The sequence below is a fragment of the Kocuria salsicia genome (genome assembly GCF_007681555.1).
Taxonomy (GTDB): domain Bacteria; phylum Actinomycetota; class Actinomycetes; order Actinomycetales; family Micrococcaceae; genus Kocuria; species Kocuria salsicia.
Genome location: NZ_VELE01000008.1, coordinates 57,672 through 113,777 on the forward strand (window position 1 = coordinate 57,672; position 56,106 = coordinate 113,777).

The following is a 56,106-nucleotide window of genomic DNA, read 5'->3' on the forward strand; positions in this document are numbered from 1 at the left end:
TCCGTGTGGGCGTCCAGCCGGTCACTCACGTGCGCGCCGTCCAGCAGCACCCGCCCGTTCGTCGAGCGGGCGTCCACCGTGGCGGCCTCCAGATCGTTGGCCTCCACCGAACCGGTGTCGGTCTTCGCGAGGACGTCCTTGAACGTGCCCTCCACGAACAGAGCATTCGTGGTGCCCTGCAGGTCCAGGGAGACCGGTGCGGAGTCCTCGGGAACGGTGACGGAGACGCTGCGGTTCGAGGACCCTCCCAGGTCCCAGCCGGTGGCGGTGGCGCCGAGGTCCAGGGACAGGGCGCCGTCGTGCAGGGCGGGGGAAGGGGCACGGTCCGGGATGTTGATTCCGGCCTCGGACCACAGCACCTGCACGCGGTCCGCGGTGGAGCTGGTGTGGACGTAGACAGCGGCGTCGGCCGCGTCCACGTGGATGGTCTTGACGGTGGCGGGCGCGGTCCAGGACCCGTTGTGCTCCTGCGTCAGCGCGAGCGCCCCGGTGACGCCCGCGCCGCCGACCAGCAGGCCGATCGCGACCACCCCGCCCACCACGGCGGTGGCGGTGTTCCACGCCCGGCACTCGCCGCGGGGGAGGGGCCGGTTCTGACGGGGTTCCTGTGCGGGATGGGAACCGGGGTCCGGCGTGGCCGGGGAGGGAGTGTGAGTGCTCATGTCGTGTCCTAGCGGGAGTGGTCCGAGTAGCCGAGGTACTTGAGAACGGCCAGAACCCTGCGGTTGCCGGTCTCCGAGGTGACGCCGAGCTTGGCGAAGATCGCGCCGATGTGCTTTTCCACGGCCGACTCTGTGAGGTACAGGTTCGCGGCGATGGACGCGTTGGACAGCCCCTGCGCCATGAGCCCCAGCACCTCGCGCTCACGCGGGGTCAGCAGCTCCAGGTCCTCACGACGCCGCGAGCGCACCAGGATCTGCGTGAGCACCTCCGGGTCCAGCACGGTGCCGCCGGAGCCCACGGTCTGCACGGACTCGAGGAACTGCTCCACGTCCGCCACGCGGTCCTTGAGCAGGTAGCCCAGGCCCTCGCGGCGCGAGGCGATCAGCTCGGACGCGTAGCGCTCCTCCACGTACTGCGAGAGCACGAGTACGGCCACGTCCGGGTGGGCGGAGCGGATCAGCACGGCGGCGCGGATCCCCTCGTCGCTGAAGGAGGGCGGCAACCGCACGTCCACCAGGGCGAAGTCCGGTCGGTGCTCCTCCACGGCCTTCACGAGCCCTTCGGCGGTGTCAGTCTCCGCGACGACGTCGTGCCCCGCGTCCGTGAGCAGGCGCACCAGTCCGGCGCGCAGCAGGACGGCGTCCTCGGCGATCACGATGCGCATCTCAGTTTCCCTCTCCGGTGCTGGTCCGCGACGATGACGACGACGCCGCGCCGCCCGTTCCCGGATCCCCTTCGGGGGCCTGACACTGGGGCTCGCGCGGAGTCCCGTGCTGGGTCTCCCCGTGGTGGCCGGGTGCCGCGGCCGGGGTGTCCTGGCGGGTGCTGCCGAGCGGCAGCTCCACGACCACCTCGGTGGGCCCGCCCGCGGGAGAGTTCAGGAAGAACCGTCCCCCGGCCGAGCGGATCCGGTCCCGGATGCCGGAGAGGCCACCACCGGGAACCACCTGGGCGCCGCCGCGGCCGGAGTCGCGGACCCCCGCCACCACCACGCTCGTCCCGGGGGCGGGGCCGTCCTGCACGGACACGGCCACGTCCGCGGAGCGGGCGCCGGAGTGCTTGACCGCGTTGGTGAGGCTCTCCGAGACTGCGAAGTAGACGGCGGCCTCCGTGCGCGGCTCCAGGCGCGGCACGTTCACGGCAACGTCCACGGGGAACGGGACCTGCGCAGCGATGGCAGACAGGGCTGCGTCGAGCCCCCGGTCCTCCAGCACCGCGGGGTGGAAGCCGCGGGCGAGCCTGCGCAGCTCGGTGATCGCGGCCTTGGTGGTGCCGTGGGCCTCCGCGACGAGCTCCTTCGCGGCCGCGGGGTCCGTGTCGATCCTGGACTTCGCCATCGAGAGGTTCATGGCCACCGAGACCAGCTGGGGCTGCACGCCGTCGTGCAGGTCCCGTTCGATGCGGGAGCGCTCGGTCTCCGCGCCGCGGACCGCGGACTCCTTCGCCGCGGACTCGTACTCCGCGCGGCGCTCGGACTCCATGGCCTCGCGGCGCAGCCGGGCGGCCTCGCTCTGGCGCAGCAACCCCGCGGAGAGCCCGCGGTGGGCCAGCGTCAGCAGCACGCCCAGCAGGATCCCGAGCACCACCCCGAGCACCGAGCCCGCGATCAGGGCCCACTCCGGCACGTCCCCGACGGAGCGCAGCCCGGTGCGCACCACGGAGTCGGCGGGCATGTACAGCGGCGTGGTGGCCGCTGCGATCCCGGCTCCGGCCACCACGAACGGCACCAGCATGAGCCAGCCGAGCAGACACGTGATCGCCAGGTGCAGCATCCCCAGCCACAGGGAGCCGTCGCTGGTGTCCAGCCAGATCTGGTGGGGGATCCGCACCCAGTCCGTGCGTGGTGTGCGGCGCCGCTGGGGGTCGCGGATGTCCAGACCGAACGACGACGCCGAGCGCCGCCGCTCCAACCACACCGCCGCCATCATCACGTAGACCGTGGCGGCCAGCACCAGCGCTCCCAGCCCGAGCGCGGGGATGGCGGCCACACCGGTCACGAGCAGTGCACCGATCAGGCACAGCAGCGCCGTGTTGAGCGCCGCGTCCACCACCAGGTCCAGGCTGCCGAAGAACAGGGTCCTGGGGGAGAGCATGCGCCACTCGCGGATCGCGGGCACCGACGGGCCGGGCGGCACGTGGCCTCCGGGCGGCGCCTGACCGGGACCGCCGTCGACGTCGTCGTCCCCGGCCAGGGGGCGGTTCGCTTGGTTGGCGGAGCGGGCGCCGTACCGGTCTTCCAGACCTTCCGGGCGGCCCACGGGAGGCAGCGCGCGGTGCGCTGCGGCGTCCTCGCGGGGCAGCACGCGGGTGGCGCCCACCGGCGGCAGCGGCCGGGTGCGGCCCGAGGCCGGGGGAAGAGGTTCGGTGGCGTCCCACGGCGGCGTGGGTCGCGAGGCTGGTGTGCTCATGGCCTCCACGCTACGGACACCCCGCCGGCTCTCGCGCCAGAGCCAGCCACCGGGTTGCAGTGGGGTTTTCCCCACCCCTGCCCATCCCCGCTCCAGAGCCGCGCGTGCCGCCCTGGCGCCAGCGCGCTCCCGCCCTAGAGTGAGCCTCATGCAGCACGATCTCACCGCTGCCGGGACGCCCCGGCCGCCGGGAGCGCCCGCCGTCGAGCGCGACCCCGCCGTGGACGCCGCCCGCGTGGGCTGCGTGATCGCCGTGGTGTGCATCCACATCCTCATGGTCACCCTCACCGCAGACCCCGCCACCGGGGAGATCCGCTCCGTGCTCGTGCCCACCCAGCAGCCCTGGTACTGGTGGGCCACCTGGATCTTCCAGATCATGCCCCTGTTCTTCGTTGTGGGCGGAACGGCAGCGGCCGGGGCGTGGCGGCGTCGTCGGGCGCAGGGCATGGACCCCGCGGAGTACGTGCGCGAGCGTGCCCTGCGGCTCGTGCAGCCGGCCGCCGTGCTGTGGTGCGCGCTGGCCCTGGTGGCCGGGGCCGCGCTCGCGGCGGGAGCGCCGTACGAACTGGTGACCTTCGCGCTGTCCGGGGTGGGCATGGCGCTGTGGTTCCTCGCCGCGTACCTGATCTGCCAGGCGCTCACTCCCACGTTCCTGGCATTGCACGAGCGTATGGGGTGGGTGTGGTGCTGGTTCCTGCTGTGCTGTGCCGTGATCGTGGACCTGCTCAGCGCGGCCAGCGGGGAGCGGTGGTGGGGGCTGCTGAACATGGTGTTCGTGTGGCCGCTCGTGCAGCAGTTCGGCTTCTTCCGCGCGGACGGCTGGTTCGCGGCACGCTCTCGGGGGCTTCTCGTGGCGCTCGCTGCGGCGTCGTTCGCGCTGCTCGGGGTGTGCGTGGCGGCGGGCCCCTACGCGCCGGACATGCTCACCGATCTCAACCCGCCCACGGTCTGCATGGTGGTCCTGGGCTTCGCTCAGGCGTGCCTGCTGGAGGTGTTCTCCCCGGCGCTGCGGCGGCTGATGACCCGGCGTCCGGCCCGGGTGGTCGCGCACCTGATCGGCACCCGCGTCATGACCGTCTACCTGTGGCACCTGCCCGTGGTCGTGGCGGTCATGGCCGTGTGGTTCTTCGCTGGCGGCTGGGACCCCGCACCCGGTTCCGCTGGGTGGTGGCTGCTGCGGATCCCGCTGGCGGTGGTGTGCTGGGTGGCCGTGATGCTCGTCGCGGCGGTGCTACGGCGCGCGGAGACGGCTTCGGTGGAGCCGTGGGGCGGGCGGGAGCGCAGCCTGCCGAGCGCACTGGTGCTGGTCGCGCTGGTCTGCGCGGCGGCCCCACCGTTGATCCAGATCGTCACGCTGCTCACTGTCCCGCTCGTGGTGGTGGGCGCGGCAGGCTCGGTGCTCGCCGTCGTCGTCCTGCGCAGCGGGCGGGTGCGGCAGGGACCGGGCCCCGCGGACGGGGCCGTGGGCGGTCAGCGGGTTACCGGGGGCCGCGGGGTCCCGGCGTAGGCTCGGTGGCGTCCTCGTCACGCAGTGCCCCGCGACCCATTCGCGTACGCACCCGGCGTGACGCCGTTGCCGGGGCACCGCCCCCGCGACCGAGAGGTGATCGCATGGCTTCCAAGAAACCGGTGCGCGACAGCGCCGAGCACAACGCCTACTTCCCGTCCGAGTACTCGCTGGGTCAGTACGTGGCACCCACCACGAACTTCGACGGCGCCGCAGGTGTTCCCGCCGCCCCGTCCGGTCCGCACAAGGTCCTGACCGTCCTCACGGACGAGCGCTACCTGCCGCTGCAGGACGACATCTACTTCTCCACGGGCAACCACCCGGTGGAGACCCTGCTGCCGCTCATGCACCTGCGCGCCGCCGGGTACGACGTGGACGTGGCCACCCTTTCCGGGAACCTTGCCAAGTTCGAGCTGTGGGCCATGCCCGAGAAGGACGACGCCGTGCAGCAGGCGTGGGAGGAGCTGCGGCCGCAGTTCGAGCGTCCCCGGGCCCTGCCGGAGATCGCCGACGGGCTGGACGGGGACAGCGACTACGCCGCCGTGTTCATCCCCGGCGGCCACGGTGCCACGATCAACCTCGCGGACAGCCCCGAGGTGGGCCGTGTGCTCGCCTGGGCACTGGAGAACGACCGCCCCGTGATCACCCTGTGTCACGGACCCGCCGCGCTGCTCTCGGCCGTGGGCGAGGACGGCAGGAATCTCTTCGACGGCTACGCCGTGACCGTGTTCCCCGATGCCCTGGACTCCGGGCCCAACATCGAGATCGGCTACCTCCCGGGCCGCATGAAGTGGCTCGTCGCCGAGGAGCTCACCCGCGCCGGGCTCACCGTGGTCAACGACGACATGACAGGGCAGGTCCACCGCGACCGCGGCCTGCTCACCGGCGACAGCCCGCTCGCCTCCAACGCGCTGGGTCGCCTGGCCGTGGAGACGCTCACGGGCCAGGAGTACGCCGCGGACTGAGGTCCGGTGCTCTCCAGAACGACGACGCCGCCCGCCCCCCCCCGCTCACGGGTGCCGGGCGGCCTCGTCGCCCAGCGGCCGGGCCCGCAGGCCGGCGTCCACGTCCGCCCGGGCGCCTGCCTCGGATGCGGAGACGACACACGCCGAGCCGATCACCTGGCAGCGCCGCGCGGACCGCGTGAACTGCCGCACGGAGTGGAAGTCGACGGAGCCCAGCACGCCGAGGGTCGCGAGCCAGTGGGGCCGGGGGGCTGTCGGAGAGGCCGTGGGGCAGGGAGAGGCCTGTGACGCTGCGGAACGAGAACCAGAGGTGCTCCACGCCGTGGAGGTGGCTCGGCATGAGCCAGGAGAGCCCGACGACGAATACGAAGACCACCAGCAGACCGGCCAGGAGCGTGAAAAGGGTCCTGCGCAGGGCCCCGTGGCGCGTGCGGGCAGGGATGTTCAGCCCAGGTGGTCCAGGACCAGGGGGAGCAGCCGTGGTACGGCCAGGGGGTGCACCTGGTGGCCCATGCCGGGGACCGTCACGAACCGGGCTCCCGGGATGGCCCGGGCCGTTGCGGGGCCGCCGTCCGGGCGCACAATCCTGTCTCTGTCCCCGTGGAGCACGAGCGTGGGCGCGGTGATCTCGCCCAGCGCCTCGGTCCGGTCCCCGGAGGCGCGGATCGCACCGATCTGGCGGCGCATCCCGGCGGCCCCGTGGCGAGGGTCCAGGTTGCGGTCCCAGTGGATCTCGGCGAGCCGACGTTCGTGGGCAGGGTCCACGGGGAAGCCCGGGCCTGCGAGGTGGCGGGACATGACCATGCGCGCACGCACGTACGTTCGGCGGGTCCTCGCTCCCGGCAGGGCGAGCATCGCGGCGGTGGAGGTGGCCACCGTGCCCACGGACGGGTCCCCCGTGGTGGAGCACAGCGAGACCAGCCGCCGCACCCGCCCCGGGTGGTGGGCGGCCAGGGACTGCGCGACCATCCCGCCCAGCGAGAAGCCCAGCACGTCCGCGCGGTCGATGCCCAGTGTGTGGAGAGCGTCCGCCACGTCCTGGGCCATGTCCTCCACCGTGTACTGCCCGGCGGGCAGGGCCCCCGTCAGCAGCTGCCGGGCGGTGGGAGGGGGAGCGCTCGCGCGGAAGGACCGGCCCTCGTCCCGGTTGTCGAGGCGGATCACCCGGTGGCCCCGCTCCATCAGGCCCTGCACGAGGGATTCGGGCCAGGTGGTGAGGTCGAAGCCCAGGCCGGTGATGAGGACCAGGGGTGAGCCCTGTGCCGGGCCGTCCTCCCGGATGCAGATGAAGCGGTCGGCTGACAGGGGCACTACGTGCTCCTCGCCGGCGAGGTTTCCCGGGGCGTCGCAGTGACCCGGGGCGGGGAGACCGGGGCGCGACGTCATGCCCCGATTCTACGGAGCCGCACGCCCGTCACCACAGGACGGGCCCGCTCAGAGCACCTGGCGGATGTGCTCCTCGAAGTCCCGCACGTGGTGCAGCATGACCGCCTGCGCGGTGTCCGGGTCCCCGTCCAGGACCGCGCGCAGCAGGGTGGCGTGCTCCTCCACGTGGCCCTGCAGCTGCGGCATCCGGTCCGCAGCCACGCACCAGATGCGGGTGGCCAGGTTGCTGTAGCGCTCGAGGGTGTCCTGCAGGTGGGCGTTGCCGGCCGCGGTGTACACCGCCCGGTGGACGCGGTTGTCCCAGCGCAGGGCGCCGTCCCGCTCCAGCTCGTCCGCACCCAGCGCGTCCAGTTCCCGCGCGAGGGTCTCAAGCTCGTCACGCTCCCGGCCGCCCCGGCGCTGCGCGGCGAGCTTCGCAGCGAGTGGCTCCAGCACCTCGCGCACCTGCGAGATCTCCGAGAGCGCGGTGATGTCCACGGTGGTGGCGAACGTCCCCCGGCGGGGATAGGTGACCACCAGGTGCTCGGAGTCCAGCCGCTTGATGGCCTCTCGCAGCGGGGTGCGCCCCACACCCAGCTCCACCGAGAGCCGCGCCTCGTTCAGCGGCATCCCCGGCACGATGTCCAGGAAGATCAACCGGTCCCGCAGTCGAAGGAAAGCACGGTCGGCCAGGGAGAGCTGGTTGTCGTCCGCGGCGGGGGAGGCGGAGGGGGTCGCGGTCATGCGGGAATCACCGTGCTTTCGGGTCGAACGGGCGGGGCCGAAAGGCGCCGGTCCGCGAGACACTCTACTGAACGGCGTCGCACGGGCCTGCGGAGTGTGGGGGGCAGCGCCCGCGCTGGGATGGTCTCGAGGGACGCGGCACTCGCCGCCGGCGCGCGGGGCAGGCGCGGGGGCGACGTCGTCGGCCCGGGGGCCCGCGCCCAACGCGCCGGGCCCCACGACCCCGCGCCCCACCGCGTGCGGGCCGACGCCGCGGCGGCGCCTCAGCGCAGCACCACTGTCTTGGCACCGTGCAGGATCACACGCCCCTCGCAGTGCCAGCGGACGGCGTCCGAGAGGGCCTTGCACTCGGTGTCACGTCCGGCAGCCACCAGGTCCTCGGGCCCGTAGGCGTGGTTCACCTCCACCACCTGCTGGGTGATGATCGGGCCCTCGTCCAGCTCCGCGTTCACGTAGTGGGCGGTGGCACCCACGGTCTTCACACCACGCTCGTACGCCTGGTGGTACGGCTTGGCGCCCTTGAAGGACGGCAGGAACGAGTGGTGGATGTTGATGACCCGGCCCTCCATGCGGGTGGCCAGGGAGTCGCTGAGCACCTGCATGTACCGGGCCAGCACCACCAGGTCCACCTCGAAACGGTCCACGAGGTCCAGCAGCCGGGTCTCGGCTTCCGGTTTGGTGTCCTTGGTGACGGGCACGTGGAAGAACGGGATGCCGTGCCACTCCACGAGCCGTTGGTGGTCGAGGTGGTTGGAGACCACCGCCACGATCTCCACCGGCAGCTCTCCAGTGCGCGCCCGGAACAGCAGATCGTTGAGGCAGTGGCCGAACCTGGAGACCATCACGAGCACCCGCCGCGTCTCCTTGTGGCGGTGCAGCTCCCAGCGCATGTCGAAGCGTTCGGCCACCGGTGCCAGATCCGTGCGCAGGGCGGTCTCGTCCAGGGGCCGGTCCGCGCCTGGCGCCACGTGGACGCGCATGAAGAAGCGGCCCACGCGTCGGTCGTCGAACTGGGCGAGCTCCACGATGTTGGCGCCGTGCTCCAGCAGCACACCGCTGACCGCGTGCACGATCCCCAGCTGCTCGGGGCAGTTGAGGGTCAGCACGAGTTCCAGGCCGTTCGCGGCGGGCTCGGTGCTGCCCGGTGCTGGTGCGGGTCCGGGCGTGGAGGACGTGGGCTGGGCAACCATGGTGGGTCTCCTCGGGGTGGCGCGGGGGTGGCGCGGTGTCCTGGCCCGACGGCGTCCGTGCCGTCGGTCGGTTCCGGCACCCGACGGGGTGGCCGGGTGCCGGGGCGGTGGTGGTCTGTCCTGCAGGGAAGCGGCGCGGGTTCTGGCGGGCGGAGTCCCTGTGCGTGGGGTCCGCAACGCCGACCCGGGCGCGCCCCTCCGGGCGGCCCCCGGGCTGGCAAGTCCGCTCAGGCGACCTCGGGTGAGGCGAACTCGGTCATGGCGTCCAGCAGCCACTGGGCGGTGAACTGCGCGAACGAAGCGCGCGGCATGATCCGCCACGTCTGCTCCCCGGTGCGCCACAGCAGCACCTGGACCAGGGCGAGGGTTGTGGACACCGCCGAACCCACGGGGAAGGCCCGCGGGTGAAGGTCCACCGGGCAGCCCTTCTCGAGCACGGCCCGCGCGGAGGGCCCGCTCAGCTCGAGAGTGGTGCGGTTGGCCGAGAGGTCCACCACCTGTCCGGGCCCGCCCGACGCCACGAGGGCGTCCGCAAGGCGCTGGGCCAGCGGGCTCGTGGACAGCGTGGGAAGAGCCGAGCGGTCCGGTTCCGGTGCGTCGGCGGTCGGGGACGGCGACGTCGTCGTGGTATCTGCGGTGAGGGCGGGCGGGACCACGGTCTCGTCCGACCCCACCGCCAGGAACTCGTCCGGTCCCTGCCACAGCACCGCGATGTCCGCGGGGTCCCCGCTCACAGCCCCCGCGCGCGAGGGTAGGGGGCGTCCCACGACGTCGCACAGCGCCTCGGCGTCGGCGCCGCCGGGTGCTGCCCGGAGCCCGACCATGGTCAGGAACGGGATCTCGCGCAGGGACACGCCCCTGGGCCCGGCTACGGAGCCCTCGCGCATCGCGCCGGCCCACTGCTCCAGAGAGCTGTGCCGCAGGGCAGTGATGCCCGGGGTACGGGTGCTGGTCGTCTCGGTCTCAGCCATCTCGGCGGTTCCCTTCGGGGTCGTAGAGGACGGGGTCGGCGAGCACAACGTCCACGAGCCGCCCGTCCAGCGGTGCCTGGAGTGTCTCCCCGATGCGCTGCCGGCCGTTCCTGACCAGTGCGAGGCCGAACGTGCGCTCGAGTGCGGCGCTGCGGTAGCTGGAGGTCACGTGGCCCTCCATGGGCACGGGGCCCTGCTCGGGGGTCACGGGCGTGCCCGCAGTAATCAGTTGGGCACCCTCCGGCAACCGGAACGAGGGATCCACGGGCAGCACCCCCACGAGCTGCTTGCGGTCCTCGCGGCTGGTGTCGGCGCGGGCGTAGGAGCGCTTGCCGATGAAGTCCTTGGTCTTGGACACCACCCACTCCATGCCGAGGTCCTGCGGGGTCACGGTGCCGTCCGTGTCCTGGCCGACGATGGGGAACGCTTTCTCCGCGCGCAGCACGTGCATGGTCTCCGTGCCGTACGGGGTGACCCCGAACTCCTGGCCGGCCTCGAAGACCTGCTCCCACACGCAGAGCCCGTACCACCCGGCCACGTTGACCTCGAAGGCCAGTTCCCCGGAGAACGAGATCCGGCAGATTCGTGCGGGGATCCCGGAGGCGAGCACCGTCTCGCGGAACGCCATGAACGGGAACGCGTCCTGGGAGACGTCCAGATCCGGGGCCAGTTTTGCGATGACATCCCGGGACTTCGGGCCGGCCACGGCCACCGTGGTCCACTGTTCGGTCACGGAGGTGAAGAGCACGTCCAGCTCGGGCCACTCGGTCTGCGACCACTCCTCGAGCCACTCCAGGACCTTTGCGGCCCCGCCCGTGGTGGTGGTCATCAGGTAGCGCTCCTCGTCCAGGCGCAGGGTCACACCGTCGTCGAAAACCATCCCGTCCGGGGTGCACATCACGCCGTAGCGGCCCATGCCGGGCTTCAGCTTCTTGAACGCGTTGGTGTACACGCGGTTGAGGAACTCACCGGCGTCCCTGCCCCGGATCTCGATCTTGCCGAGCGTGGTGGCGTCCATGAACCCCACCCCGGTGCGCACGGCGGCGCACTCGCGCAGCACGGCGGTGTCCATGTCCTCCCCGGGCTGCGGGTAGTACCACGGGCGCTTCCACTGGCCCACGTCCTCGAACAGTGCGCCGTGGGCCACGTGCCACGGGTGGATCGAGGTCAGCCGGGCGGGATCGAACAGCTCGCCCTGGCGGCGCCCGGCCAGCGCGGCGAACGCCACGGGCGTGTACGGGGCGCGGTAGGTGGTGGTTCCGATCCCTGCCACGTCACCCGTCCTCAGCGCCTGGGCGATCACACCGATGGCGTTGACCGCGGACGTCTTGCCCTGGTCGTTGGCGGTGGAGATGGAGGTGTAGCGCTTGATGTGCTCCACCGAGCGCATGCCCGCGCCCACCGAGCGCAGCACGTCCGCGACGGTCTGGTCCCGTTGCAGGTCCACGAAGTGGCGGTCCCAATCCTGCTCCGCGTCCGCGGTGCGCGGCACGAGCCACAGGGGGCGGGCCGGGGCGATCCGCTCGGGCGTGGCCGCGGGCACGTGCACCGCGGCGTCGAAGCCGGCGCTCTGCGCGGCCTGCGCACCGGCGGTCGCACCCTCGGTCAGGCAGCCAAGCAGGTCCAGGGTCCCCGCCAGGGCACCGGCGCACTGCTGGTTCCGGACACTGGGCACTGGCACGAAACCGGCGATCTCCTCGCTCCACTCCAGCCTGCCCTGGCGCTGGCTGTGCAGGTGCACCACGGGGCTCCACCCGCCGGCCACGGCGAGCAGGTCCGCGTCCAGGGTCTCGTAGGGGCCGGTGGGCCGGGCGTCCTCGTCGATCGGGCTGACGACGACGCCGCTCACCCGCCCGTCCTCGCCCTCACCGAGGGTGTCCACGACGGTGCTGCCCGCCAGCACCCGCACGCCCGTGGCCTGCGCGGTGCGCGCGGCGGCGTCGCCCGGTTCGGGACGGCTGTCCGCCACGGCGGCGACATCGATCCCCGCCGCGTGCAGGTCCTCCACGAGCGCATAGGCGGAGTCGTTCGTGGTGGCCACGACCACACCTCGGCCGGCCGCCACGGCGAAGCGGTTGAGGTAGGTGCGCACCGCGCCGGCGAGCATGATCCCGGGGCGGTCGTTGTTCGCGAAGACCACCGGGCGCTCGTGGGCGCCGGTGGCCAGGACCACCTGGCGGGCACGGACGTGCCAGATCCGCTCCCGGGAGACGCCCGAGCCGGCGGGTTCGGCGAGGTGGTCCGTGCGGCGCTGGACGGCCACCACGTAGTTGCTGTCGTAGTTGCCGAACGCGGTGGTGCGCCGCAGCACCGTGACCTCGGGGTTCTCCAGCAGCTCCGCCTCGACCCGGGCGGCCCACTGCCACCCCGGCACCCCGTCCACGGTCTCCTCACGACCGGAGAGCAGCGCGCCGCCGGGCAGCGTCTGCTCGTCCATGAGCACCACCCGGGCCCCGGACTCCGCGGCCTGGCGCGCCGCGGCCAGCCCCGCAGGCCCGGCACCAACCACGAGCACGTCCGTGTGTACGTACTTCGCGTCGTAGCAGGCCTCGTCCCTGGCCGGGTCCAGCTGGCCGAGTCCGCGCAGGTACTCGGCGCGCAGCCCGTCCGTGAGCTCCACCGTGGTGGCCGGGAGCATGGACTCGGCAACGTCGGCTGCGGTGCGCGGGGCCACCTTCACCAGGGCGTTGGGCTCCTCTACCCCCGCCGTGAGGACCCCACGCGGGCGACCCAGGTACATCGAGTCCCCGCAGCGGATCCGGCCCTGGGCGAGCAGCGCGGAGGCCACCGTGTCACCGGGGTGCGCCGGGACCTCCCGGTCGTCCAGGCGGACGGTGAGAGCGGCGTCGCGGTTCACACCCGTGGCGGTCCATCGGTCGGTGGGAAGGCGGAAGGGGGCGTTCATCGGGAACCTCCGGGAGCGGTCTCGCCCATGCGGTAGACGGCGGTGATCTCGTACGTTGCGGTGTCACGCACCGCGTTGAACCAGCGGCGGCAGCCCACCGTGTGGACCCACCGCTCCTTGAGCAGACCCTTGGGGTTGCTGCGGTAGAAGAGGTACTCCGCCCACTGGCGGTCCGTCAGTTCGAACGGATCCTCGGGGTACGGCACGTGGGCCTCCCCGCCGTAGTGGTACTCGGTCTCGTCGCGTGGGCCGCAGTAGGGGCATTCGATCAGCAGCATCGTGGGTCGTCTCCTCCGGGTGACAGCGGCGTGTGCACGGTCAGTGGGCCACGGCGGCGGCGCCGTGCTCGTCGATCAGGACACCCGTCTCGAAGCGTTCCAGGCAGAACGGCTCGTTGAGAGGGTGGGGCTCGTCGGTGGCGATCGTGTGCGCGAAGGCGAAGCCTGCCCCCGGGGTGCCCTTGAAGCCGCCCGTGCCCCAGCCGCAGTTCACGTACATCTGGTCCACCGGTGTCTTGGACACGATCGGGGAGGCGTCCAAGGTGACGTCCACGATCCCGCCCCACGTGCGCAGCACGTGCGCCCGGGCGAAGATCGGGAACAGCTCCACGGCCGCTGCCATCTGCTCCTCCACCACGTGGAACGCCCCGCGCTGGCCGTAGCCGTTGTAGGCGTCCACGCCCGCACCCATCACCAGCTCGCCCTTGTGCGCCTGGGAGACGTACACGTGCACGTGGTTGGACATCACCACCGTGGGGTGGACAGGCTCGTGGAGCTCCGAGACGAGCGCCTGCAGCGGGTGGGACTGGATCGGCAGGCGGAAGCCCGCGAGCTCCGCGAGCACCGAGGAGTGCCCCGCCCCGCACAGCCCCACCTTGCCGGCGTTGATCCGACCGCGGGAGGTCTCCACCGCCACCACGCGCTCGCCGTCCTTGACGAAGCCGGTGACCTCGCAGTTCTGGATGATGTCCACACCCATCTGGTCGCACTTTCGCGCGAACGCCCACGCCACGTGGTCGTGCTTGGCGATCCCCGCGCGCGGCTGGTACGTGGCGCCCATGACCGGATAGCGCAGCTCGTCCGACGTGTTGATGATCGGGCAGAGCTCCTTGACCTGTTCCGGTGTGATCCACTCGGCGTCGATCCCGTTGAGCTTGTTCGCGTTGACCCGGCGCACCGACTCGCGGACGTCCTGCAGGGTGTGAGCCAGGTTCATGACGCCGCGCTGGGAGAACAGGAAGTCGTACTCCAGCTCTTCCGGCAGCCCCTCCCACAGCTTCAGAGAGTGCTCGTACATGGCCGCGGACTCGTCCCACAGGTAGTTCGAGCGGATGATCGTGGTGTTGCGCGCCATGTTCCCGCCCGCGAGCCACCCCCGCTCGAGCACCGCGATGTTGGTCATGCCGTGGTTCTTCGCCAGGTAGTACGCGGTGGCCAGCCCGTGCCCGCCGCCACCCACGATGACAGCGTCGTAGGACGGCTTCGGGTCCGGGTTGTGCCAGAGGAAGTCCGGGTGCTCCGGGAGCAGATCGGCCATGTGGTGCTCCGTTTCGGTGTTGAGGGTCGGGTGCGGTTCCCCGGGATGGGGGTGGACGACGTCGTGGACGTCCTGCGGTTGGGTCAGGCGCGGCGGGTGCGCGCGGTGCGGGTCAGGGACTTCACGAGCATCAGGGTCAGCAGCAGGATGCCCACGTAGCCGTTGACCACGTAGACGATGTTGACCATCAGCGAGAACGGCAGCACGAGACCCACCAGGGTGCCGATCGCTGCGAGTGCGAGGGTGAGGTACTTGAAGGGCAGGGACTTCTCTGGGAAGAACCGGGAGGAGACGGTCCACAGCAACGGCACCGCCGTGGTGTAGATGCCTGCGAGGATGATGAGTGAGAAGCACGAGGCGACCACCGGACCGAGATCCGAGGCGAGCACGAGCATGGGAATCTCCGTGCCGTTGACCGCCTCGATGTTCGCCAGCAGGCCCAGGCCCACGACCATGCAGGCCACGGAGAAGGAGACCCCGCCGAGCACCGCACCGGAGTGGGCCTCGCCGCGGCTGTGTGCGGTCCTGCCCAGTGCGGTGAGGAACGCGGCGAGCCACAGCATGCAGAAGCCCACATAGGACAGCCCCGCCAGCACCCAGTTGCTCGACGCGCGGGTGAGGTCCAGTTCCGGCAGCAACGCGTTGCCGTCGGCGATCCCGCCCGGGTTGCGAATGATGCCCAGGATCCCCAGGACGATCGCTATCACGACGATCAGCGGGCCGATCTTGCCGATCACGTCCACCAGCCGGTCCAGGCCGAACCACACGGTCAGTCCCACCACGGCGGCAAGCCCGATCCCGCCCACGTACTTGGACAGTCCGTAGTGCTCCTGGAACACAGCGCCCGCCCCGGCCACCATGACAGTGAAGCTCAGGAATACGAACAGAACGGAGAAGTAGTCGAAGAACACTCCCAGGTGGCGGCCGCAGTAGTAGCGGAAGATCAGCGACGGCCGGTCGAACTTCTCGCGGTGGCCTGTGGTCAGGAACTCCACGGCCACGTAGGTGATCAGCACCAGGACTACCAGGCCCGTGCCGAAGACGCCCCAGTAGCCGTAGGAGGTGAAGTACTGCAGGATCTCCTGGCCGGTTGCGAAGCCGGACCCGATCAGGAACGCGACGATCGCTCCGGCGTACGTGAGGATGCGCAACGAGCTCCTGGTCTCGACGGTGTCCAGCTGCGTGGAGGGTGACGCGGTCTGTGCCATGGTGACGTTCTTTCCCGAAGGGGGGTGCTGGCCGGACGGTTCCGGTGGTGGCGAAGGGTTTTGTCGATCACTGATATATCTGTGTTCTGAGTACGGTATGTGATGCGGCCCACCCCGTCAATGCCCCGAGGTCAGGAGCAGGCGCCCCGCACGGGTGCGCAGAACATCTGAGGCACAACTTGCCCAGGGAACGCGCCGCGGGGCGGGCATGTCCTGCCCCAGATGTTCAACGGCGGGGGGTCCTGCGGGCGTCGTTGGCCTGGGGACATGAACAGCCGCTCGTTCTCATGCCTGCCCGTGCGGCCGGATCGAGGAGCACGGCCTGAACTCGCTGCCGCGCGCAGAGTGGCCGGCCACTGTTCCCGCGGTGCGGCAGGTGCTGGACGAGGGCCTCAACCTCGGGCCGCTGACCGTCCGGGTGGGTGAGAACGGGGCGGGGACGCCCACCCTGGTGGAGGCCGTGGCGGCAGTTCGGTCTCAGCGTGGACGGCGGCGCGCGGGACCAGGTGCTGCACCGGACCCGGGTGACCGAGTCTGGACCCGGCGACCGTCCGCAGCTCGTGCGCGGGGTGGTTCTCTGCACGCACTCGCCGGTCCTCGCCGCCCTGCCTGAGGCACGCAACTACGAGCTCGGCGAGTGGGTTCTGCGCCCCAGCGAGTACGACGAGCTGGAGATCACCTGGCACCTCTTCCTGGACGCACCCCAGCGATCCCCTCGGCGGGTCGGCCTGCGTGGTCGATCCGCTGAGCCCCGTGGGCTGCGCAGTATGTTCGCAACGGCATAGGCTCGCCCCATGACCGCCGCCCCGCCCTCACCATGCCGGATCCTCGTGGCCGGGGTGAGCGGCGTCGGCAAGACCACCCTGTGCCGTGAGATCGAGCAGTGCTCCGGCATCCCGCACACCGAGATCGACGCCCTGTTCCACGGCCCCGGCTGGATTCCGCGCCCCGAGTTCTCGGCGGACGTCGCGCGCCTGGCGGCGGGCGGTTCGTGGGTCACCGAGTGGCAGTACGACGCCGCACGGCCGGCTCTCGCCGAACGCGCCGACACCCTGCTGTGGCTCGACTTCCCGTTCTGGACCGTGACCTTCCCACGCGTCGTCCGGCGGACCGTGCGGCGCAGCCTGAGCCGCCAGAAGCTGTGGAACGGCAACACGGAGGGGTCGCTCCGTACTCTCTTCACGGATCCGGAGCACATCATCCGCTGGGCGGTCGCGAGCCGTCACAGCTACCGGGAGCGCATTCCCACCCTGGCGGAGACGGCCCCGCACCTGCGCGTGGTGCGCCTGCGTCACTCCCGGGAGGCGCGGGCATGGGTCTCCACCGTCTGGCCCGCGGGGACGGACGCCAAGGATGGACCCCGCAGGTGAGCCCGGCCCGCCCGATCACCCACCCCATCCGGGGACAACATTTGGGGCGCGACATGTCCGCCACCCAGCAAACCCGCCCGGGGCGGGAGGTGGGCACGGGGCAGCGCCAGCTCTCAGATCTTCAGGTGCACCAGGCTCGGGCCCTTCGTGGCGAGGGCCTTCTGCACGGTCTCCGCGAGGGTGTCCATGGTGGCGGGGAACCCGGTGGCGCCGAAACCCTCCGCGAGCTTCACCCAGTCCGGCTGCGCGAGGTCAACGGCCAGGGGGTCGATGTCCCGGTCCAGCATGTTCTGCCGGATCTCCCCGTAGCCGCCGTTGTCCACGCAGATCACGGGCAGGTCCAGGTTCAGCTCCACGGCGGTCATGAGCTCCTGGATGGAGAACATGAGGGCGCCGTCCCCCACCAGGCACACCACCGGGCGCTCGGGCGCGGCGAGCTTGGCACCCACCGCCGCGGGCAGCCCGTAGCCGAGCGTGGCGTACGTGCCCATGTACAGCAGCGAGTGTGGCTGGGGTGCGCGGAAGAACGTGGTGGAGCCCATGTACGTCACCTGCGAGGAGTCCCCGGCCAGGATGGTGTCGTCCGGGACCACCTCCATGATCGTCTCGTTGAGCGCCGCGAGGTCCGGGGCCCAACGCCGGCCCTCCTCGTCCATCGCCTCGAACACCGAGCGCAGGTCCCGCTCCGGGCGCGGTGCGGCGTCGGCAGCCGCGGCGCGCAGCCCGTCCAGCAGCTGGGGGACGACGGCGGCGGCGTTGCCGGGGACCTCCACGTCCGGGGAAAGATTGCACAGCATCTGGTCGCGCATGATGTCCACGCGAACGATCGGGCCCTGCGGGGTGATGTCCCCGCCCCACAGCTCGGCCTCGCCCACCTTGGATCCGATCACGAGCAGTGCGTCCGCTGAGCGCATGAACTCGTGGGCGGTGCTCAGCCGCAGGTCCGCGCCCAGGGACAGCCGGTGCTTCTCCGGGATCGCGCCCTTGCCGTTGGTCGTGGTGATCACCGGGGCCTCGAGCAGCTCGGCCAGCTCCAGCAGCCGCGGTCCGGCAGCGAGCGAGCCTCCGCCGGCCAGGATGACCGGGCGCTCACTGGCCGCCAGCGCCTCGACGGCCGCGGCGATGTCGTGCTCCGGGGCGGGCGTGGGCTCACCGAGGGGGCGCGGTGCGGTGGCCGACTCGGGGACGTCCGCCGCGGTCTCGAGGATGTCCAGCGGGATCTCGATGTGGATGGGCCGCGGGCGCGAGTGTGCGAAGTCCCGCATGGCGTCGTGGATCATGGTCACGGCCTCGGCCCCCGAGGTCACGCGCCGAGAGACGCCTACGATCGCGTTCACGGCGGCGGAGGGATTCTTGGTCTCGTGCAAGGAGCCGATGTCCCGGAAGTCGTGGCCCACGGGGCGCCCGGGGGAGAGCAGGATCATGGGCCGGGACTCTGCGTAGGCGGTCGCCGCGCCGGACAGGGAGTTGAGCAGGCCGGGTCCGGACGTGGTGATGACCACCCCAGGCAGCCCGCGCACCTGGGACCAGCCGTCCGCGCCGTAGGACGCGCCCTGCTCGTGGCGTGTGGTGATCGCACGGATTCCCAGCGAGCGCAGCGGCCGGTAGAACTCGAGCGAGTGGGTGCCGGGGATGCCGAACACGGTGTCAATCCCGTAGCCGCGCAGCGTCTCCAGCACCGCGGTGGCCACGGTGCGCTCCGGGCGTGTGACGTCCGCGCCGGCCCCGGGGGTCTCGGGTGCCGTGGTGATGGTGCTTTCGGTGCTCATGCCTTGGACTCCTGAATCCGACGGTTCCATTCCTGACTGATCTCCGGCGTGGTGGGCTTCGTGGCGAGCGAGACGGCCACGAAGACGACGGCAGAGGCGAGCAGTCCCATGTAGATGGGTGCGTTGGCGAGCACGCCGTAGACCACCATGCCCACCACGGTGGCGACGACGCCCGCGGCCATCGACCACATGGCACCCGCCGCGGTGCCCCGCTTCCACAGCAGACCGCCCAGCACGGCGACGAGCAGGCCGCCCACCAGCAGGTCGTACGCGATGGTCAGGGCCGTGACCGTGGAGCTGACCAGCATGGACATCACCGTGATGACCAGGCCGACCACCACCACGTAGACGCGGTCCTTGAGGACGGACGCGTCCTCGGAGCGGGCGCGGGCGATGTCGTCGTCGGGGGCTCCGAACAGGCCTAGGAGGGTGGGGACCACGTCCACGCGCGCCACCGTGGCTGCGGCGATCGTGGCCCCGGAGGCCGTGGACATCATGGCGGCCACACCGGCCGCGAGGACGATCCCGCCGAGACCCGCCGGCACGTGCTCCTGGGCCATGGTGGCGAACGCCTCCTCGGGGACGGCGAGGTTCGGCAGCACGGCGGCCGCGGCGGTGCCGATCAGTGCGCCGGCGACGCCGTAGAGCGCCACGTACGTGGCGGAGACGAGCCCACCCCAGCGGGCGACGCCGGGCGAGCGGGCCGTGAACACGCGCTGCCAGATGTCCTGCCCGATCAGCATGCCGAAGCCGTAGACCACGAACTGCGTGAGGATCGCCTGGAAGCCCATGGAGCTGACGGCGAAGTAGGAGGCGTCCAGCCGCTCGCGGATCCCGGACCAGCCGCCGCCGGCGGCCAGCGAGAAGGGCAGGAGGATCGCGAAGATGCCCACCGTCATGAAGAGGAACTGCATCAGGTCCGTCAGGGTGATGGACCACATTCCGCCGAGCACCGAGTAGGCGATCACCACCGCACCGCCCAGCAGGATGGCCCAGGGCCGCGAGATGGGGAACAGCACGGAGAAGATCGCCGCGTAGGCGGCCGTGGAGGTCACCGCGATCATGAGCGTGTAGGCGAGCATCACGAACGACGACGCCGTGGCGCCGCCCTTCGCGCCGTAGCGCAGCTGCAGCATCTGGGAGACGGTGAAGACCTTCAGGGACTGGATGCGCGCGGCGAAGAACAGGCTCAGCACGGCGAGCCCCACTGCGATCGCGACCACGAGCCACATCCCCGAGATGCCGTACTGGTAGCCGAGCCCCACTCCGCCCACGGTGGAGGCGCCACCGAGGACCACCGCCGCCATCGTGGAGGTGTAGAGCCCCGCTCCGAGGCGGCGTCCGGCCACGCGGTAGTCGGTGGCGGTGCGTGCACGGCGTGCCGCCCACAGCCCGACCACCACCATCACGGCCAGGTAGAGCACGATCACGAACACGTTCACAGGGGATCTCCTCGGAGCCGCGGCGAGGCTCTGCTCGCCTGGCGGGCAGGATCGCCCGCGCACGCAGATGTGGCGCTAGGGTTTGCACCAGGTCACAAAAAATATCACCCTGGCCCGGCCGGGCGGCGCCGGACACCGTGCGGCGGGACGTGCGGCCCGCCGTCGGCCGCGGAAGGGCTTCCCGGGCGATCCTCGGGGCGGAAGGAGACACGGTGGAACCGGAACGCATTGTCGAGACGAACGCGGCGGGCGAGGAGCGGGTGGGGCCCGTGGACGCGGCGCTGACACCCCGGTGGGCCGGGCCGGCCACGTTCGCACGGCTGCCCCGCACGGACCAGGTGGAGCACACGGACGTGGCCGTGGTGGGCGTGCCCTTCGACTCGGGGGTCTCCTACCGCCCGGGCGCGAGGTTCGGGCCGAACCACGTGCGCGAGTCCTCGCGGCTGCTGCGCCCCTACAACCCCGCGCAGAACCACTCGCCGTTCGCGAACCTGCAGGTCGCGGACGCCGGGGACCTCGTGGGCAACCCGTTCGACATCCGCGAGGCCATCGACTCCATCGAGAAGGGCGCCAGGGAGCTGATGGGGGAGGACACCAAGATCGTGGCGATCGGCGGTGACCACACCATCGCCCTGCCCCTGCTGCGCGCGGCGCACTCGCGCCACGGGAAGGTGGCGCTGCTGCACTTCGACGCCCACCTGGACACGTGGGACACCTACTTCGGGGCCGAGTACACCCACGGCACCCCGTTCCGGCGGGCGTTCGAGGAGGGCATCATCGACACCGACGCCGTGATGCACGTGGGCACCCGCGGGCCCCTCTACGGCACCCAGGACCTCGAGGACGACTCCCGGTTCGGTTTCGAGATCGTCTCCTCCGCGGACGTGCTGCGCTCCGGCGTGGACGCCGTCGTCGAGGCCCTGCGCGAGCGCGTGGGCGACCGCCCCCTCTACATCTCCCTGGACATCGACGTCCTGGACCCCGCCCACGCCCCCGGCACGGGCACGCCCGAGGCCGGTGGCATCACGAGCCGCGAGGTGCTGGAGATCCTGCGTGGGCTGCGGGGCCTGGACGTGGTGGCGTGCGACGTTGTGGAGGTGGCTCCCGCCTACGACCACGCCGAGCTCACGGGCATCGCCGCCGCGCACGTGGTCTACGAGCTGCTCTCCCTGATCAGCCTGGGCGCCGATGCCGCGCCGGACGGCCCCGCGTACGGCATCTCGGGCGCGCGCTACGGGGACGCGAAGTGACGGGGTTCGCGTCCCGCGCGGACGAGTTCCGGCCCTCCCCGGTCCGCGCCGTCTTCGAGGTGGCACGGGACCCGTCCGTGGTCTCGCTGGCCGGCGGCAACCCGGACCTCTCCGTGCTGCCCGCGGACGCCGTGGGGGACATCGCGTCCCTCCTGCTGCGCGGGCGCGCCGGGGAGATCCTGCAGTACGGATCCGGCGCCGGCACGGACGGGCTGCGCGAGCTCGTGGTGAAGCTCATGGCGCGCGGTGGCTCCACGGTCACCGGTGCAGACATCCTGCCCACCACCGGATCACAGGCCGGGCTGGACCTCGTGACCAAGCTCTACTGCAACCCCGGGGACGTGATCCTGGCGGAGGGCCCCACCTACGTGGGTGCGCTGGGCGTGTTCGGGGCGTACGAGGCCGAGGTGCAGCACGTGGCCATGGACGAGGACGGGATCGTTCCCGACGCCGTGGCGGAAGCCCTCGACGCGCTCGCCGCCCAGGGCAGGCGGGTGCCGTTCGTGTACGTCATCCCGAGCTTCCAGAACCCCACCGGCGTGACCATGCCGGAGGAGCGCCGTCGCGAGCTCGTGGCGGTGTGCGCGCAGCGGGACGTGATGATCGTGGAGGACGATCCGTACGCGCTGCTCGCCTTCGACCGCAGTGAGCCGGTGCCGTCCATGCACGGGATGGACCCGGAGCACGTGATCCACCTGGGCAGCTTCTCCAAGATCTTCGCCCCGGGCCTGCGGGTCGGGTGGATGGCCGCACCCCCGGAGGTGCGCGGGCGGCTGCAGATCGCCGGGGAGTCCGTGGTGATCCACCCGTCCAACCTGGCGCAGTCCCTCGTGACCTCGTGGGTGGGTTCGGAGCACTGGGAACCCGCGCTCGACAGCGCCGTGGCCCTCTACCGGGAGCGCTGGGAGGCCATGAACGAGGCTCTCACCGAGTACATGCCACAGACGGCCAGCTGGACGACGCCGAGCGGCGGGTTCTTCACGTGGGTCACCGCGGAGGAGCTGCGGGGCAGGGACATCCTGGCGGAGGCGGTGGCCCACGGGGTGGTGCTCGTGCCGGGCTCCGCGTCCTACATGGACGGCCGGGACTCCAACGCCGTACGCCTCGCCTTCTCGGGCGTGGCCCCGGCCCGGATCCGGGAGGGTGTCAGGCGCTTCGCGGAGGCGCTGCGCGGGGACTGAGCCCATCGCTTCACCACGTCAGCGGCGGGTGGACGGGTGGTTTCCGCCCGTCCACCCGCACCGGGGAGGGGGCACAGCGCCGCGTCCCCTCCCCGGTACGGCCGCATCGCGCGGCGATCCCGGTGGCCGCCTGCACGATGCTGTCGTATCCCCGCAGCCCCGCGCCCGGACCGGTCGGTTTCCACGCGCTCAGCTCTACGCGCACGAGGTGCAGGAAGCGCTCATGGGCCGGGCCCGCACCCGTCGAGGATAAAATACGGAGCCATGATGGCTTCCCCCGGACCCGCTCCCGACGACGACCGCGCCCGGGCCGTGCTGCGCGCACACCGGCTGCGGGAGGTGATGCGCTACAGCGTGTATTTCCTGCGGCGCATGGAAGGGACCCGGGAGCTGACGAGCCAGCAGATCAGCCTCCTGACCATGCTGCGCCCCGGGGGCCTGCGGATCACGACCATCGCCGCGAACATGGGCGTGCGGGTCTCCACGGCGACTCAGAGCGTGGACCGGCTGAGCAGGGCGGGCTACGTGCGCCGGGACCCGGACCCCACGGACGCCCGCGCCGTCCTCGTGTGCCTCACCCCCTACGGGCTCAAGGAGCTCGCGCTCGAGGACCAGCGGCGCAGCGACAGGGTGGCGGACGCACTGTGCGTACTCTCTCCGCGCGAGCTGGACTCGCTGGACGCTGCCCTGCCGGTGCTCGCGAAACTGGCGAGGACTCAGGGTGCGAGTGGTGAGACGTCGCGGTAGTCCGCGGGGTTCCGAGCGGTGCGGGTGAGCAGGCGTGCGGGGCCGGATGTGCAACGGGGCCCGGTGGCGAACCCCTCGGCTCACCACCGGGCCCCGGCCACGGTGCGTCGTGTCAGTGCCTCACGAGACCTCGGCTCAGAGGGTCTCGGCCACGTCCTCCATGTCGAAACGGGGGCTGCGATCGTACTCCGGTGCGACGGGGTGACCCAGGTTGACCACCACGATGGAGCGCTTGCCCGTGCCGGCGAAGAACTCGGCGTCCACAGCCATCGGATCGAAGCCGGTCATGGGCCCGGCGGCCAGGCCCACGGCGCGGGCGGCCACGATGAAGTAGCCCACCTGGATGTGGGAGTTGGCCTTGCCGCTGGTCAGGCGCAGGTCCTCGTTCTCGTCGTACATGCCCTGCAGGTGCGGGGCGGCGGGGAGGAACTGGGGGAAGCGCTGGTGCCAGTTCTCGTCGTAGGACAGGATCGCCGTCAGCGGCGCCTGGCGGGTCTTCTCCTGGTTGCCGCCGCTCATGTGCTGCACCAGGCGCTCACGGGCCTCGGGGGTCTCCACCCAGGTGATGCGCAGGGGCTGCGAGTTGAACGCCGTGGGGCCCATCTTGGTGAGGTCGTAGATCGCCCGCTTCTCATCCTCGGTCACCGGATCCTCGGTGAAGTGGCTCGCGGTGCGGGCGTCGATGAACAGGCGCTCGGCGTCCTCGGAGGAGATGGCGAGGGGCAGTTCCTCGGTGGTCACGGTCGTCATGGGGGTCCTTCCATCAGGCGGGTGGACAGGCCACCCGAAATCATTTCGCCGGAAACTATACCCACGTCGCGGCGCGTGAGGGGTCGAATGTCGGCAACGTCACGCACACCTGTACATTGCTCTGGTGACTTCTGCGTTCCTTCCCGGACTGGTGACCGGGCTCGCCCTCATCGTGGCGATCGGCGCCCAGAACGCGTTCGTACTGCGCCAGGGGATCCGCCGCGAGCACCTGGGTGTGGTGGTGGGCATCTGCATCGTCTCGGACATCTTCCTGATCGGCCTGGGGACCGCCGGGATCGGCTTCCTGATCGACCGCGTGCCCTGGCTGCTGAACATCTTCCGCTGGGCCGGCGTGGTCTACCTCCTGGTCTTCGCGGTCACCTCCTTCCGCTCGGCTCTCAAGCCCCAGGCGATGGACGTCTCGGGCGACGACGCCGGGTCCTTGCGTCGCGTGGTCCTCGCCACCCTGGCGTTCACGTGGCTCAACCCGCACGCCTACCTGGACGCGGTGCTGATCCTGGGGAACCTGGCCAACCAGCACGGTGAGCAGCGCTGGATCTTCGCCGGGGGCGCGTTCGCCGGCTCGGTCATCTGGTTCACCGCACTGGGCGCGGGGGCCCGGGCGCTGTCGCACGTGCTGAACACCCCGCTCACCTGGCGCATCGTGGACGCCCTGGTGGGCGTGGTGATGGTGTTCATCGCGATCCAGCTGGCGCTGATGCCCGCCGTCTGATCCGGGCACCGCCCCGGCGGCTGGTGTGCTGGAATGGAGGCATGACTCCCACCTCCTCCTACACCAGCAGCGGCACCGGGCGCAGGTCCCAGGAGTTCACACCGGCCACGGCCCTGCGAGGGTTCCTCTCGCACTCGGGCCGCAAGGCCGCCGAGCTGAGCCCCGGCTATGAGCGCGTGTGGGAGCACATCGCCCAGATCACGGATGCGGGCCGGGGGCTGCAGCAGGAGCTGGTCATGACCTCTGTGGAGGCCTACCCCGCGCGCCCCACCCGCCCCGTGCTCAACGCCGTGGCCGCCTCCTTCGAGCTGCTGCACACCGCCATCGTGCTGCGCGCCGACGCTGGCGGCCTTCGCGGAATGGCCCGCGCGGCGCAGGCAGCCGACGGCGCGACGTCGGGCTCCGCGTGGCAGGACGACGACGCCGCGGCGCAGGGGCACACGAACTCCGCCCTGGGGGCCGCGGAGGGGGCCGCCGGGAGCGACCCTGCTGGGTGGGCAGACCGTGACGGTTCCCGCGCGGACCTCACATCGGCGGCCGGTGACCTCGCGCTCACGGGCGCCTACCGGCTCATCGCCACCTCCCGGGCGCCGGAGACGCGCATGCTGCGTCTGCTCGAAATCCTCGACGAGTCCGTGTTCCACGCCGCGGCGGGCGAGCGGCTCGTGGCTCAGGTGGCCCGGCGCACCCAGCCCGTTCCGCACGACAAGGCCCTGGACGCCATCCGGCTGGCCATCGCGGTGCCCTGCTACGAGGCGCCCCTCCGCGCGGGCGCCGTCCTGGGTGGGGCCCCCACCGCGCACGTCACCGCCCTGGCGACCATCGGGCGCTCCCTGGGTGTGGCCCACCAGCTCACCGGTGAGCTGCGCGCGGCCGCCGGCTCCCCTGACGCTGCGGGTGAAGCGGGCTCCGCGGGGGCGTCCCCCGTGCTGACCCCGGACCGCTGCACGGTTGCGGGGGTCCTCGTGGAGGCGGGTGACTATGCTGCGGAGTGGCAGGCGCTGCGAGAGCGGGCGGTGCGGCAGCCGCTGGGGGACGACGACGTCGCCCATGCCCGCGACCTCCTCGACCGCTCCGGTGCGGCCCGCTCGGTGGCCCGCATGGTGGACACCGCCGTCCGCCGTGCAAAGGACACCATGGCCGCCACGGACCTGCCGCCCGCCCTGGCGCAGAGCCTCACCGCGTGGTTGGAGCGCGAGACGACGGTCTGACGGGATATTCCTCGGTCGGAATGGTTCTCCGCCCGTACACGCCGACGGCGCCCGGGCCGAAGCCCGGGCGCCGTCGTGATTCTCACCGGCAAACACCGTAAGGGCGTCAAATCTGCGTGAGCGCCCCCACGGGGTTCTCGATGCAGTCGGCCACGAAGCGGATGAAGCCGCCAGCCGCGCCGCCGTCGCACACGCGGTGGTCGAACGCGATGGTGATGGTCGTGACCTTGCGGACCGCGAGTTCACCGTTCACGACCCATGGCTTGTCGATGATCCGCCCGATGCCAAGGATCGCGGACTCCGGGTGGTTGATGATCGGGGTGGCCCCGTCCGTGCCGAAGACGCCGTAGTTGTTCAGCGTGAACGTGGAACCGCTCAGCTGGGCCGGACTGGCCTTTCCGCAGCGGGCCACGTCGATCACTTCGCGCATGGCGGTGGTGAGCTCCACGGCGCTGAGCCGGTCCGCGTTGCGCAGGTTGGGAACCATGAGCCCACGCTCGGACTCCACCGCGAGCCCCAGGTTCACGCCGTCGAAGCGCGCGATGCTCCGCGAGCCGTCCTCGGCGGTGTCCAGGCGGGTGTTCAGCTGCGGGTACTTGCGCAGCCCGGCGAGGGTGAACCGGGCGATCAGCGCTAGCAAGCTCGGCTTGTTCTGCGGATCCTTCGCCTTCAGCTCCGCGCGCAGGCTCAGCAGCTCGGTGGCGTCCACGTCCACCCACACGGTGGCCTCGGGGATCTCCGTGCGCGAGCGGGTCATGGCATCCGCGATGTGCTTGCGCACGCCCTTGACAGGTTCGCGGGCGGCCAGAGGCAGCCCGGTGCGTGCGTCCACACCCTGGGATGACGCCGCGGCACCGGCTCCCGCGCTCGACCCACCGCGGGTGGGTCCATCCTGCGCGGGGCCACCCTGGCCCGGAGCACCCTGCATAGGCAGCACGGGCGCACCCGTTGCGGCGGGGCCCGGGGCTACCGGGCCGGGGGTAGCCAGACCCGTGGGAGCCGGCCCGGCGGCGTCGGCGCGCATCCGCTGGTCCTCAACCTGCTCGATCGCGGCGAGGACGTCCCGGCGCATGATGAGCCCACCCGGGCCGCTGCCCTGGACGGTGGCGACGTCCACGCCGTGCTCGCGCGCGAGCTTGCGCACGAGCGGCGAGATCACGGACGGCGCGAGCCGGCGGGACTCGGTGAGCGCGTCGTGGGTGTGCGCGGCGGCCCCCGTGGGAGCGGCGCCGGTGGTCCCGGCGACGGCACCGTGCCTGCGGCGGCGTCGTCGGGATGCGGACGCTGCGGAGGTGCCGTAGCCGATCAGCACGTTCCCGGAGGACTCCTCGGCCTCGTCCACGGCCTCCTCGGCGGAGGGTGTGGTTCCGGCGAGCTCTTCCTCGCGGTAGCTCGCGGCGTGCTCGGCACCCGGGGCATCCGCGTCGGATCCGGTCCCGGCGGAGGAATCGGGGGCCTCCACGCCGTCGGAGACGGAGATCAGCGGCTGACCCACGAGCATGGTGTCGCCCTCGGCGCCGTGCAGCGTGTGGACCACGCCCTCGAACGGGGTGGGCACCTCCACGGCGGACTTGGCGGTCTCCACCTCCACGATGGGCTGGTCCATGGTGACGGTGTCACCCTCGGCCACGAGCCAGCGGAGAATGTCCGCCTCGGTGAGCCCTTCGCCCAGATCGGGCAGGTTGAACACATTGATGCTCACGGGTCAGTCCTCCCACTGCAGGTCGTCCAGGGCATCCAGGATGCGCTCGGAACTCGGGATGTGGTGGTGCTCGAAGGACGGCGAGGGGTAGGGGATGTCGAATCCCGTCACCCGCAGCACCGGCGCGGCGAGCGAGTGGAAGCAGCGCTCCTGGGTGCGCGCGGCGATCTCCGACGCCACGGATGCGAAGCCCTGGGACTCGGCCACCACCACGGCCCGCCCGGTGCGGCGCACGGACGCGGCCACGGTCCCGTCGTCGTAGGGAACCACGGAACCGAGGTCGATGACCTCCACGGACATGCCGTCCTTCGCGGCCTCCTCGGCCGCGGCCAGGCACACCGGCACGGACGGGCCGTAAGAAATCAGGGTCGCGTCGGATCCCTCACGGGCGACGACGGCGTGGCCCTCGCGCCGCGGCAGGCTCCCGTTCTCGTACTGCTCGCGCAGCTCGTCCAGGTCCACCTGCGCGGTGGACCAGTACAACCGCTTGGGCTCGAAGAACACCACGGGATCCGGGGAGTCGATGGCCTCGCGCAGCATCACGTAGGCGTCCCGCACGGAGGCGGGGGTGAAAACCTTCAGGCCCGGGGTGTGCGCGTAGTAGGACTCGGAGGAGTCGCAGTGGTGCTCCACGCCGCCCACGCCGCCTCCGTAGGGGATGCGGATGACCAGGGGCATGGTGAGCCTGCCACGGGTACGGTTGTGCATCTTGGCCACGTGGGAGGCCACCTGCTCGAACGCGGGGTACGCGAACGCGTCGAACTGCATCTCCGCGACCGGGCGCATGCCGTTCATGGCCATGCCCACCGCGGTGCCGATGATCCCGGACTCCGCGAGGGGTGTGTCGAAGCACCGCTCACGGCCGAAGCGGGCGGTCAGGCCGTCGGTGATGCGGAAGACGCCGCCAAGCGTCCCCACGTCCTCACCGAAGACCACGACCTCACGGGAGGCCTCCATGGCGTCCGCGAGTGCGGTGTTCAGGGCCTTGGCGAAACTGACCTTCGAAGCGCTCATCACGCCTCCTCTCGCGAGAGCTCGTCCGCGAGCTGCTCAGCCTGCTCACGCAGCTGCGGCGTGGGCTCGTGGTAGACGAAACGGAACAGGTCCTGGGGGTCCAGCTCCGGTTTGTGGGCCATGGCCTCGCGCAGCCGCTTGGCCATCGCCTCGGCGTGCTCGGAGATCCGCTCGGAGGCGGCATCGTCCAGTGCGCCCTGGCCCGTGAGGTAGTGCTGCATGCGGGTGATCGGGTCCTTGGCCACCCACTCGGCGACCTCGTCGCGCTCGCGGTAGCGCGTGTCGTCGTCCGCGTTGGTGTGCGCCTGCATGCGGTAGGTCATGGCCTCCACCAGCAGCGGCCCACCGCCCTGGCGGCACAGCTCGATGCCGCGTCCCAGCACGGAGAGCAGCGCGGCGAGGTCGTTGCCGTCCACGCGCTCGCTCGCCATGCCGTAGCCCACGCCCTTGTGTGCCAGGGACGGCGCGCGGGTCTGCGAGGACAGGGGTACGGAGATCGCGTAGCCGTTGTTCTGCACCAGGAAGAGCACGGGCAGCTGGAAGACCGCCGCGAAGTTCAGGGCCTCGTGGAAGTCCCCCTCCGACGTCGCCCCGTCACCGCACATGGCCAGGGCCACCGTGTCTTCACCGCGCAGCTTGGCGGCGTGGGCCACGCCCACCGCATGCAGCAGCTGTGTGGTCAGCGGAGTGGCCTGGACGGAGACCTTGTACTTGCGGGGGTCGTAACCGCCGTGCCAGTCCCCGCGGTAGGTGCTCATGACCTCCAGTGGATCCACACCGCGGGACATCACAGCCACGGAGTCGCGGTAGGTGGGGAACAGCCAATCGTCGTCCTCGAGGCACAGGGCAGCGGCCACCTGGCACGCCTCCTGGCCGTGGCTGGACGGGTAGACCGCCATGCGGCCCTGGCGTACGAGCGCCATGTTCTGGTCGTTGATGCGCCGGCCCACCACGAGCTTCTCGTAGGCGTCCAGCAGGCGGGAGTCCTCCGGCATGGGGTACTCGTGGCCGGGCTCCTGACCCTGCTCGGACTCCGGGACCGCGCTGCCGTCGGGGTTCAGCAGCCGGATCTCGCTGCTCGCGGGGAGCATGTACTGCTCGGGGGTGATCCCGAAGTTCTTCGAGGCCTCCACCGCGGGGTTCACGGGGGACTTCTCCCGGACGGCGGGTTCGCCGGCGGGGGTGGGCTCGCTCATGGTGCGTCCCTTTCTTCTCTGGCTGGAACTCGGTGGTGTCCACGGCGGACCGGGCACCGCAGGGCTCTGGTGGGGCGGCGGTACCGGGTTCGGGCCGGGCACGTCGTCCGGCCAGTATGGGCAATCGGAGCGCTCCGTCTCCACGGCAGGGGGAAACTGTGGACAAATTGCTCCGTCGAGCCTCAATCGTGGACAATGTGTGGTGACGTGAGCCACGTCATGCTGCTTTGTCCGGTACATCACAGCACTGTGGCGGGGGAGGGGCGATCCGGCGTCCCGAAACCCTGCACGCGGCGGCACGAACGGGCGCCGTGGCGTCGTCGTCCCTGCCCGACCCCACAGCCAGGAGGAGTCCACATGCCCGAGACCAGGCGCCCGGTGCTGGACGAGACGGACCGACGGATCCTGGGTGAGCTGACCCGGGACGCCCGGCAGTCCGTCACGGCGCTCGCCGCGACCGTCCACATCTCCCGCGCGCACGCCTACGAGCGGATCCGCCGGCTCCACGAGCAGGGTGTGATTCTGCGCTACACCGCCGTGATCGACCCGGCCAGGGCGGGGCTTGAGGCGTCCGCGTACGTGACCCTGCGACTGAAGCAGAACACGTGGGCCACCCTGGAGGCCAAGCTGCGCGAGATCCCCCAAGTCCAGCACATCGCCCTGGTGGGCGGGACATTCGACGTGATGCTGCTCGTGCGGGCTCGCGGCAACGCGGAGCTGCGGGACGTGATCTTCGAGCGGATCCAACCCATGCCGGAAGTCGTCGACACCCAGACGTTCCTGATCTTCGAGGACGTGGACGTCCGCGGGTGACGGGCCCGGCACTGGGTGTCCGGGGTGGTGAGTTCCGGCCGTGTGCTGAACATCGAGGCACGGTGAAGCCACACGGCGCACTCTGAGTCATCTCCGAGCCACTTTCAGGGGTGATGTGTGGCTTCCGCGTGCCTCGGAATGCATTCGGTGGCCGGAACGTGCCTCAATGCGTAGCCGGTGGACTGAAGTCGCCCGAGCCTGCACCGACCGGGTGACCGGAACTCACCCCACCGCAGGCTGCGCGGTCCGGACTCGTCGCGGTCCGCGCCCACCCCTCTCGCGGCGTCGGATGCTCAGCATACGATCGACATGGATGGGGTGGCCGCCGCGGTCATCCACGGATCGTTCACGGTTGGGAGTTCGCATGACTGAGATCGCACGGCTCGCCCTGGTCACGGGAGCCACGGGATACATCGGCGGCCAGGTGGCCCAGGAACTGTTGCAGCGGGGGTGGCGGGTGCGCCTGCTCAGCCGCAGCGCGGAGAAGGTGCGCGACCTCCCCTGGGGGGACGCCGTTGTCCCCGATGGGCAGAGCGCCGAACCCGGCCGCGCGGAAGTGGTGGAGGGGGACGCCTCGGACGCGAGCGACGTCGCCCGCGCACTGAAGGACGTGGACGTTGCGTGGTACCTGCTGCACTCCATGGGCGACTCCGAGAACTTCGTACAGGAAGAAGTGGAGATGGCGGAGACGTTCGCGCGGGCCGCCCACGACGCCCATGTGCAGCGGATCGTCTACCTGGGGGGACTGCACCCCACGGACGAGCCGGTCGAGCAACTGTCCGATCACCTGCGTTCGCGCGTGGAGGTGGGGCAGGCGCTCATGGACTCCGGGGTGCCCACTGCGGCGCTGCAGACGGGTGTGGTGATCGGGGACGAGTCCTCGTCCTTCATCATGATCCGTCACCTCTCCGAGCGACTGCCGGGTGCGATCGCCCCCAAGTGGGTGCGCAACCGGATCCAGCCGATCGCCGTGGCGGATGTGGTGCACTACCTCGCGGGGGCGGCGGACCTGCCGTCGGACGTGAACCGCACGTTCGACGTGGGCGGTCCGGACGCCATCGAGTACGCGGACATGCTGGACCAGTACGCCCGGGCCGTGGGCAAGGGTGGGCGGTTCATGCTCACCGCGCCCGTAACCACCGCGAACCTCGCGGCGCGCTGGATCGGGCTCATGACCCCCGTCAAGACCAAGCTCGTGCGGCCGCTGATCGGCAGCCTCCAGCACGACACAGTGCTGCACGAACGGGACCTGGACGACTACATAGGCGCCCCGAAGGGTGGTCACACCCCCTTCGCGGATGCCGTGCGCACCGCCGTGAAGAACGAGGACCTCGGCCGGTGGCGCCGTGTCTTCCTGACCACGGCGGGGGCCGTGACGGCCACGGCGGTGGTCGGTTCCCTGGCGACCGATCCCAATTCGCGCTGGTACAAGACGCTGCGCAAGCCCTCGTTCCAGCCCCCGGCCTGGCTGTTCCCCGTGGCATGGACGGTTCTGTACGCGGACATCGCCGCGGTGGGGGCCCTGTCCATCGCGGACCTCGGGGAGAGGAAGGAGGAGAAGAAGAAGCGCGCCTACATCGCCGCGCTCGCGACCAACCTGGTGCTCAACGCCGGGTGGAGCATCCTGTTCTTCCACCGCAAGCAGCTCACCGCGTCCTCCGTGGAGTCTGTCCTGTTGACACTCAGCAGCGCGGACCTCGTGCGCCGTAGCGCAAAGGTGTCCCCCGAGAAGGGCGCTGTGCTCAGCCCGTACGCGGGCTGGACCGCGTTCGCCGCCGTCCTGACCAACACCCTCCGAGCACTCAATCGGCGCAGGAAGTGATGATGTGAGCGAGTACCGGGTCAGCCCCTACGGGGACGCCACCCAGGCCACGCGCAAGCGCACCGTGTGGGTCGTGATCATCACGGGCCTCCTGGCCGCCGCGGGTCTCGCGTGGTCCCTGCGCATCCCCGCCGGGGACCCGTGGTTCACCCCCGCGACCTTCATCCTCGCGGGGGTATACATCATGGGCAGTTCGATCGCCGTGCGGATGACGGGGGAGCGCCTGCCCTGGAAGGTCACCCCCAACGGCTTGCGGGACGCGGTGATCGGAGGTCTGCTGCTGGCCGCCCTTTTCATCGCGGGCGGTTTCATGGTGCGGTTCGTGCCGTTCCTGGCCGGGCCCGTCCACGAACTGCTCAACCACGCCCGCGTGGGGAGCTTGTTCATGGTGGCCCTGACCACCGCGGTCAACGGCGTCGCGGAGGAGACCTACTACCGCGGCGCGCTGTGGCGCGTGCTCCCGCGGGGCTGCCGGATCCTTGTGACCACGATCGCCTACACCGCGGTCACCTCCCTGGCCGGCATCCCCCTGCTTGCGCTCGCGGCCGCCGCGCTCGGAGCATTCGTGGGGTACCTGCGCGAGCGCACGCGCTCCCTGGTCCCCGGGATCGTGACCCACCTGATCTGGTCGCTCACCATGTTGTTCGTGTTGCCGTTCGTGGTGTGACCGGTCCGTCCGTCTCGCGTTCGCTCGCCCACGGTCGTCCCGCTGCTGCGGAGCTTGCGGGGGCGACGTCGCTGTGGGGCTCTCGCGGTCGACGGCGCGTGCGCGGCAACCACGTGACGACGACGCTGCGGGCCTACAGCGTTGTCGTCCGTCTCATAGCTCCAACTGCGCCCCGATCATCACCGTGCGCTCGCGCGGGAGGCGGTAATAGTCGGCGGGGACCGCGGCGTTGTGGCTCATGGCCATGAACAGCAGCTTGAACGGTTTGCGCATGCCCCGGTAGCGGCCCGCGTCCAGGAGGGTGAGCTCGGAGACGAAGTAGCGGGCGGTGTCCGGGTCGATGTCCACCCCGTGATCGCGGGCGATCCGCAGGCCGGCGGGGACGTCCGGGTCGTCCAGGAATCCGAAGTGCAGGGTCAACTGGGTGATGTGATCGGAGTCCGCGCCCGTACGGTCCACCGTGACCGTGTCCTGCGGTGCCACGTGCGGGACGTTGGCGGGAACCGTGCGCACGATGAACACCTTTTCGTGGATGACCCGGTTGAACCGCGCGTTCTCGCTCAGCGCGAGGGGGGTGGAGACCGTGTTGGGGTGCAGGTAGACCGCGGTCCCGGGGACCTCGTTGAGGTGGCCGTTGCGGGCGCGGCGGATGAAGTCGGTGAGCGGGCCTTCCACGTCACTCTGGTAGGCCATCACGATCCGGCGGCCCTTGCGCCACGTGAGCATGCTCGCGCCCATGATCCCCGCGATCGCAAGGGGGAGCCAGCCGCCGTGGAAGAGCTTCACGGTGTTGGCGGCGAAGAACAGCCCCTCGACCACGTAGAGCACCGTGCCGAGCGCGATCAGCCGCCACAGGGGCCAGCGCAGTTTGGTGTGTGCATAGACCAGGAACAGCGTGGTGGTCAGCAAGAACGTACCCGTCACGGCCAACCCGTAGGCGATCGCAAGCCGCTCGGAGCTGCGGAAGACCACCAGCAGGACGAGGACCCCGATGAACAGGGCCCAGTTCACGCTGGGGATGTAGATCTGCCCTTCCTCGTGCTGACCCGTGTGACGCACGGTCATGTGGGGGAGGTAGCCCAGCCGCTCGGCCTGCCGTGCGGCGGAGAACGCCCCGGAGATCACGGACTGGGAGGCGATCACGGTGGCCATGGTGGCCAGTATGACCAGGGGCAGGCGCGCCCACCCCGGGGCCAGCAGGTAGAAGGAGTCGTTCACCGTCTCGGGGTGGCCCAGGATGAGCGAGCCCTGACCCATGTAGTTGAGCAGCAGGCTCGGGAAGACCAGGAAGAACCACGCCTGGTTGATGGGTTTGCGGCCGAAGTGGCCCATATCCGCGTAGAGCGCTTCCGCACCGGTCACGCACAGGACCACCGCGCCGCCGGCCACGAACGCGATCCCGGGGTGTTCCACGATGAACGCCACGGCGTATGTGGGGGACACCGCCTTGAGGATGTGGGGATCCCGCACCACCTGGATCGCGCCCAATACCGCGATCATCACGAACCACACGACCATGACCGGGCCGAACGCCTTGCCCACCAGGTCCGTGCCCTTGTGCTGGGTTAAGAACAATGTGGTGATGATCACCGCGCCCAGCGGCACCACGTACGCTGCCAGGCCGGGATGCACCAGTTCCAGACCCTCCACCGCGGACATCACGGACACCGCCGGGGTGATCACACTGTCCCCGAAGAACAGGGCTGCACCGATCACTCCCAGCATCATGATGAGGCCCCACCGCTTGGCCCGGGTGGGGACTCCCTTGCGGGTCAGTGCAGCCAGGGAGAGCACACCGCCCTCGCCGTCGTTGTCCGCCTGCATGACCACCATGACGTACTTGAGGGTCACGATCAGGGCGAGCACCCAGAAGAAGCACGAAGTCACACCGTAGACATCCACGGGATTGGCCTGGACCACCCCGCCGTCCACCGTGAACACGGTCTTGACGGAGTACAGGGGACTCGTGCCGATGTCACCGAACACCACTCCCAACGCGCCCAGTGTGAGGGCACCGCGTTTGTGCGGGGTTTGCGTCTCTGTCTCCGTGGCTTCCGCGACGGAGGTGGTTGCCGTACCAGACACGCTGCTGTCCTTCGATCCCGAGTTCCCGGTCCGGGTGCACGGGCGCGCCTCGGAACCGAGCTGCGCACTCCGTGCTGCGGGTGTGTACATGATGCTCCCGCCCCGGGTTGGGGTCAAGGGTGGGAACCTGTGTGATTCCTGGCGGTGGTCGAGGGGTGCATGCGGTCGGTTCGGGCCGCGCTGTTAACCATGAAGGGGTGCCTGCGGCGCCGGACCCGCGGCCGGATCACGGCCCCTACCTCCCGTGAGCCGAGGCGTTCAGGTCGTGTTCGATCCGCCGGTCGGGGATCAACCAGAGGACCGCCACGATCACGTAGAACGCGACACCCACGTCGATCAGGATCCCGCCGTGATCCTCTCCCAGCAGTGCGCAGGCCACCCCGGCGAAATGGAGGACCAGGGAGATCCTCCCCTTCCGATCCTTGCCCAGCACCCGTTTCAGGGTCGAGTCCGGCCCCTGGGCCCGGATGATGGCGGCCGGCACGACGACGTACGCGAGCGCCGCGCCCAGCAGAGTGATCCCGTAGACCACTACGGGAGTGCGCGCCAAGCTGCTGTCGTCCATCCACCCGGTACTGAACGGCAGCAGGGACAGTCAGAACAACGGGTGGAAGTTCGCCCAGAGCACCGCGTCGTTGATGTTTTCGGTGGCCTGGAAAATGTGGTGATGGTTGTTCCAGTAGATCCCGATGTACACGAAGCTCAGCACGTAAGTCGGGGACACCACCGCCGCCACCCGCCTGCGCACCGTGTGGGTGGTGGTGGCCACCGGTGTCGTGGCCGCCGCATGCCTCGCGTGGTCCCTGCGTATTCCCGCGGGGGACCAGTGGTTCTACCCCGCCACGTTCATACTCGCCGCGGTATACATCATCGGCAGCTCCACAGCGGTGCGCATGACCGGTGAGCGCCTTCCCTGGGCGGTGACGCCCCGCGGCCTGTGCTACGCCGTGCTCGGCGGGCTCGGCCTTGCCGTCCTCTTCGTGGCGGGCGGGTTCATGGTCCGTTTCCTGCCGACGCTGGCAGGGTCGGTGCACGAGCTGCTCGACCACGCCCGCGTGGGGAGTCTGGTGGTGACGGCGCTGACGACCACCGTGAACGGGGTGGCGGAGGAGACCTACTACCGCGGCGCCCTGTGGCGGGTGCTGCCCCGCGGTCGGCGGATCCTCGTGACCACCGTGGCCTACACCCTCGTGACCTCGCTCGCGGGCATCCTGCTGCTCGCTCTCGCCGCTGCCGCGCTCGGCGCGCTCGTGGGCTGGCTGCGCGAGCGAACGCGCTCACTCCTGCCGTGCGTCGTCGCGCACCTGATCTGGTCCCTGACCATGCTCTTCGTCCTGCCGTCCGTGGTATGACCCCGGGCGTTCGGGCTCAGGCCGGGCGCGTGAAGGCGAGCCAGATGGTGGGGATCACCCGCTGCGCCCCGCGCCCGGTGGCGCCCATGGCCATCTGGTCCGTGAGCTGCCCCGAGTAGCTGGTGACCAGGATCCGGGCCATCTCGGCGGCCGGGACCATGAGGGTGAGGTGCTGGCTGCGCGCTACGCGGCCCAGCGCGTTCTCGATGGCCGCGTAGATACGCTCCCGGACGGGTGCGACCGCCGCGCGGGCTTCGGGGGAGCGGAACGCCGCGAGGAACAGCTCCATGCGCAGGGCCTGCTGCTGCACGTTGGCCACCGAGTCCGTGACGCCCTCGATGATGCGCGTGACCACCTCACCCACCTCCAGACCGGAGTCCAGCCACTGATCCAGTTCGGAGTCGAGCGTCTCGATCAGCTGAGTGGCGAGGTCGTCGAACGCGAGGACGGCGAGTTCGTGCTTGGTCTCGAAGTTCGAGTAGAAGGCGCCCCGGGTGAAACCGGCAGCGGCGCACAGGTCGCTGATCGAGGCGCCGTCGATCCCCTGCTCCGCGAAGACCGCGGGGGCAGAGCGGATCAGTTTCAGGCGGGTTGCGGAGCGGGAGCGCCTGTCGGGGGAGGACGCCTCTCCGGGCGGCGGGGTGCCCCTCCCGGGTTCGGCACCGGCCACGTATTCTGCTTCTGTCTGATTGCTCACGGTTCCATCGCCTCGTCGTGACTACTGGATACATGAGTGTATCGTGTCTCCAGAACTCTATGCACTCGTGCATTCCTCGCTTACAGGAGAAACTGTGTCACCCAAGCACACACCCGCCAACAGCTTCCGGGCCCGGCTCGGCAAGCCCTTCGCTCAACCCCTCTTCTGGCTGCTCCCCATGCTCGCGATCCTCGCGGTGGGGGTTGTCGGCACCGCCCTGTACCTGGGTGGTCTGTCGAACCCCGAGAAGCACTTCAAGGACTTCCCGATCGCGGTCATCAACCAGGACAAGGGGGCAGAGGTCGCGCAGGCGGACGGCAAGACCAAGGAGCAGAACCTCGGCACCGACCTCGTCAGCGAGTTCGCGGACAAGGCGGCCGAGGACGACAAGATCGACCTGCGCCAGCTCACCTGGGACGAAGCTCAGGAGCAGCTGGGCCGCGGCGAGCTCTACGCCGCCGTCGTCATTCCGGACAGCTTCTCCGAGGACACCGTGGGACTGGTCGAGGGCTCGCTGACCAACGGCAACGCCGCCCGTCCTCAGGTCACCGTCTACACGGACCCGCAGGCGGGTTCGCTGGGCACCCGCCTGGCGACGAGCGCCGTCGAGCCCGGGGTGCAGCAGGCCAGCAAGAAGGTGGGAGAGCAGCTCACCGCCTCCATCGAACCCGCCGAGCAGCAGGCCTACAACAAGGTGCTGCAGCAGCTGCAGGAGAGCCAGCAGGCCCAGCAGCAGCAGCTCTCGCGCTCCGCCGCGCAGGGTGGTCCCGCCGTGCAGCAGTTCGCTCAGCAGGTCCAGCAGGCCCAGCAGGCTTCCGTGGAGCAGATCGCCAAGGAACTCTCCCCCACGGTCAGCTCGGTGGCGAAGGACACCCTCGCGGATCCCGTGCAGATGGTCTCCGAGCCCTACCACGACCTCGAGGAGGGTACGGCCCTGGGTATGGGTGCGTTCTACTACTCGATCCTCCTTCTCGTCGTCGGCTTCTCCGGCTCCGTGGCACTGAACCTGCTGATGGACGGCCGCATGGGCATGTCCCCGTTCGAGATGGGCCCCTTCTTCAAGGACTACCCCCGCGCCGTGCTGCCTCGCCCCGTGGGCTTCCTCATGAAGTGGCTGACGTTCGTGGTCGCCGCAGCCCCGACCTCCGCGCTGATGATGACGGTGGCGTCCGGGGTCGGCATGCCGGTTCCGAACGGTTTCCTGGTGTTCCTGCTCGGGTGGCTGGCGATGTCTGTGGTCTCGGCCATCGTGCTGGCGCTGATCTCGGTGGGCGGCAGCGTGGGCATGCTGCTGTGCCTGATCTACCTGGTGTTCATGGGTCTGCCCTCGGCCGGCGCCGTGGTGCCGCTGCAGGCGGTCCCGGAATTCTTCCGCGGCATCGCCCCCGTCGAGCCGCTGCACCACATCTTCACCTCGATCCGCGCGTCCCTGTACTTCGACGCCGATCCCCAGGCGGGTCTGACCTCCGGCCTGGTGGGCCTGTTCGTGATGCTGGTGGTCGCGCTCGTGGTGGGTCTGCTCGGGGGGTGGCTGTACGACCGTTTCGCCGGACTGCGCGGCGGCGACGGCCCGGGCAAGCACAGCGCAGAGGAGGACGCGCACGCTGCTTCCGGGGAGCGGCACCACCGCAAGAGTGCGGATAACCCCCCTGCCCACAAGGGCGCGCACGCCTAGGCTGGAGGCACGCACCGAACCCCGCCCCGGGGCACGTCACGACGGGGCGGAAGATCCCAGGGAGAAGAAGATGAGCTACGAACCGCAGCAACCGCGCCCCGACTACCGTTCCGACGGCGGGTATGGGTCCGGGCGCCCGGATCCCCGCTCGGCGCAGTACCAGGGGGATCCCCGCACGGGTTCATCGGGTCCGCAGGACGACGAGAAGACCGTCGCCATCCTGACCCACCTCTCGGGGCCCATCGCGGCGATCGTGTCCGTGGGATGGCTCGGTTTTCTGGGGCCGCTGATCGTGTGGTTCATCTACAAGGACAAGAGCCCGTTCCTGCGTGCGGCCTCCGCCGGGGCGTTCAACTTCAACGTGACGCTCTGGCTCCTCAACGTGGTGGGCTGGATCTGCATCCTCACGTTCATCCTGATCCCGGTGGGCATCGTGCTGATCGCCGCGTACTGGATCATGCTGCTCGTGTGTCACATCATGGCGGCCGTGAAGGCCAGCCGCGGTGAGGTCTACCGCTACCCGATGCAGCTGCCCATCCTGCACTGATCCGACGACGACGACGCCGTCCGGCCGCCCTCGCGCGCCGGCTGCCGTGCGCTAGACAACGCCACCCCGGCACGGAACCCTCCGCGCCGGGGTGGCGTTCTTCGTGCTGGGGACATTGTTCAACAATCTATTGGCTGATTGTTGAACAACCTGTAGAGTGCTGATGTCAGCAGCCGTGTGACTCCGCTCACGTGAATCCCTGGAGGGATCGATGTCCTCGTCCGCGTCCCAGCCGCAGCACCACGGCACTCCTCAACCGAACGACGTCGGGCAGCCACGCGACGTCGCGAACTCCCGGGACTCCCAGGGGCAGCCCGCGCCCGCTGGGCCGAGAGCTAAGGGCCACCGCAGCGCGCTCCTGGGCGCGATGTTCCTCATGGCCACGAGCGCCATCGGCCCCGGCTTCATCACCCAGACCACGGTGTTCACGGTGCAGCTGGGTGCAGCCTTTGCATTCGCCATCCTGCTGTCCATCCTGGTGGACATCGCGGTCCAGCTGAACGTGTGGCGGGTCATCGGGGTCTCGGGCCTTCGCGCGCAGGAGCTTGCCAACAGCGTCCTACCCGGTGCCGGATACGTGCTCGCCGCGCTCGTGTTCCTGGGCGGTGCGGTGTTCAACATCGGCAACATCGCGGGCACCGGCCTGGGTCTGAACGCAATGCTCGGGCTGGACCCCAAGATCGGAGGCGCGGTGTCCGTGGTGCTGGCCATCCTCATCTTCCTGTCCAAGCGCGCGGGCCTGGCGCTGGACCGGATGGTGGTGCTGCTGGGCGCGGTGATGATCCTGCTCATGCTCTACGTCGCGGTCGTGGCGGCACCTCCCGTGGGGGAGGCGCTGAAGAACACCGTGCTGCCGGAGAAGGTCGACTTCCTGGTGGTCACCACACTGATCGGTGGCACCGTGGGTGGCTACATCACCTACTCGGGTGCGCACCGGATGATCGACTCGGGCGTGAGCGGTGTGGAGAACGTCAACGCCGTCAGCCGCAGCTCCGTGCTGGGCATTCTGGTCACGTGCGTGATGCGTGTGCTGCTGTTCCTCGCGATCTTCGGAGTGGTTGCCGGCGGCGTGACCCTGGCCGGGGACAACATGGCCGCCGAGGCTTTTGGCGCGGCCGCCGGGGAGATCGGCGTGCGGATCTTCGGGGTGGTGCTGTGGGCCGCCGCGCTGACCTCCGTGATCGGGGCGGCGTTCACGTCCATCTCGTTTGTGACCTCCTCCACCGGCAGCACGCGCACCCGCAACCTGCTCACTGTGGGCTTCATCCTGGTCTGCGCGGTGCTCTACCTGGTGCTCGGCAAGGCGCCGCAGACCCTGCTCGTCTTCGCAGGGGCGTTCAACGGGCTGATCCTCCCGTTCGGCTTCGCGATCCTGCTGTGGGTGGGCTGGCGGCGACGGGACCTGCTGCACGGCTACCGCTACCCCGTGTGGCTGCTGGTCGTGGGGGTGCTCGCGTGGCTGCTCACGGTCTACCTCGCGTGGAACTCGCTGGCCGGTCTCGCGAAGCTGTGGGCGTGATCACCGTGGACGACGCCGCACCGTCCGTTTCCTCGCTCACGCCGGCCCAGGCGCGTGAGCGGTTCCGCGGCGGCGTCGTGCGCCCCACAGCCGGGTGGGCGGCGGGGTGTGCGCAGGCCAACCTGCTCGCCGTGCCGCGGGACTGGGCCTTCGAGGTCCTGCTCTTCGCGCAGCGCAACCCCAAGCCCTGCCCGGTGCTCGGTGTGCTGGACGCGGGGGAGACCGCCGGTCCGCTGCTGCCGGGTGGGGACATCCGCACCGACGTGCCGCAGTACGTGGTCTACGAGCACGGCCGCGAGGTGGCCCGGCCTGCGGATGCGAGGCCGTACTGGCGCGAGGACCTGGTGACGTTCCTGCTGGGCTGCTCGTTCACGTTCGAGGACGCCCTGATGGCCGAGGGGATCCGCATGGCGCACATCGACCAGGGCGTGAACGTCCCCATGTACCGCACGTCCCGGCGCTGCGAACCTGCCGGACGGCTCTCGGGGCCGCTGGTGGTCTCGATGCGCCCGGTGCCCGCGGACCGCGTGGCGGACGCCGTGCGCATCACCTCGCGCTACCCGGTGGTCCACGGTGCCCCGGTGCACGTGGGGGACCCGGCGGGGCTCGGCATCGCGGACCTGACCGCCCCGGACTACGGCGACGCCGTGCGGATCGCCCCCGGCGAGATCCCCGTGTTCTGGGCGTGCGGGGTCACGCCGCAGGCCGCGGTGGTGGAGTCCCGGCCGCCGTTCGCGATCTCCCACGCCCCCGGCCACATGCTCGTCACGGACGCCCGGGACAGCAGCTACCAGGTGCCCTGAGCAGCTCTGACGACGGGCTCTCAACCCACGCGGGCGAGGATCTCGTCCCGCGCCGCAGACAGGGAGTCCCGCAGCAGCTCGACCGCACGGGCACGGTCCCCGGCCTCCAGTGCCGCGAGGACCTCCGAGTTGCGGTGCGCGTAGCCCGCGTGAAAGCCGGGCTCGTCCGTCATCGCGTGGAACACGAGTCGCATCCGCGCCAGCGCCCTGTCCATCTCCGCGAGCAGCGCGCGGGAACCGGCCGCCGCCACGATCTCCCGGTGGAAACGCTGATTCGCGTCCGCCATGGTGGGAGCGTCCCCCGCCTCTACGGCGGTCAGCGCAGCAGCCACGATCTCGCGCAGCCTTGCCACGGCGGGCCCGTCCAGCTCGCCCCACAGCACTGCGCCGGTTTCGAGGACGAGCCGTGCGGCGTAGAGGTCGCGGACGTCGTCGGCGGTGGGATCGGTCACGAAGCCCCCCCTGTTCGGCAGGCGCGCCACGAGGTTCTCCGCGGCCAGCATCGCGAACGCCTCCCGCAGCGTGTTGCGCGAGATCCCCAGCTCTCCACTCAGCGCCTGTTCCGAGAGCTTCGCGCCCGGGGCCAGGGCGCCGTCCGCGATCATGGTGCGCAGCCGGTCCGCGGCGTGCGCGCTCGCCTGCACTGCGCCAGAGTGTGCTGGGGCACTCCCACCCTTCCCGCCCGTGCCGCCCACGCCCTCGTGGGCCCCCGCGGCGCCGTTCACGAGATCTCTGCGAGCGTCTGCCCCGCGGTCACGGAGGCACCCTCGGCCACGTCGGCGCGTGAGAGCGTGCCGCCGCGGTGGGCGCGCACCGGGGTCTCCATCTTCATCGCCTCCACCACCAGCACGGGCTGCCCGGTGTCCACCTGCGCGCCGTCGGAAACCAGCCACGTGACCACGGTGCCGTTCATGGGGGCGGTGAGCGCGGCGTCGTCCTCGCCTGTGCCGGGGGACGCCGCCGCCCCCGCCTGCCCCACGACCGCCGGGCTCGCGCCGCCGCGCAGCAGGGCGTCCGCGAGTTCCTCCGGAAGCCCCACCCGCACGGCGCGCCCGTCGATCTCGAGGGTGAATGTGCTGCGCTGCCCGGCCGCCGGCGCCAGGTAGGGGGAGGCCGCGAGATCCCGGGCGAACTCGTCCTCGATCCACGTGGTGTGGACGCCCAGCCGCTCCTGAGAGGTGAAGGCGTCCTCCTCCAGCACGGCCTGGTGGAACGGGATCACGGTGGGCAGCCCGCGGACCACGAGCTCGCGCAGCGCCGCGCGGGAGCGGAGGAGGGCCTGCTGACGGTCCTCGCCCCACACGATCAGCTTGGCCAGCAGAGAGTCGTACTGGGCGGGCACCACGGAGCCGGAGCGCACCCCGGTGTCCACGCGCACGCCCGCACCCGTGGGGGCCTCGAATGCCTCCACGGTGCCCGGGGTGGGCAGGAATCCGAGGGCCGGGTCCTCCGCGTTGAGCCGGAACTCGAACGCGTGGCCGTGCGCCGCCGGGTCCTCGGGGATGCTCAGGGGGAGGCCCCGCGCCACGCGGAACTGTTCGCGCACGAGGTCCACCCCGGAGGTCTGCTCGCTCACGGGGTGCTCCACCTGCAGGCGGGTGTTGACCTCCAGGAAGGAGATCAGCCCGTCCGGAGCCACCAGGTACTCGACCGTTCCGGCGCCGGTGTACCCCGCCTCGCGGCAGATCGCGCGGGCGGACTCGTGCAGTGTGGCGCGCTGCTCGTCCGTGAGGAAGGGCGCCGGGGCCTCCTCCACGAGCTTCTGGTGCCTGCGCTGCAGGGAGCAGTCCCGGGTGCCCACCACGGTCACGGTGCCGTGGGTGTCCGCGACCACCTGGGCCTCCACGTGCCGCGGGCGATCCAGGAACCGCTCCACGAAGCACTCGCCCCGGCCGAACGCGGCGGTGGCCTCCCGCACGGCGGCGTCGAACGCGCCCTCCACCTCGTCCAGCTCGCGGGCGATCCGCATGCCGCGGCCACCGCCCCCGAACGCGGCCTTGATGGCGATGGGCAGGCCGTGCTCCTCGGCGAAGGCCCGCGCCTCGGCGGCGTCCGGGACGGGTCCGTCCGTGCCCGGGACGAGGGGGGCCCCCGCGCGCACGGCGATCTCCCGAGCGGTGACCTTGTTGCCGAGGGCCTCGATGACGTCCGCGTCCGGGCCGATCCACGTGAGGCCTGCCGCCACCACGGCGCGCGCGAACTCCGCGTTCTCGGACAGGAACCCGTAGCCCGGGTGCACGGCGTCCGCCCCGGAGCGCTCCGCGACCGCGAGCACGGTGGGGATGTCCAGGTAGGTCTCTGCGGGGGAGGACCCCGGCAGGGCATATGCCTCGTCGGCCATGCGCACGTGGAAGGACTCCGCGTCCGGCTCCGAGTAGACGGCCACGGACGTCAGCCCTTCGTCCGCGCACGCCCGCGCGATCCGCACGGCGATCTCCCCGCGGTTGGCGATCAGAACCTTTTTCATACGGATTCTCCTGTCGAGGTGGTCTGGTCCGGGGTGGCCTGGGACCGTGGGGTGCGGCCCGCACCCGCTACGTCGAAGCGGACGTCCGTCCCGGGGGCGAGCTGCGCGGCGAGCGCGAGGTCCCGGGGGACGACGACGCCGATCACCGGGTAGCCCCCGGTCACTGGGTGGTCTGCGAGGAACAAGACGGGAACCCCTGAGTGGGGCACCTGCAAGGAACCCGTGACCACGCCCTCGCTCGCCAGCTCCTCGGTGCGGGCCCGTTCGAGGACCGGGCCGTCCCGCGGCTCTTCGAAGCGCACGCCCACGCGGTTGGAGTTGGTGGCCACGCGCCACGTCCGGGCGGTGAGGGTGGTAAGGGACTCCGGGGTGAACCAGTCGTCTCGTGGCCCGGGGGCAACGCGCAGGGTGACCGTCTCGCCCCGGGCCGGGACGTCCACCTCGGGTGGCTCGGGCTCGCCGACGGCGCGTCCCTCCGGGGCGGGGCGCACGGGCAGCACGTCCCCGGTGGCCACGGGGTCCGGGCCGGTTCCGGAGAGCACGTCTGTGGAGCGGCTGCCCAGCACCTCCGGGAGGTCCAGGCCGCCGCGCACGGCCACGCAGCAGCGCAGCCCGCGGGATGCGGAGTCCAGGCGGAGTCGTTCACCGTCGTACAGCGCGAAGGGTGCACAGAACGGGACGCTCCGGACGTGGCCGGTCGGCTCGGTCTCCGCGACCGACGCGGTTTCCTGCGCCGCCTCCTCCACCGTTGCGGGGCCACCGTCCGCAGCGGTGCCCGGCCCCGCCGTGCCGGCGGCGGTCGTCGACGGGCCGGGTCGTGCCGGGGAAGCCTCCTCCGACCGGGTGATCGTCCCCGTGACGGGCGCCCCGGCGAGCGCGAGCACGTGGTGCCCGCGGGCCGTGACGGACAGTCCGCCGACGGTGAGCTCCAGGACCGCGGCGGAGGCGTCGTTGCCTACGAGCCGGTTCGCCTGCACCGCGCTGGTGCGGTCCGCCGCACCGGAGGAGGGAACGCCCAGATCCCCGCGCCCGGAGCGGCCGAGGTCCTGGACGAGCGTCTGCATCCCAGGTTCCTCGACCACCAGGGCGTGCGCCGCGGGGGAGGGGCGGGCCGGTGCGGCGGCGTCGGCCACCGTGACCAGTTCGCGCACGGCCCGGTAGTGCACCGTGTCTCCCGGGCGGATCAGGGCGGGGGGCTCGCGGGTCTCGTCCCACAGCACCGCGTCCGTGCGGCCGATCAGCTGCCAGCCCCCGGGGGAGCTGCGCGGGTAGACGGCGGAGAAGGTGCCGGCGAGTGCCACCGATCCCGCGGGTACGGCGGTGCGCGGGCTGTCCCTGCGGGGGACGTCCAGCGGGTCGCCCGGCGCGGTGAGGTACGCGAAGCCCGGTGCGAAGCCCCCGAACGCCGCGGTCCACGGCGCGCCGGTGTGCGCCTCGACCACGCCGTGCTCGCCGAGGCCGGTGAGCCGGGCGACCTCCGCGAGGTCCTCGCCGTCGTAGACCACCGGGATCTCCACGGTCCTGCCCTGCTCTCCGGCGGACTCGGCGGGGGTCACGGAGCCGACGGTGTTCGCCGCTGCGTGCGCGGTGCGGGCCGAGGCGAAGGAGACCAGCACGGTGGTGGCCGCTGCGAGCACGTCCACCTGACCGGGGAACGGGTGGGCCGCGAGGTGGGCGTGCCAGCGCACCACCTCGGGCAGGCTCCCGCAGTCCAGCAGGAACGCCTCGCTCCCGGCCCACCGTACGGCGGGCACGGGGCGGTCCTGCGACGGCGACGACCCGGTGCTCATGCGAAGGACCGGATGGTGATGCCGGCGTCCTCGAGTCCGCGGCGGACCTCGGCGGCCATGGCGGCTGCGCCGGGGGTGTCCCCGTGCACGCAGATGCTCTCGGCGGCGATCCGCACGGTGGAGCCGTCCACTGCGGTGAGCGTGCCGTCCTGCGCCAGGCGGACCATGCGCTCGGTGACCTCAGCGGCGTCGTGCAGCACCGCACCCTCCTCACGCCGGGAGACCAGTCGTCCGTCCGGGGTGTAACCGCGGTCCGCGAAGGCCTCCGTGACCGCGCGCAGTCCCGCTCGCTCGGCCTTCGACAGTGCCACGGAACCGGGCAGCAGGAGCAGGGGGAGGTCTCCGCCGAAGGCCCGGACGGCGTCCACCACGGCCTGCGCGTGGCTCTCGTGGTGGGCAATCGTGTTGTAGAGGGCCCCGTGGGGCTTCACGTAGCTCACGCGGGTCCCGGCGGCGCGGGCCACAGCCTCCAGCGCACCCATCTGGTAGAGGACGTCGTCGGCGAGCTCAGTGGGGGAGCAGTCCAGGAAGCGGCGGCCGAAGCCCGCGAGGTCCCGGTAGGCCACGTGCGCGCCCACGGTGACTGCTGCGGCGACGGCGTCCCGGCACGTCTGCGCCATCACGGACGGGTCCCCGGCGTGGAAGCCGCACGCTACGTTGGCGCTGGAGACCGAGCGGAAGACCGCGGCGTCGTCCCCCATCCTCCAGCTGCCGAACGACTCGCCCACGTCGCTGTTCAGATCCATGACCGTCATGCGTGACCTCCGTCTCACTGCGTGTCCCACCAGCATGCCTGACCGAGGACAAATTGTTCAACAATCCACCGGGGAATATTTCCCCGCGCCCCGTCCTTACACAGGTACTTCAAATTTGAAGTAGATGGACGAAGGCCTCGCCACGAGGAGGAGAAGGCAATGCAACTCGGTATTTTCACCATCGGTGACGTGACCACCGACCCCACCACGGGCAAGACCCCCACGGAGCACGAGCGCATCAAGGCCACGGTGGCCATGGCCAGGAAGGCCGAGGAGCTGGGCATGGACGTGTTCGCCACGGGCCAGCACCACAACCCGCCGTTCGCCGCTCCCGCCAACCCGCCGGTGCTCATGGGTGCGGTCGCCGCCCAGACGGAGAAGATCCAGCTGAGCACCGCCACCACCCTGATCACCACCACGGACCCCGTGCGGATCGCGGAGGACTACGCCTACGCGCAGCACCTCGCGGACGGCCGTGTGGACCTGACCCTGGGCCGTGGCAACACCGGGCCCGTGTACCCGTGGTTCGGCAAGGACATCCGCCAGGGCATCCCGCTGGCCGTGGAGAACTACCAGCTGCTGCACAAGCTGTGGCGCGAGGAGAACGTGAACTTCTCCGGGCGCTTCCGCACGCCGCTGCAGGGGTTCACCTCCACGCCCCGGCCGATGGACGACGTCCCGCCGTTCGTGTGGCACGGCTCCATCCGCTCCCCGGAGATCCCGGAGCAGGCCGCGTTCTACGGTGACGGCTTCTTCCACAACAACATCTTCTGGAACAAGGAGCACACCGAGCGGATGGTGGCGTTCTACCGTCAGCGCTACGAGTACTACGGCCACGGCTCCGCGGACCAGGCGATCGTGGGCCTGGGCGGTCAGACGTTCATGGCCAAGAACTCGCAGGACGCCGTGCGGCAGTTCCGCCCGTACTTCGACAACGCGCCGGTGTACGGTCACGGTCCGTCGCTCGAGAGCTTCATGGAGCAGACTCCGTTGACCGTGGGCTCGCCCCAGCAGGTCATCGAGCGCACGCTGTCCTTCCGGGACTACGCCGGTGACTACCAGCGCCAGCTGTTCCTGGTGGACCACGCCGGTCTGCCGCTGAAGATGGTCCTGGAGCAGATGGACATGCTCGGGGAAGAGGTCTTCCCGGTGCTGCGCAAGGAGTTCGACTCCCTGCGTCCCGCGCACGTGCCGGAGGCCCCCACCCACGAGTCCCTGGTTGCGCGGCACGCGGCGGGCAAGGACCCGATCCCCGGTGGCGGCCCGGACTCGCAGGCCGCGAAGGACCGCGCCGCCAAGGCCGAGGCCGCGGCGAACGCGCAGCAGGACAGCAGCAAGTAGAAGAACGAGACACGCAGGACACGAGGAGAGCGCACCATGACTGATCGTCGGAGCATCGCGGTGGTGACCGCGGGACTGTCGGAGGACGCGTCCACCACGCGCCTGGCGCGGGCGATCGCGCAGGCCGCGAGCGACGTCGTCAGCCGTGACGGCGCCCCCGAGCCCGAGGTGCGCCTGGTCAACCTGCGGGACGTCGCCCACGGGATCACGGACGCCATGCTCACGGGCATGGCTCCGGCCCCCGTGCAGGACGCGCTGGACGCCGTGCTCACCGCGGACGCCCTGGTGGCGGCCACGCCCACCTACAAGGCGAGCTACTCGGGGCTGTTCAAGGCGTTCTTCGACCTCTTCGACGAGGGCGCCCTGGAGAACCTGCCCACGGTCGTGGCCGCGACCGGAGGGTCCCCGCGGCACTCGCTGGTCCTGGACACCGCCCTGCGCCCGCTGTTCAGCTACCTCAAGGCGCTCACGCTGCCCATCGGCGTGTACGCCGCCACGGAGGACTGGGCTGACGCCTCCCTGCAGTCCCGCATCGAGCGGTCCGGTGCCGCGCTCGCCGGGATGCTCGGGGTCGGGACTCCCGGCCACGACGTCGCCGGGCCGGGCCACGCGGCAGGGGCCGGTTCGGGGGCCACGGAGGACGGCGCCTCCGCCGCGGACGGTGCCTCCACCGAGCCCGTGGGGGCCCGGCGGAACGCGCCGCCGCGCCCGGATCGCTCCGTGCGGGACGAGTTCGCCGCGGTGCCGAACTTCGAGGACCTGCTGGCGGCGGTGCGAGGATGAGCTCCATGCCCACAGAAGCACGCCATCCCGAGGACCGTTTTGAGCCGGCCGCCGCGGGGACGACCACCGGCGCGGAGAGGCCCGATCGCTGGGAAACGTGGCGGCTCTACTTCGAGACCACGGCGCGGCTGACCGCCAGGATCGAGGAGCGGCTCAAGGCGCAGGGCTGCTCGACCATGGAGTACCAGCTGCTCCTGCTGCTCTACGAGGCCCCCGGGCGCCGCATGCGCCTGGGCGAGCTGGCGCGGCGCCTGGTCTTCTCGCCGTCGCGGCTGAACTACCAGGTCAGGGTGCTGTGCGAGCGGGGCTGGGTGCAGCGGCGTCGTGCCGAGGGCGACGGCCGCGGCTGGGAGGCGGTGCTCACCGCGGAGGGAGTGCAGGCGTTCCGGCGGCTGCGCCCCGCCCACGCGCGGGACGTGGAGGAGCTGTTCTTCGCGTCGCTGACGGACGACGACGTCGCCCGGCTCGGTGATCTCATGGGCCGGGTCGCGCGGGGGCTGGGGGAGGCCTGACCGCTCGGGGGAGCCCGAGCAGCCCAGGGGAGCCCATGCCGCTGGTGGAATGCACGCCAGCAGCCGTCGGGGTGGTGGCGCGCAGAAGCGGGAGGGTGCCCGCCGCGGGCTCGTTCCCTCAGCCGATCCAGTAGCGGCGGACCGGGCGGCCGTCCCTGTCCGGGACCACGTTCTCCAGCACCCCGCCACAGGCCTCGATCGTCGCGGCGGAGGCGGCGTTGTCGTCCGCGCACACGACCAGCACGCGGTCGACCCCCGCTGCGTTGAGCCGCGCCACGGACTGCCGCAGGATCTCCGTGGCGTAGCCGCGGCGCCGGAACGCAGGGCCCACGGCGTAGCCCACGTGGCCGCCCACGCGGAGGAGGTAGTCGGTGAGGGCGTACCGGATGGAGCTTCTGCCCACCACCTCACCGGCCACCTCCGCGAGCAGGTAGTCCGCCCGGACGAACCCCGGTGCCAGGTTCTCTCCCCGGGACGCGTGCTCCACGGCGTCCAGCACGTCGGACCACGTGCCCTCGTCCAGCACGAAGGAGAAGTCGTCGGATCGCAGCTGCTCGTGCAGCGCGCGGACCGCCGTCTCGTCCTCGGCCGTGGGGAATCGCAGCGTCAGTGGCATGTCGCCATGCTGGCACGGATGCCGTGTGGTGCCCACCCCGTGCCGGCTGGGCAGTCTTGGTCCCGGTCACAGAGTGTTCATCCACCGGAGCCGTAGGTGCGGCGGCCCGCCCGCTCGGCGAACTCGTCCAGCGCCGTCAGGACCGCCGGAACCAACCAGACCTTCTGTCCCTCCACCTTGACCGACGGCTCGTGGCGGACCAGTCCCGCGGCGGTGAGGTCGTCCACGGTGCGGTAGGCGGTGGGTGCTGCGATGTACCCGTCAACGTCGTGCAGCAGTCCCGACGAGATGGCACGAAGAGGCCTAGTGAGACAGTCCGGGCACACCGTCCCACTAGGCACTGCTCCTGCGGGCCCGACTTTCGCGGGTCCTGTGGCGCGAGGCTGCTGGCCCCTGGTGAGAGCTGACGCGCAGCGCAGACGGACAGGAGGCCCCGGGGGAGTGCTCGACGCCTGGTGCCCACCCCGTGCCCGTGGCACACTGCCGGTGATGAGGACGCGCCTCACCGATCGACCGCGGCAGGGAGCACACCGTGACCGAAACACCCAGGACCACCACCACGGCCGCCGGCACGGTGGCGAGCGACCTGCCCGGAGGCGTGGTCCACGAGCTGCCCGCCGACCTCGCGAGCGCGCTGCTGGCCGAGCCGGAGACCGCGCAGCTGTGGCGCGGACTCACCCCGCTGGGGCGCAACGAGTTCGTGTGCTGGGTGGAGGACGCCAAGAAGCCCGAGACCCGCGCCCGGCGCATCCGCCGCACGGGTGAGGAGATGCACGAGGGCAAGCGCCGCCCGTGCTGCTGGCCCGGCTGCAAACACCGCGAGCGCACGGGCCGCTGAGCCCGACCGGACTGTCGCCGTCCTCGCGGTGCCCAGGAGTCCCTTCGCACGGGTTCCCGGGGGACCGCTCGGGGGCAGCGGGCCGCACGGCAGCCGCGTCCGGGCGAAGAGCGGGTGTGCCGCAGCCGATGAACAGCTGACTGAGCGCTTAGGCTTCCTCTGTGCACACTGCCGGTCAACGGCGGGTGCGCGATGCCCGTCTCGACCGAAGGTGTACTCGCATGGACTCGAGCTCCTCCGACACGACGCCCACGAGCCGCGCCGAGTCGAACAACCAGTACGTCGCCGAGCAGGAGGGGTACAGCAAGGGACTCACCGCGCGCCAGATCAACATGATCGCGATCGGCAGCTCCATCGGCACGGGTCTGTTCCTGGGGGCCGGTGGTGGTCTGGCGGACGCCGGGCCCGCCCTGTTCCTGCTGTACGCGGTGGCTGGGTTCTTCGGCTACCTGATCCTGCGCCAGCTCGGGGAGCTGGTGATGCACCGGCCGTCCTCAGGCTCCTTCGTCTCCTACACGCGCGAGTTCTACGGCGAGAAGAGCGCGTACTTCGTGGGCTGGATGTACTGGCTCTCGTGGGCGTCCACCACGGTGGTGGACGCCACCGCCATGGCCATCTACGTCAAGTGGTTCGGGCAGTACAGCCAGTTCGTCGCGGACCTGCCCCAGTGGCTGCTGGCCGCGGTGGTGCTGGTGGTCGTGATGATCACCAACCTCATCTCCGTGAAGGTATTCGGGGAGATGGAGTTCTGGTTCGCCGTGGTCAAGGTCTCCGCGCTCGTGGTCTTCCTGGTCGTGGGCGTGGCGTTCGTGCTCTTCGGGACCCCCACGGGTGCGCCCACCGGGTTCTCGCTGATCACCGAGAACGGCGGGATCTTCCCCAACGGTCTGCTCCCCGCCCTGGTGGTCTCGCAGGGCGTGGTGTTCGCGTACTCGGGCATCGAGCTGGTGGGCATCACCGCCGGTGAGACCCAGGACCCGCGCAAGACCATTCCCAAGGCCATCAACACGGTGATCCTGCGCATCGCGCTGTTCTACGTGGGCTCCATCCTGCTGCTCACGCTGCTGCTGCCGTACACGGCGTACTCGGCGGACGAGTCCCCGTTCGTCACGTTCTTCAGCTCCATCGGCATCGACGGCATCGGGCCCATCATGCAGCTCGTGGTGATCACCGCGGCGCTGTCCTCGCTCAACGCGGGCCTGTACTCCACGGGCCGGATCGTGCACTCCATGGCCATGGCCGGTTCCGCGCCCAAGTTCACCGGGAAGATGACGCGCTCGGGTGTTCCCGCGGGCGGCATCCTGCTCACGGTGGGCGTGGGGGCGCTGGGCGTCATCCTCAACTACTACGTCCCGGAGGAGGCGTTCAGCATCGTGCTGAACATCTCCGCGATCGGCATCCTGGTGGGCTGGGCCGCCATCACCCTGCCGCACCAGAAGTTCGTGCGGCTCTCCAAACAGGGCCTCTACCAGCGCCCCGCGTACCGTGCGCCGTTCGCGCCGTACACCAACTGGCTCACCATGGCGTTCCTCGTGGGCGTGATGATCCTCGTGGCGCTGGACTACCCGCTGGGTACCCTCACCGTGGCCTCGATGGCCGTGGTGGTCCCCGTGCTGATCGTCGGCTGGTTCCTGGTGCGGGACCGCGTGCGCGCCATCGCCGCCGAGCGCGAGGGCTACACGGGTGCTTTCCCCGTGGTCGTGAGCTCGTCCGTGGCCGAGCGCGGGCGACGTCGCGACGAGCGCCCCGGCAGCAGCGGGCGCGTGGACGACCTGGAGCTGCCGTAGTCCGTGCGCTGCGTGGGCGGCCCCACCGAGCCGGCCTGCGCGCTCAGTGGGCGCGCAGCGTCGTCGTAGTGATCACGAGGACGGGGACGAAGTCGAGCGCCACGGCGCCCAGCCCCGCGAACCCCCACAAGGGAGAGCACCGGGCCAGCGAGGGCTCCGCCCGCCGCCCCCGCACAGGTTCATGGCCAGGTCGGAGGTGCCCTGCAGTGCGGGGCGCTCCTGGGTCTGCACGGTTTCGGTGACCATGGTGGTCCTGGAGACCGTGGACGCGGACCAGCCCAGCCCCAGCAGGACCAGCGCGGTCAGCACGAGGCCGTGGTGCTCCGCGCCGAACCCGGTGAGCAGCAGTGCTGCGGCGAGCAGCCCCTGGCCGAGCAGGCCCATGCCGGTGAGCAGCATCGGAAAGATGCTCGTGGTGGCTCCGAGCAGGATCCCGGCGGCGCTGAGGATCGCGACGAACGCGCCGGCGCTCAGCGGCGTCCTGGCCCGGGAGGCCGCCGGACGCGGCCCGGGAGGTGACGGTCTTGCGTCCATGATGGCGCACGACGTCGTGCGGGTCGTTCCCCGCGCCTGCCCGCTCCCGCATAGGGTTGAGCCATGGAGCAGCCAGGGGACATCACATTCCGGACCCGCAAATGGGTGAAGCCCGAGGACCTCAACGCGAACGGCACCCTCTTCGGGGGGTCGCTGCTGCGGTGGATCGACGAGGAGGCCGCGATCTACGCGATCGTGCAGCTGGGCAACCGGCGGGCGGTCACCAAGTACATGTCGGAGATCGAGTTCGTGGCCTCCGCGGTGCAGGGCGACATCATCGAGATGGGCCTGACCGCCACCGCGTTCGGACGCACATCCCTGACCATGCGGGCGCAGGTCCGCAACGTCATCACGGGTGAGCTGATCCTGAGCATCGACAAGATCGTGTTCGTGAACCTGGGGGAGGACGGCCAGCCCACCCCGCACGGTTACACGGAGATCACGTACGACCGGGACCGGATTCCCACCCCCAGCAGCCTGAGGAGGCCACAGCAGTGAAGAAGCTGACCGCGCAGAGGATCACACCGTCCTGGACCTACCACGGAGAGGGCCCGTGCTGGAGCGCCGAGTGGGGCGGACTGGCCTGGGTGGACATGCTCGCCGGGGACGTCATGACGTTCGGCCCGCTGGACGAGCCGCGCCGGCAGGACGTCGGGGCGGTGGCCGCGTGCGTGCGCCCGCGCGAGACCGGAGGCCAGATCATCGCCGTGGAGCGCGGCGTCGTCCTCACGGACCGCGAGGGCACGTTCCAGCGCGAGGTGACCCTGTGGGACACCCCGGACGTGCGGATGAACGAGGGCGGTGTGGCCCCGGACGGCTCGTTCTACGTGGGGTCCATGGCCTACGACCAGGCCGAGGGTGAGGCAACCCTCTACCGGGTGGCCCCGGACCTGGACTGGGAGCCGGTGCTCGAGAACGTCACCATCTCCAACGGCATCGCGTGGTCCCCGGACGGCGCACTCGCCTACTACAACGACACACCCTCGCACGAGGTCGTGGTCTTCGACTGGTTCCCGGAGGCGGGGCTGCAGAACCGGCGCAGCTTCGTGCGCCCCGTGGTGGACGACGACGCCGCTGCGGCCGCCACGGATCCTGGCGAACAGTACGAGCCGGGCAGCGTCACAGCCAACCCGGACGGCCTGACCGTGGACTCGGAGGGCGCGGTGTGGACCGCGCTCAACGGCTCCGGCCAGGTGCACCGGTACCTGCCGGACGGCACCCTGGACACGGTGGTCTCGGTGGGTGCCAAGCAGGTCACGGCCTGCACCCTGGGCGGGGAGGACCTGCGCACGCTCTACATCACGACGTCGCGCGAGAACCTCCCCGCGGACGTCCAGCCCACGGCGGGGTCCCTCTACTCGGTGCGCGTGGCGGTGCCCGGGCAGGTCACGAGGGCGTTCGCGGGCTGACCTCTCGAGGCCCGGGCTGGCCTCTGGGTGGGGGCCGGCGGTGGGATGGACGAAGCGCGCATGCGGTGTGCCCGGCGTCGAGATCCCGTGGGGGCCTCGGCCGCGAGGCAGACACCGAAGCCAGACGAGCGCAGCGCCCGGTGCCACGTGGATCGTGGCGCCGGGCGCTGCGTGCTCCCCGCTGTGCCACGGAGGGCGACGGCGGGGAGCAGAACCTGCTCAGACGGCGTTCATCAGTCCCGCCCCGGGGATCGCGGCCAGCAGCTTCTGCGTGTACTCGGTCTGCGGGTTCTCGAACACGGCGTCCGTGGAACCGGTCTCGAGCAGCTTGCCCCGCTCCATGACGCACACGTTGTCCGCTATCTGACGGACCACCGCGAGGTCGTGGGTGATGAACAGGTACGTCAGACCCAGCTCGTGCTGCAGCTCGGCCAGCAGGTTGAGGATCTGCGCCTGCACGAGCACGTCCAGCGCGGAGACCGCCTCGTCGCACACCACGAGCTCCGGGTTCAGGGCCAGGGCGCGGGCGATCGCCACGCGCTGACGCTGCCCGCCGGAGAGCTCGTTCGGGTAGCGTGCGAGCATCGACTGGGGCAGGGAGACCTGGTCCATCAGCTCGCGGACCTTCTTCTCCCGCTCTTTGCCCGAGCCGACTCCGTGGACCCTCAGCGGTTCCTCGATGGTGCGGTAGATGTTGTACATCGGGTCCAGGGAGCCGTACGGGTCCTGGAAGATGGGCTGCACCCGCCGGCGGAACGCGAACAGCTTGCGCCCACGCAGCTGGGCCACGTCCTGGCCGTCGAAGTTGATCGTGCCGGAGGTGATGGGTTCCAGCCCGAGCATCATCTTGGCCACGGTGGACTTGCCGGAGCCGGACTCCCCGACCACCGCGGTGGTCGTGCCGCGCGGGATGGAGAAGGACACGTGGTCCACCGCGGTGAAGTCCTCGGAACGGCCCCACGAGCCGCGCAGCTTGTACACCTTGGTGAGGTCCTCGACCCGCACGAAGTCCTGCTTCAGTGTGGCCTGCATCGAGGTCCTGGGGCGCTCGGCCAGGAGGTCTTCCGCCTCCTGGCCGCGGCTGCGGGCCACCTGGATGCGCCGGGAGGCCAGCGAGGGCGCCGACTCCACGAGCTTTTGGGTGTAGGGGTGGCGCGGGTTGCGCAGCAGCTGCAGCGCCGGTCCCGCCTCCACGACCTCGCCCTTGTACATCACCACGACCTTCTGGGCCCGCTCGGCCGCCAGACCGAGGTCGTGCGTGATGAGCAGCACGGCGGTGCCCAGCTCGTCGGTCATCTTCCGGAGGTGGTCCAGGATGGTGCGCTGCACGGTCACGTCCAGAGCTGACGTGGGCTCGTCCGCGATCAGCAGCCGCGGCTGGCACGAGAGCCCGATGGAGATCAGCGCGCGCTGGCGCATGCCGCCGGAGAACTCGTGCGGGTACTGCTTGGCGCGCTTCTCCGCGTC

General features: G+C 70.8%; 54 protein-coding genes and 1 pseudogene (2 of these 55 running past the window's edge). 24 read left to right on the forward strand and 31 right to left on the reverse strand.

The genetic code is table 11. From position 1 onward, the window contains the following. The 3 genes in view from FS770_RS10675 to FS770_RS10685 are tightly spaced (at most 8 nt apart) and all read right to left on the reverse strand, a layout consistent with a single transcriptional unit that may run on beyond the window. Positions 1-662, reverse strand: the 5' portion of a protein-coding gene (locus FS770_RS10675) for a DUF4097 family beta strand repeat-containing protein (protein WP_145011725.1). Its footprint begins 652 nt before the window's first position; the window shows 662 of its 1,314 coding nt (coding positions 1-662); the start codon lies at positions 660-662; the stop codon falls past the left edge of the window. 8 nt (positions 663-670) lie between these two features. Continuing rightward, positions 671-1,327, reverse strand: coding sequence for a LuxR C-terminal-related transcriptional regulator (locus FS770_RS10680; RefSeq protein WP_055082016.1), 657 nt, complete (start codon positions 1,325-1,327; stop codon positions 671-673). A gap of 1 nt (position 1,328) precedes the next feature. Then, positions 1,329-3,071 (reverse strand): sensor histidine kinase, encoded by a 1,743-nt coding sequence (locus tag FS770_RS10685; RefSeq protein WP_244944881.1) that lies wholly within the window; start codon positions 3,069-3,071, stop codon positions 1,329-1,331. Positions 3,072-3,219: 148 nt separating this feature from the next. Here FS770_RS10685 and FS770_RS10690 point away from each other — a divergent pair, with 148 nt between their 5' ends. Together FS770_RS10690 and hchA are read left to right on the forward strand one after the other, a co-directional pair. Then, positions 3,220-4,578, forward strand: coding sequence for an acyltransferase family protein (locus FS770_RS10690; RefSeq protein WP_145011728.1), 1,359 nt, complete (start codon positions 3,220-3,222; stop codon positions 4,576-4,578). A gap of 104 nt (positions 4,579-4,682) precedes the next feature. Beyond that, positions 4,683-5,543 (forward strand): glyoxalase III HchA, encoded by an 861-nt coding sequence (hchA, locus tag FS770_RS10695; protein ID WP_094393364.1) that lies wholly within the window; start codon positions 4,683-4,685, stop codon positions 5,541-5,543. Positions 5,544-5,588: 45 nt separating this feature from the next. Here hchA and FS770_RS14135 read toward each other — a convergent pair whose 3' ends face one another. The 10 genes and pseudogenes from FS770_RS14135 to FS770_RS10740 form a co-directional block, all read right to left on the reverse strand. Next, positions 5,589-5,762 carry a hypothetical protein gene (locus FS770_RS14135; RefSeq protein ID WP_244944882.1) on the reverse strand — a complete coding sequence of 58 codons (174 nt, stop codon included), beginning with the start codon at positions 5,760-5,762 and terminating at the stop codon, positions 5,589-5,591. A gap of 112 nt (positions 5,763-5,874) precedes the next feature. Then, positions 5,875-5,991: pseudogene (locus FS770_RS14140) on the reverse strand (hypothetical protein); the annotation flags it as partial. Further along, on the reverse strand, positions 5,988-6,929 hold the full coding sequence (locus FS770_RS10705; RefSeq protein ID WP_145011731.1) for an alpha/beta fold hydrolase: 942 nt from the start codon (positions 6,927-6,929) through the stop codon (positions 5,988-5,990). The pseudogene FS770_RS14140 and the gene FS770_RS10705, both read right to left, overlap by 4 nt. A gap of 48 nt (positions 6,930-6,977) precedes the next feature. After that, positions 6,978-7,652 carry a GntR family transcriptional regulator gene (locus FS770_RS10710; RefSeq protein ID WP_094393366.1) on the reverse strand — a complete coding sequence of 225 codons (675 nt, stop codon included), beginning with the start codon at positions 7,650-7,652 and terminating at the stop codon, positions 6,978-6,980. 263 nt (positions 7,653-7,915) lie between these two features. Continuing rightward, positions 7,916-8,842: a formyltetrahydrofolate deformylase gene (gene purU / locus FS770_RS10715; protein WP_145011734.1), complete on the reverse strand. Its 927-nt coding sequence runs from the start codon at positions 8,840-8,842 to the stop codon at positions 7,916-7,918. A 227-nt stretch (positions 8,843-9,069) separates the two neighbouring features. After that, complete coding sequence (locus tag FS770_RS10720; protein WP_145011737.1) at positions 9,070-9,813, reverse strand: sarcosine oxidase subunit gamma; 744 nt, start codon at positions 9,811-9,813, stop codon at positions 9,070-9,072. Further along, on the reverse strand, positions 9,806-12,718 hold the full coding sequence (locus FS770_RS10725; protein ID WP_144943211.1) for a sarcosine oxidase subunit alpha family protein: 2,913 nt from the start codon (positions 12,716-12,718) through the stop codon (positions 9,806-9,808). The genes FS770_RS10720 and FS770_RS10725 overlap by 8 nt, the downstream gene beginning before the upstream one ends. Then, positions 12,715-12,996 carry a sarcosine oxidase subunit delta gene (locus FS770_RS10730; RefSeq protein ID WP_055085251.1) on the reverse strand — a complete coding sequence of 94 codons (282 nt, stop codon included), beginning with the start codon at positions 12,994-12,996 and terminating at the stop codon, positions 12,715-12,717. Before FS770_RS10730 ends, FS770_RS10725 begins: the two co-directional genes overlap by 4 nt. A 40-nt stretch (positions 12,997-13,036) precedes the next feature. Next, positions 13,037-14,254 carry a sarcosine oxidase subunit beta family protein gene (locus FS770_RS10735; RefSeq protein ID WP_144943212.1) on the reverse strand — a complete coding sequence of 406 codons (1,218 nt, stop codon included), beginning with the start codon at positions 14,252-14,254 and terminating at the stop codon, positions 13,037-13,039. Between the two features lie 83 nt (positions 14,255-14,337). Further along, entirely contained in the window at positions 14,338-15,462 is a 1,125-nt protein-coding gene (locus tag FS770_RS10740; RefSeq protein WP_144943213.1) for a YkvI family membrane protein, read from the reverse strand. Between the two features lie 482 nt (positions 15,463-15,944). Here FS770_RS10740 and FS770_RS13790 point away from each other — a divergent pair, with 482 nt between their 5' ends. Together FS770_RS13790 and FS770_RS10750 are read left to right on the forward strand one after the other, a co-directional pair. After that, on the forward strand, positions 15,945-16,247 hold the full coding sequence (locus FS770_RS13790) for a hypothetical protein (RefSeq protein ID WP_186366758.1): 303 nt from the start codon (positions 15,945-15,947) through the stop codon (positions 16,245-16,247). 9 nt (positions 16,248-16,256) lie between these two features. Beyond that, positions 16,257-16,832, forward strand: a complete 576-nt coding sequence (locus FS770_RS10750) for a P-loop NTPase family protein (RefSeq protein WP_145011740.1) — start codon at positions 16,257-16,259, stop codon at positions 16,830-16,832. Positions 16,833-16,945: 113 nt separating this feature from the next. Here the strand turns inward: FS770_RS10750 and FS770_RS10755 are convergent, their stop codons facing one another. Both FS770_RS10755 and FS770_RS10760 read right to left on the reverse strand, forming a co-directional pair. Further along, a complete protein-coding gene (locus FS770_RS10755; protein ID WP_144943216.1) occupies positions 16,946-18,601 on the reverse strand; it encodes a thiamine pyrophosphate-binding protein in 1,656 nt (551 codons plus the stop codon). After that, complete coding sequence (locus FS770_RS10760; RefSeq protein WP_145011743.1) at positions 18,598-20,043, reverse strand: sodium:solute symporter family protein; 1,446 nt, start codon at positions 20,041-20,043, stop codon at positions 18,598-18,600. Before FS770_RS10760 ends, FS770_RS10755 begins: the two co-directional genes overlap by 4 nt. Positions 20,044-20,255: 212 nt before the next feature. Between FS770_RS10760 and speB the strand changes: the two genes are divergently transcribed. The 3 genes from speB (at position 20,256) to FS770_RS10780 (ending at position 23,221) form a co-directional block, all read left to right on the forward strand. Beyond that, positions 20,256-21,293, forward strand: a complete 1,038-nt coding sequence (gene speB, locus FS770_RS10765) for an agmatinase (RefSeq protein ID WP_144943218.1) — start codon at positions 20,256-20,258, stop codon at positions 21,291-21,293. After that, positions 21,290-22,474 (forward strand): aminotransferase-like domain-containing protein, encoded by a 1,185-nt coding sequence (locus FS770_RS10770; RefSeq protein ID WP_145011745.1) that lies wholly within the window; start codon positions 21,290-21,292, stop codon positions 22,472-22,474. The genes speB and FS770_RS10770 overlap by 4 nt, the downstream gene beginning before the upstream one ends. 264 nt (positions 22,475-22,738) lie before the next feature. Beyond that, positions 22,739-23,221, forward strand: a complete 483-nt coding sequence (locus FS770_RS10780; RefSeq protein ID WP_145011750.1) for a MarR family winged helix-turn-helix transcriptional regulator — start codon at positions 22,739-22,741, stop codon at positions 23,219-23,221. Positions 23,222-23,356: 135 nt separating this feature from the next. Here the strand turns inward: FS770_RS10780 and FS770_RS10785 are convergent, their stop codons facing one another. Further along, positions 23,357-23,971, reverse strand: coding sequence for a malonic semialdehyde reductase (locus FS770_RS10785; RefSeq protein ID WP_094393379.1), 615 nt, complete (start codon positions 23,969-23,971; stop codon positions 23,357-23,359). A 121-nt stretch (positions 23,972-24,092) separates the two neighbouring features. Here FS770_RS10785 and FS770_RS10790 point away from each other — a divergent pair, with 121 nt between their 5' ends. Together FS770_RS10790 and FS770_RS10795 are read left to right on the forward strand one after the other, a co-directional pair. Then, on the forward strand, positions 24,093-24,704 hold the full coding sequence (locus tag FS770_RS10790) for a LysE/ArgO family amino acid transporter (protein ID WP_094393380.1): 612 nt from the start codon (positions 24,093-24,095) through the stop codon (positions 24,702-24,704). Positions 24,705-24,745: 41 nt separating this feature from the next. Further along, positions 24,746-25,915: a polyprenyl synthetase family protein gene (locus FS770_RS10795; RefSeq protein WP_145011753.1), complete on the forward strand. Its 1,170-nt coding sequence runs from the start codon at positions 24,746-24,748 to the stop codon at positions 25,913-25,915. A 106-nt stretch (positions 25,916-26,021) separates the two neighbouring features. Here FS770_RS10795 and FS770_RS10800 read toward each other — a convergent pair whose 3' ends face one another. From FS770_RS10800 to FS770_RS10810, 3 genes are read right to left on the reverse strand one after another with little or no spacing between them, the layout of a single operon-like run. Further along, a complete protein-coding gene (locus FS770_RS10800) occupies positions 26,022-27,617 on the reverse strand; it encodes a dihydrolipoamide acetyltransferase family protein (protein ID WP_145011756.1) in 1,596 nt (531 codons plus the stop codon). Positions 27,618-27,620: 3 nt separating this feature from the next. Then, on the reverse strand, positions 27,621-28,631 hold the full coding sequence (locus tag FS770_RS10805) for an alpha-ketoacid dehydrogenase subunit beta (protein WP_144943224.1): 1,011 nt from the start codon (positions 28,629-28,631) through the stop codon (positions 27,621-27,623). After that, complete coding sequence (locus FS770_RS10810) at positions 28,631-29,827, reverse strand: thiamine pyrophosphate-dependent dehydrogenase E1 component subunit alpha (protein WP_144943225.1); 1,197 nt, start codon at positions 29,825-29,827, stop codon at positions 28,631-28,633. The genes FS770_RS10805 and FS770_RS10810 overlap by 1 nt, the downstream gene beginning before the upstream one ends. A gap of 357 nt (positions 29,828-30,184) precedes the next feature. Between FS770_RS10810 and FS770_RS10815 the strand changes: the two genes are divergently transcribed. The 3 genes from FS770_RS10815 to FS770_RS10825 all read left to right on the forward strand — a co-directional run bounded on the left by FS770_RS10815 (position 30,185) and on the right by FS770_RS10825 (position 33,129). Then, positions 30,185-30,640 carry an Lrp/AsnC family transcriptional regulator gene (locus FS770_RS10815; protein ID WP_144943226.1) on the forward strand — a complete coding sequence of 152 codons (456 nt, stop codon included), beginning with the start codon at positions 30,185-30,187 and terminating at the stop codon, positions 30,638-30,640. Between the two features lie 364 nt (positions 30,641-31,004). Further along, on the forward strand, positions 31,005-32,462 hold the full coding sequence (locus FS770_RS10820; protein ID WP_145011759.1) for a tryptophan-rich sensory protein: 1,458 nt from the start codon (positions 31,005-31,007) through the stop codon (positions 32,460-32,462). A gap of 4 nt (positions 32,463-32,466) precedes the next feature. After that, positions 32,467-33,129 (forward strand): CPBP family intramembrane glutamic endopeptidase, encoded by a 663-nt coding sequence (locus FS770_RS10825; RefSeq protein WP_144943228.1) that lies wholly within the window; start codon positions 32,467-32,469, stop codon positions 33,127-33,129. A 153-nt stretch (positions 33,130-33,282) separates the two neighbouring features. On the opposite strand, the gene FS770_RS10830 is transcribed toward FS770_RS10825, so the two are convergent. From FS770_RS10830 to FS770_RS13795, 3 genes are all read right to left on the reverse strand, one after another. Next, on the reverse strand, positions 33,283-35,214 hold the full coding sequence (locus FS770_RS10830; RefSeq protein ID WP_244944884.1) for a potassium transporter Kup: 1,932 nt from the start codon (positions 35,212-35,214) through the stop codon (positions 33,283-33,285). 235 nt (positions 35,215-35,449) lie between these two features. Then, entirely contained in the window at positions 35,450-35,779 is a 330-nt protein-coding gene (locus FS770_RS10835) for a hypothetical protein (RefSeq protein ID WP_144943230.1), read from the reverse strand. A 30-nt stretch (positions 35,780-35,809) separates the two neighbouring features. Beyond that, entirely contained in the window at positions 35,810-35,938 is a 129-nt protein-coding gene (locus FS770_RS13795; protein ID WP_186366759.1) for a TMEM175 family protein, read from the reverse strand. A gap of 34 nt (positions 35,939-35,972) precedes the next feature. On the opposite strand from FS770_RS13795, the gene FS770_RS10845 reads away from it, so the two are divergent. Beyond that, entirely contained in the window at positions 35,973-36,566 is a 594-nt protein-coding gene (locus FS770_RS10845) for a CPBP family intramembrane glutamic endopeptidase (protein WP_238693968.1), read from the forward strand. Positions 36,567-36,582: 16 nt separating this feature from the next. Here the strand turns inward: FS770_RS10845 and FS770_RS10850 are convergent, their stop codons facing one another. Continuing rightward, positions 36,583-37,263, reverse strand: coding sequence for a TetR/AcrR family transcriptional regulator (locus FS770_RS10850; RefSeq protein ID WP_244944885.1), 681 nt, complete (start codon positions 37,261-37,263; stop codon positions 36,583-36,585). Between the two features lie 94 nt (positions 37,264-37,357). Here FS770_RS10850 and FS770_RS10855 point away from each other — a divergent pair, with 94 nt between their 5' ends. From FS770_RS10855 to FS770_RS10870, 4 genes are all read left to right on the forward strand, one after another. Further along, positions 37,358-38,938 carry a DUF3533 domain-containing protein gene (locus FS770_RS10855; protein WP_145011766.1) on the forward strand — a complete coding sequence of 527 codons (1,581 nt, stop codon included), beginning with the start codon at positions 37,358-37,360 and terminating at the stop codon, positions 38,936-38,938. Positions 38,939-39,008: 70 nt separating this feature from the next. Then, positions 39,009-39,485 (forward strand): DUF4870 domain-containing protein, encoded by a 477-nt coding sequence (locus FS770_RS10860; RefSeq protein WP_144943233.1) that lies wholly within the window; start codon positions 39,009-39,011, stop codon positions 39,483-39,485. A gap of 211 nt (positions 39,486-39,696) precedes the next feature. After that, positions 39,697-41,004, forward strand: coding sequence for an NRAMP family divalent metal transporter (locus FS770_RS10865; RefSeq protein ID WP_244944886.1), 1,308 nt, complete (start codon positions 39,697-39,699; stop codon positions 41,002-41,004). Then, a complete protein-coding gene (locus FS770_RS10870; RefSeq protein ID WP_144943234.1) occupies positions 40,995-41,807 on the forward strand; it encodes a putative hydro-lyase in 813 nt (270 codons plus the stop codon). Before FS770_RS10865 ends, FS770_RS10870 begins: the two co-directional genes overlap by 10 nt. 20 nt (positions 41,808-41,827) lie before the next feature. Here the strand turns inward: FS770_RS10870 and FS770_RS10875 are convergent, their stop codons facing one another. The 4 genes from FS770_RS10875 to FS770_RS10890 form a co-directional block, all read right to left on the reverse strand. Continuing rightward, positions 41,828-42,451, reverse strand: coding sequence for a GntR family transcriptional regulator (locus tag FS770_RS10875; RefSeq protein WP_244944887.1), 624 nt, complete (start codon positions 42,449-42,451; stop codon positions 41,828-41,830). A 77-nt stretch (positions 42,452-42,528) separates the two neighbouring features. Then, a complete protein-coding gene (locus tag FS770_RS10880) occupies positions 42,529-44,274 on the reverse strand; it encodes an acetyl/propionyl/methylcrotonyl-CoA carboxylase subunit alpha (protein WP_144943235.1) in 1,746 nt (581 codons plus the stop codon). Next, positions 44,271-46,064 (reverse strand): 5-oxoprolinase subunit B/C family protein, encoded by a 1,794-nt coding sequence (locus tag FS770_RS10885; protein WP_145011768.1) that lies wholly within the window; start codon positions 46,062-46,064, stop codon positions 44,271-44,273. The genes FS770_RS10880 and FS770_RS10885 overlap by 4 nt, the downstream gene beginning before the upstream one ends. Beyond that, positions 46,061-46,819 (reverse strand): LamB/YcsF family protein, encoded by a 759-nt coding sequence (locus FS770_RS10890; protein ID WP_145011771.1) that lies wholly within the window; start codon positions 46,817-46,819, stop codon positions 46,061-46,063. Before FS770_RS10890 ends, FS770_RS10885 begins: the two co-directional genes overlap by 4 nt. 159 nt (positions 46,820-46,978) lie before the next feature. On the opposite strand from FS770_RS10890, the gene FS770_RS10895 reads away from it, so the two are divergent. The 3 genes from FS770_RS10895 to FS770_RS10905 are packed head-to-tail and all read left to right on the forward strand — an operon-like array spanning position 46,979 to position 49,455. Further along, complete coding sequence (locus FS770_RS10895) at positions 46,979-48,160, forward strand: LLM class flavin-dependent oxidoreductase (protein ID WP_126874595.1); 1,182 nt, start codon at positions 46,979-46,981, stop codon at positions 48,158-48,160. A gap of 36 nt (positions 48,161-48,196) precedes the next feature. Continuing rightward, complete coding sequence (locus FS770_RS10900; RefSeq protein ID WP_144943239.1) at positions 48,197-48,943, forward strand: CE1759 family FMN reductase; 747 nt, start codon at positions 48,197-48,199, stop codon at positions 48,941-48,943. Positions 48,944-48,948: 5 nt separating this feature from the next. Next, positions 48,949-49,455, forward strand: coding sequence for a MarR family winged helix-turn-helix transcriptional regulator (locus FS770_RS10905; protein ID WP_244944888.1), 507 nt, complete (start codon positions 48,949-48,951; stop codon positions 49,453-49,455). Positions 49,456-49,573: 118 nt separating this feature from the next. On the opposite strand, the gene FS770_RS10910 is transcribed toward FS770_RS10905, so the two are convergent. Both FS770_RS10910 and FS770_RS10915 read right to left on the reverse strand, forming a co-directional pair. Beyond that, on the reverse strand, positions 49,574-50,071 hold the full coding sequence (locus FS770_RS10910) for a GNAT family N-acetyltransferase (RefSeq protein WP_145011778.1): 498 nt from the start codon (positions 50,069-50,071) through the stop codon (positions 49,574-49,576). 77 nt (positions 50,072-50,148) lie between these two features. Continuing rightward, positions 50,149-50,412, reverse strand: a complete 264-nt coding sequence (locus FS770_RS10915; RefSeq protein ID WP_186366760.1) for a hypothetical protein — start codon at positions 50,410-50,412, stop codon at positions 50,149-50,151. A gap of 191 nt (positions 50,413-50,603) precedes the next feature. On the opposite strand from FS770_RS10915, the gene FS770_RS10920 reads away from it, so the two are divergent. Together FS770_RS10920 and FS770_RS10925 are read left to right on the forward strand one after the other, a co-directional pair. Then, entirely contained in the window at positions 50,604-50,909 is a 306-nt protein-coding gene (locus FS770_RS10920) for a YdeI/OmpD-associated family protein (RefSeq protein WP_144943242.1), read from the forward strand. Between the two features lie 221 nt (positions 50,910-51,130). Continuing rightward, the gene (locus FS770_RS10925) at positions 51,131-52,696 is read left to right on the forward strand and encodes an amino acid permease (protein ID WP_244944889.1); all 1,566 of its coding nucleotides are present in this window, start codon (positions 51,131-51,133) and stop codon (positions 52,694-52,696) included. A 72-nt stretch (positions 52,697-52,768) separates the two neighbouring features. Here the strand turns inward: FS770_RS10925 and FS770_RS10930 are convergent, their stop codons facing one another. Then, positions 52,769-53,230 carry a hypothetical protein gene (locus FS770_RS10930; RefSeq protein WP_186366761.1) on the reverse strand — a complete coding sequence of 154 codons (462 nt, stop codon included), beginning with the start codon at positions 53,228-53,230 and terminating at the stop codon, positions 52,769-52,771. 63 nt (positions 53,231-53,293) lie between these two features. On the opposite strand from FS770_RS10930, the gene FS770_RS10935 reads away from it, so the two are divergent. Further along, positions 53,294-53,728 (forward strand): acyl-CoA thioesterase, encoded by a 435-nt coding sequence (locus FS770_RS10935; protein WP_144943243.1) that lies wholly within the window; start codon positions 53,294-53,296, stop codon positions 53,726-53,728. Beyond that, positions 53,725-54,639, forward strand: a complete 915-nt coding sequence (locus tag FS770_RS10940; protein WP_145011781.1) for an SMP-30/gluconolactonase/LRE family protein — start codon at positions 53,725-53,727, stop codon at positions 54,637-54,639. The genes FS770_RS10935 and FS770_RS10940 overlap by 4 nt, the downstream gene beginning before the upstream one ends. A gap of 219 nt (positions 54,640-54,858) precedes the next feature. Here FS770_RS10940 and FS770_RS10945 read toward each other — a convergent pair whose 3' ends face one another. After that, positions 54,859-56,106, reverse strand: the 3' portion of a protein-coding gene (locus FS770_RS10945) for a dipeptide ABC transporter ATP-binding protein (RefSeq protein ID WP_144943245.1). Its footprint extends 447 nt past the window's final position; only the last 1,248 of its 1,695 coding nucleotides appear in the window; its start codon lies beyond the right edge, outside the window — the gene reads right to left on this strand; it ends in the stop codon at positions 54,859-54,861.

Coding starts and splice junctions, on each gene's coding strand:
- FS770_RS10680 (WP_055082016.1), bottom strand. CDS start 1,327: ATGCGCATCGTGATCGCCGAGGACGCCGTCCTGCTGCGCGCCGGACTG.
- FS770_RS10685 (WP_244944881.1), bottom strand. CDS start 3,071: ATGAGCACACCAGCCTCGCGACCCACGCCGCCGTGGGACGCCACCGAA.
- FS770_RS10690 (WP_145011728.1), top strand. CDS start 3,220: ATGCAGCACGATCTCACCGCTGCCGGGACGCCCCGGCCGCCGGGAGCG.
- hchA (WP_094393364.1), top strand. CDS start 4,683: ATGGCTTCCAAGAAACCGGTGCGCGACAGCGCCGAGCACAACGCCTAC.
- FS770_RS10705 (WP_145011731.1), bottom strand. CDS start 6,929: ATGACGTCGCGCCCCGGTCTCCCCGCCCCGGGTCACTGCGACGCCCCG.
- FS770_RS10710 (WP_094393366.1), bottom strand. CDS start 7,652: ATGACCGCGACCCCCTCCGCCTCCCCCGCCGCGGACGACAACCAGCTC.
- purU (WP_145011734.1), bottom strand. CDS start 8,842: ATGGTTGCCCAGCCCACGTCCTCCACGCCCGGACCCGCACCAGCACCG.
- FS770_RS10720 (WP_145011737.1), bottom strand. CDS start 9,813: ATGGCTGAGACCGAGACGACCAGCACCCGTACCCCGGGCATCACTGCC.
- FS770_RS10725 (WP_144943211.1), bottom strand. CDS start 12,718: ATGAACGCCCCCTTCCGCCTTCCCACCGACCGATGGACCGCCACGGGT.
- FS770_RS10730 (WP_055085251.1), bottom strand. CDS start 12,996: ATGCTGCTGATCGAATGCCCCTACTGCGGCCCACGCGACGAGACCGAG.
- FS770_RS10735 (WP_144943212.1), bottom strand. CDS start 14,254: ATGGCCGATCTGCTCCCGGAGCACCCGGACTTCCTCTGGCACAACCCG.
- FS770_RS10740 (WP_144943213.1), bottom strand. CDS start 15,462: ATGGCACAGACCGCGTCACCCTCCACGCAGCTGGACACCGTCGAGACC.
- FS770_RS10750 (WP_145011740.1), top strand. CDS start 16,257: ATGACCGCCGCCCCGCCCTCACCATGCCGGATCCTCGTGGCCGGGGTG.
- FS770_RS10755 (WP_144943216.1), bottom strand. CDS start 18,601: ATGAGCACCGAAAGCACCATCACCACGGCACCCGAGACCCCCGGGGCC.
- FS770_RS10780 (WP_145011750.1), top strand. CDS start 22,739: ATGATGGCTTCCCCCGGACCCGCTCCCGACGACGACCGCGCCCGGGCC.
- FS770_RS10785 (WP_094393379.1), bottom strand. CDS start 23,971: ATGACGACCGTGACCACCGAGGAACTGCCCCTCGCCATCTCCTCCGAG.
- FS770_RS10795 (WP_145011753.1), top strand. CDS start 24,746: ATGACTCCCACCTCCTCCTACACCAGCAGCGGCACCGGGCGCAGGTCC.
- FS770_RS10805 (WP_144943224.1), bottom strand. CDS start 28,631: ATGAGCGCTTCGAAGGTCAGTTTCGCCAAGGCCCTGAACACCGCACTC.
- FS770_RS10810 (WP_144943225.1), bottom strand. CDS start 29,827: ATGAGCGAGCCCACCCCCGCCGGCGAACCCGCCGTCCGGGAGAAGTCC.
- FS770_RS10815 (WP_144943226.1), top strand. CDS start 30,185: ATGCCCGAGACCAGGCGCCCGGTGCTGGACGAGACGGACCGACGGATC.
- FS770_RS10820 (WP_145011759.1), top strand. CDS start 31,005: ATGACTGAGATCGCACGGCTCGCCCTGGTCACGGGAGCCACGGGATAC.
- FS770_RS10835 (WP_144943230.1), bottom strand. CDS start 35,779: ATGGACGACAGCAGCTTGGCGCGCACTCCCGTAGTGGTCTACGGGATC.
- FS770_RS10860 (WP_144943233.1), top strand. CDS start 39,009: ATGAGCTACGAACCGCAGCAACCGCGCCCCGACTACCGTTCCGACGGC.
- FS770_RS10865 (WP_244944886.1), top strand. CDS start 39,697: ATGTCCTCGTCCGCGTCCCAGCCGCAGCACCACGGCACTCCTCAACCG.
- FS770_RS10880 (WP_144943235.1), bottom strand. CDS start 44,274: ATGAAAAAGGTTCTGATCGCCAACCGCGGGGAGATCGCCGTGCGGATC.
- FS770_RS10885 (WP_145011768.1), bottom strand. CDS start 46,064: ATGAGCACCGGGTCGTCGCCGTCGCAGGACCGCCCCGTGCCCGCCGTA.
- FS770_RS10890 (WP_145011771.1), bottom strand. CDS start 46,819: ATGACGGTCATGGATCTGAACAGCGACGTGGGCGAGTCGTTCGGCAGC.
- FS770_RS10895 (WP_126874595.1), top strand. CDS start 46,979: ATGCAACTCGGTATTTTCACCATCGGTGACGTGACCACCGACCCCACC.
- FS770_RS10900 (WP_144943239.1), top strand. CDS start 48,197: ATGACTGATCGTCGGAGCATCGCGGTGGTGACCGCGGGACTGTCGGAG.
- FS770_RS10905 (WP_244944888.1), top strand. CDS start 48,949: ATGCCCACAGAAGCACGCCATCCCGAGGACCGTTTTGAGCCGGCCGCC.
- FS770_RS10910 (WP_145011778.1), bottom strand. CDS start 50,071: ATGCCACTGACGCTGCGATTCCCCACGGCCGAGGACGAGACGGCGGTC.
- FS770_RS10925 (WP_244944889.1), top strand. CDS start 51,131: ATGGACTCGAGCTCCTCCGACACGACGCCCACGAGCCGCGCCGAGTCG.
- FS770_RS10930 (WP_186366761.1), bottom strand. CDS start 53,230: ATGGACGCAAGACCGTCACCTCCCGGGCCGCGTCCGGCGGCCTCCCGG.
- FS770_RS10935 (WP_144943243.1), top strand. CDS start 53,294: ATGGAGCAGCCAGGGGACATCACATTCCGGACCCGCAAATGGGTGAAG.